The following is a 56,185-nucleotide window of genomic DNA, read 5'->3' on the forward strand; positions in this document are numbered from 1 at the left end:
TTGGTTGTGGAAGGAGAAGCTTGCTCCATTTACCCTTATCCTTCTTTGGCCTCTATACGCCAGAGACCCGGCTTATGCTTGACGCATATGCCGGGTTTCTCGACAGACTGACACCGGCATCCATCAAACGATGGATGCCGGTGTTATGTTTTGCTCGCGGTGTCAGACCACCAGTTCCACGCGGCTGCCGCCGGTGCGGTCCTTGGTGACAACGATCTGTTTGTCGATACGCTCTTTCAATTCGGCCACATGGGAGATGATGCCCACCAACCGGTCTCCCTCGGTCAACGCCGTCAGCGCCCGAATGGCCTGACGGAGGGATTCCTCGTCCAGGGAGCCGAAGCCCTCGTCCACAAACATGGTGTCCAGCCGGATACCGCCCGCCGACGACTGAATCACGTCGGACAGTCCCAGGGCCAGAGACAGAGACGCCTTGAAGGATTCGCCGCCGGACAGAGATCGGACACTGCGGCGGGAGCCATTGTAATGGTCCACCACATCCAATTCCAATCCGCTGCGGCTGCGGTTGTTATCGGCTTCCCGGCGGCGCAGCAGTTCGTATTGATTGTCGGTCATGACCAGCAGACGCAGATTGGCCCGTCGGAGAATCTCGTCGAAAAAGGTCATCTGGACGTAGGTTTCCAATGCGATTTTCTCCCGGCCCGCCAGGGTGCCGTTGACCGTGTCGGACAGGGCCGCCATCCAGCGATACCGTCCCTCCAGGTCCGACAGGTCTGCCGCCTTGTCCCGGATGTGGTCCAGGGCCCGCCGGTTGGTGTCCCGCCGGGTGTGGACAGCCTGCTGTTCCGCCGCCACCGCCTGGCGGGACTGGGTCAGCTGCCGTCTGCGTTCCTGTTCCGCTGCTGCGTCGATGGCCGGGACCTTGTCCAGCAGAGCCGACAGCTCTTCCACCGCCGCGTCGGCGGCGGCCAACGCGCTGCGGCTTTCGTTCCAGGCCGTCTCCGCCGCCTGATGCCGTTGGGTCAAGCCGTCCAACTCCGCCCGGACCTGCTCCCAGGCGGCCCGGGCCGCCGCGCCGTCCTCGTATGGAAGCTGGCCGCGCAGTTGCTCCGCCTGCCGCGCCACCTCGTCCCGGCGGCTCTCCAACGCCGCCGCCATCTCCCGGCCCTGCGCCAGCGCTCGTTCCAGGTCTTGCAAGGCCCCTTCCCCGTCGGGAATGGCCTGGGACAGCGCCGCCTGCCGCCGCAGCTGAGCCGCGACGGTTTCCAGAGCCGTCTCCGTCTCCTGCCGCGCCGCCGTCACGGCGGCCCGTTCCGTCTCCAAACCCGTCTGCATTTGGTCCGGCAGACAGTCTCCCAGCAGCTCCCCGGCCTGCTGCTCCAGACGCCGGGCCAGCTGGTCCCGGCGACCGGTCAGGGCGCTTTGGTCCATGCGGACCGTCTCCGCCTCCCGTCGCAAGGTCTCCTGCCGGTCCCCCATCTGGTTCAGCGCTCCTTCCAGACGCCGGATTTCCTGGGCCAGCCGCTGCCGTTCCTGCCGCCGGGCTTCCAGGTCCGCCTGGGCCGTTTCCAGGTCGGCCAGTGCCGCCGCATTCTCCCGGCGGCTTTGCGTCAGCTGGTCCCCGGCCCGGTCCAGGGCCGGAGTCTCCACATGGGATGCCATGGCCGTCAACAGCTGCCGCTGCCGCTCCTCCAGGGCCGTGGCCGCCCGGCCTGCCGCCAGACTGCGGTCGTTGGCTTGGCGAGTCGCCGTCTCTGCCGCTGTCCGGGCCTGCCGCAGCTCCTCCTCCGTGGGGACCGTCTCCAGCCGTACCGCCGGGGACGGATGGTGAATGGAACCGCAGACAGGGCAGGGCGCTCCCTCCGTCAGCGTCTGGGCCAGAATCCCCGCCTGACCGTCGAGAAACGACCGCTGTTGCCGCTGGTAGTCCCCTTCCGCCGTCTCCGCCGCCGTCCGGGCCTGCCGGTAGGTCTCCTGCAATTCCGCCACGGTCTCAGCCTCCCGGACGCACCGGTCCAGCAGGGCCGTCAAGTCCGCCAGCGCCGCCTGTTGTTCCCGCAACCGGTCCCGCCGGTGGCGCAGCGTTTCCTGTTCCGCTTCCAGCCCCTCCCCGGCGGCATAGGCCGTCCGGGCATCGGTCAACGCCTGTTCCAGGGTCCGGCGCTCCTCCGTCAGCTGGGTTTGCCGCGTCTCTTGGTCCGCAATCGTCTCCCGGTTCTTCTGTAGCTGCCGGTCGTAGGTTCTCTGCTGTTCCAGGTCCCGGAACAGCCCGTCCAACGCCGTCAACCGGCGGTCCAGCCGGTCCTGCTCCCCCAGAAGCCGCTGCTGCTCTGCCGCCGCGGCCATCAGTGTCTGGGCCTCCTGCCGCCACGCTTCCAGCTGTGCGGCCTGTTCCTGCCGCCGGGTCTGCCGCTGGGCCTGTTCCGCCGTCAGCGCTTCCAATTCCGCCGCCAGACGGCGGCACGTCTCTTCCTGGCTCTCCAACGTCTCATACCGGGGCAGCTCGGCTTCCAGTGCCGTCAGCCGCTCCTGCAATGCCGTCCGGCGGGGCGTCTCCGCTTCCCGCTCCGTCAGGGCGGTCCGGGCCGCCTCCACCCGCTGCTGCTGCTCCGTCTGCCGGACCCTGGCTGCTTCCAGGTTTGCCCTGGTCTTGGCCGCTTCCTCGGCCTGGGCCAGCCGGCCGGCGGCCTCCCCTATGGCGCCGTCCAGCTGCTCCAACTCCGCCACGCACCGGTCTTCCGCCGCTTGATCGGCTTCCAGCAGCGTCTCTATGAGGGCCATGGTCTCCTCCAACGGCAGCGCCCCCTGGACCGCCTGTTCCAGCCGGGGGCCCAGCGGGTCCTCTTCCCGGTACAGGACGCCGCCGATGTACTGCTGCACGCTGGCCCGGGCGGCGGCACAGGCTCTTTGCAGCCCCATGGCCTCGCTTTTCAGCTTCTCCTGGAAGACCATAAAATACCGGGTCTCAAAAATCTCCCGGAAAATGTCCTGGCGACTCTTGGTATCGGCCAGCAGCAATTTGAGGAAATCCCCCTGGGCAATCATGGCAATTTGGGTAAACTGGCTCCGGTCCAGCCCCAGAATGGAGACGATTTCGGCGGTAACCTCCCGACTGCGGGTGACAATGCGGCCGTCGGGCAGATGGAGCTCCGCGTCGGCCCGCTGTAAGGTGGTGCCGCCGCTACGACGTCGGGCGGGACGTTCATATTCGGGATTGCGCCGGACCGTGTACGTCCGGCCCTGGTAGGAAAAGACCAGCTCCACCAGGGTCGGCGTCTCCGGCAGAGCGTACTTGGAGCGGAACATGGACGGGTCTCGGTTGTCGCCGCTGGCCTCGCCGTAGAGGGCGTAGGTGATGGCATCAAAAATGGTGGTCTTTCCCGCGCCGGTGTCGCCGGTGATAAGGTACAGCCCCCGGACCCCCAGCCGTTCCAACTCCAAAACCACCGTACCGGCGTAGGGGCCAAAGGCCGACAGGGTCAATTTCAGCGGTCTCATACGTCTCCCTCCCAGATGCGTTCCATCAGCTGCCGGGCAAACTGTCTCTGTTCCCGGCCCATGGGCTGCCCGTTCTGCTTTTCGTAAAATTCCTCCAGCAGCTCCATGGGGGAGCTGCGCCGGAGGTCGCCGCCTTCGTCGCCCACACCGGCGGCACGGGTCCGCTGGTTGTCATACTCCAGCTTCATCAGGTACAGGTAAATCAGCCGCAGCTTTCCCAACGCGTCGGGTACGTCCTCCTCATCGGTGAGGGTGATATGGACATAGGCGTCCCGATACCCGGTCCCCTCGTAAAAATCCCGCCGGGTCACGTCCTCATAGGTCCCCCGCAGCTCCACCAGGTCCCGCAGGGGCGTCAGGGGGACGGTGCGGACCGTTACCGTCCCCTTTTCCCCCAGCTCCACCACGGTGACGGATTTTTTATGATGGACCTCGGAAAAGGAATATTTCAACGGCGTGCCGCAGTAGCGCACCGTCTCCCGGCCCACGGTCTGCGGCCCGTGGAGATGGCCCAACGCCACATAGTCGAACCCGTCGAAAACCGACGCGTCCACATTGTCGGCTCCGCCCACGGACACCTCTTCCGATTCGCACCGAGCCGCGCCGGTGACAAACTGGTGGGTCACCAGCACATTCCGTGCGGCTGGGTCCACGTCCATAGCCTCCACGGCGGCGGCCACGGCATCGGTGTACGTCTCGATCTCCCGCTCCGGGAAGCACCGCCGGACGTGGACCGGCTTCACGAAGGGCAGCAGATACAGATTAACCGGCCCATGTTCATCGGTGAGGGTCCACCTGGCCACAGTCCCGTCGTACACCGGGGCCAGATGGACGCCGCTTTGCTCCATGAGCCGCCCGCCAAAGGCCATGCGTTCGGCGGAATCGTGGTTGCCGCTGATGACATAGACCTGCAATTCCCGCCGGGACAGGTCCACCAGGAACCGGTCCAGCAGAGCCACGGCCTCGGCGGTAGGCACCGGCTTGTCGTAGACGTCTCCGGCGATCAGAACGGCATCGGGCCGTTCGGCGTCGATGATCTGCAAAATCTGGCCCAGACTATGCCGCTGGTCGTCGATCATGGAAAATTCATTGACCCGCTTTCCCAGATGCAGGTCGGAGAGATGAATCAGTTTCATAGAAATCGTTCCATTTCATACAGGATAGTAACCGCCGCCATGCAGGCGGACGCGGTGGGACCGGCAAGCGCAAACGGAGGAGCCGTCCGGGGACGGCTCCTCCGTTTTACTGCATCACAGGGTACCCAGATGGGCCGTCACACCGTTGACCCGTCCCGGAAACACCCGGGTTCCCAGGCCCACGCCGGTGCGCAGCCACGTCCCCGCCGGTCTGGGACCGAAGCCGGCAGCGAAGCGGCGCAGCAGCGCCGCGCCGGTGGGGGTACACAGTTCCCGCTCCACGGGACCGGCCACCGTGGGAATCCCCTCCAGCAGAAACGCCGTGGCAGGGGCCGGCACCGGCAGGACTCCATGGGCGCAGCGGACCGTACCGCCGCCCACCGCCACCGGCGAAGCCGTCACCTGCTCCACGTCCAATTCCTCCAGCAGCAGGCAGCAGCCCGCCACATCGGCCACGGCGTCCAACGTCCCCACCTCATGGAAGTGAATCTGCTCCACGGTGCAGCCATGGGCCTTGCTCTCGGCGTCGGCCAGCAGGGCGTAAACGGCCCGGGCGTTGTCCCGCACCGGGACGGGCAACTTTAGACCGTCGAGGATGCGGTAGATATCGGCCACCGTATGATGGTGCGGATGGTGGTGGCCGTCGGGATGTCCGTGGCCGTCGGAATGCCCGTGGCCGTCGGAATGCCCGTGGCCCTCTTCCGTTCCATAGATCGTGACCACGGCGCGCAGCCCCTGGGCCTGTTCTTCCACGCTGTAACCAATGCCCGGCAGTCCCAGGCCGTTGAGCCGGGCCAACGCGTCCTCCCGGTGGGGATGGAGGGCCAGCAGCGCCCCCAGCAGCATGTCTCCGGCCAGCCCCATGGGGCAATCCAAATATAAGATCATGTGTTGCCTCCCAAATGGTTGATGCGGCTGGCCAGGAATCCGGCACCGAAGCCGTTATCGATGTTGACCACGCTGACGCCGCTGGCGCAGGAATTGAGCATACTCAGCAGCGCCGCCACGCCGCCAAACGCGGCGCCATAGCCCACGGAGGTGGGCACGCCGATGACCGGACAGGACACCAGCCCGCCGATGACGCTGGTCAGCGCCCCCTCCATCCCGGCCACGGAGACCACCACCCGGGCGGCCATCAATTCCTCCGCGTGGGCCAGCAGCCGGTGGATGCCGGCCACGCCCACATCGTAGAGCCGGGTGACCCGGTTGCCGAGAAACTCCGCCGTGACGGCGGCTTCCTCTGCCACATTCATATCGCTGGTTCCGGCGCTGGCCACCACCACGGTGCCCAGGCCGTCGGGCTCCGGCAGAGGCCCGACGATGCCCAGCCGGCCCATGGGCCGGTAGTCCAGCCCATGAACTTGCCCCACCTGGGCGGCGGCCTCCGGAGACAGACGGGTGATGAGCACCGACCGCTGCCCGGCCTGCATCATGGCGGACACGATGCCGGTGATCTGCTCCGGCGTTTTGCCCTCACCGTAGATCACCTCGGCCGTCCCCTGGCGCAAGGCCCGGTGGTGGTCGATTTTGGCGTAGCCCAGCTCCTCAAAGGGTGCCAGCTTCCACCGGGCCGCCGCCTCGTCCACCGTCAGTTTGCCGTCGGCCACCGCCTGTAACAGCGTTTTCCAAACCGTTTGTTCCATGGAGTTCCTTTCCCTGTTCCCGCCGTCTGCGGGACAGTGCGCACTCTGTTATTTTTTGTGGTTCTGCTGCATCTCAAAGTGGATGAGGAACGACAGCAGGGCCCGCAGGAGAATCACCGCGCCCAGAACCAGCAGTTCACTCATCTCCCGCACCAGTACGGTCTTGAGAATCTCCGCCGCCATTTTGAATTCCAAACTGGTGGCCAGACCGTTGGCAAAGGCGAATTTCACATCCACCTCTTCCCGGGTGATCAACCCCCGGATGTATCGGATAAACGCCCCCACCGCCGACACCAGCACCACAAAAATGCCCATCAGCTCCAGAATCCCGATGATCCACGGCAGCACCTGCGCAATGAGTTCTTCCAGCATATGTCCCGTCCTTTCCTGTGGTCCACTCAGCGGTCCGGCGGCAGCACCGTCGACAGCACCACCTGGGTTTGTGTGGTGCCGAAGCGCTGCAATTTAGCCACCAAACCGTCCAGCTGTTCCATGTCCGCACAGCTGACTTGCAGCAGCATGGAATGGGGGCCCGTCACATGGTAGCAGGCCAAAATCTGCGGAATCCCAGCAGCAAAGGCCGAAAATTCCTTCTGCTGCTCCGGCGGCAGCACCAGATGGATAAACGCCTGGATCTCCCGGCCCAGGGCCTTGGGCGAAACGACGGCCCGATATCCCTGGATAATGCCCCGCTGCTCCATCCGTTCCATCCGGGCCGCCACGGCGGGCGGCGACAGGAAGACCTGCTCCGCCAGCTTTTTCAGGGGCATTCTGGCATTTTCCCGCAGAAGCTCCAATAGCTTTTGATCGATTTGGTCCATACGGTGTGACCTCCGTGCTTTTGTATTTTAATATTGTATCGTAGATGGGACGGAGAATCAAGGCCCGCCGCCGGTCCGCGCCGCTTTTCTATCGAAAGTTTTCCCCCGGGAAAACTTTTCATCCTTCAGCCCGGCAGGCGCTTTTTTTCGTTTCCGTCGGAAAACGCCGTCAGGTCTTTACGGCAGCGGCATCCGCGTGTATGCTGGGGACAAACACCGAACACACCCACGAGAAAGAGGGCACCGTTTTATGAACACCAGAATGGAATCCGACTCCATCGGCACGCTGGAAGTACCGGCCGACGCCTATTACGGCGTCCAGTCCCTGCGGGCCAAGCAGAATTTCCCCATCACCGGCCATCCCATGCACAGACTGCTCATCGTCAGTCTGGCCCAGATCAAAAAGGCCGCCGCCGCCGCCAACCGCCACGCCGGCACCCTGGACGAAGAGAAAGCCCAGGCCATCATCACCGCCTGTGATGAGATCATCGACGGCAAGCTCCACGACCAGTTTATTGTGGACGCCATCCAGGGTGGCGCAGGCACTTCGGCCAATATGAACGCCAACGAGGTCATTGCCAACCGGGCCATTGAATTGCTGGGCGGCGTCAAGGGCGATTACAGCATCGTCCATCCCAACGACCATGTGAACATGGCCCAATCCACCAATGACGTCTACCCCACCGCCGGTAAACTGGCGGCCCTGGCCCTGCTGCCCCAGGTGTCCACCCAGCTGAACCGGCTGTATGAAGCGTTGGAGAGTAAGGCCGTGGAATTTGATGATATCGTTAAAATGGGCCGCACCCAGCTACAGGACGCCGTGCCCATCCGTCTGGGCCAGTCGTTCCACGCCTATGCCAGCGCCATTTCCCGGGACACCCGGCGGCTCCATCAGGCGGCGGCGGATCTGTGCGTGGTCAACATGGGCGCGACGGCCATTGGCACAGCCATCAACGTGTCGCCGGACTATCTGAGCCGCATTGTGCCGGAGCTGCGGGAGGTGACCAAATACCCCCTGCTCCAGGCCACGGACCTCATCGACGGCACCCAAAACCTGGACTGCTTTGTCCATGTGTCCGGCATCATCAAGACCTGTGCCGTGACGCTGTCCAAGATGTCCAACGATCTGCGGCTTTTATCCAGCGGTCCCCGGACGGGTCTTTCGGAGATCAATCTCCCGGCCAAACAAAACGGCTCGTCCATCATGCCCGGCAAGGTCAACCCGGTCATTCCCGAGGTCATGAGCCAGGTGGCTTTCAACATCATCGGCAACGACACCTGCATCACCATGGCCGCTGAGGCGGGCCAGCTGGAATTGAACGCCTTTGAACCGGTGCTGTTCTACAAGCTGTTTGAATCCCTGGAGACCCTGGCCGGCGGCATACAAACCCTGGTGGACAACTGCATTCTGGGCATTACCGCCAACCGGGAGCACTGTCTGGCCCTGGTAGAGCACAGCGTGGGCATGGTGACGGCCCTGTGCCCCTATATCGGCTACAAGCGGGCGGCGGAGCTGGCCAAGGAATCGCTGAAAACCGGCGTGCCCATCCGCAAGCTGGTGGTCCAGCAGGGCATTGTCTCTGCCGACCAGGTGGATGAGATTCTCAATCCCCTCAAGCTGACCTTTACGGAAAAGGAACGGGCGGAGCTGGACGCCGCCGCCAAAGCCCTTTGATGCCCTGTCACCGACAACGGCCCGGAACGCCATCCGACGTCCCGGGCCGTTTCTTTTTATTGATACCGCTTTCCAACAATATACATCATTACGAATAACCCAGGCAGCACAATCCCCACGGTCATAAGCCATAGGAGTCCCGACCACAATCGCGTCACGGCCAGCAGCGGCAGTACGACCATCACAGCGCAGGACCAGACACGGCCCACGGTGAGAATATGAGGCCAGTTGCGGTTATTGAACGCGATTCCCACCATGTGCATCCGGAAAAAGCCGTCATACACCAGGTTGATTCGCTCCCGGTCGTACCGTTCCGGCAGCTGGAGCCGGGCGTATAAACAGAAGTACGCACCGAATACGGTGCTCAACACCACCATCACCCATATTTCGTCGCCCGGCCATCTGCTGGGAATATGGCGGCAGAAAAAAAGCGACACCGCTTCCACCAGCAGGGCCAGCGGATAGATCAGCCGCCAGAGCCCCTTCTCTTGCCAGGACCGCCGGGGCCGGTCCTCGCCATAGAGGACGGCGGTCTTTACCACCTGTTCCACATCCTCCTGTTCCATGCTCTGGGCCGGGTCCTGACAGCGGCACAGCAGCAGCTCCGTCACCGTCACCCCCAACGCCTCCGACAGGGGCAGCAGCATGGCCGTGTCCGGGATACTGGCCCCCGTTTCCCTTAGTTAAAGATATTGTTGGGTATCTCAAGATGTGTCATTCGATTTTGCCGATAAAGCGGTAGAAGATTTCCACTTCCTGTTCCCGGCTTCCGTCCTCACTTTTGACCGCTTCATGGACAAGGATTTTTTCAATCAGCGTATTCAGAAGTTCAGCCGTCAATTCTGTGGGATTGACATACTGTTTCATCAGACCTATCCACTTTTCAGCGTCAACCGCTGTCTGGGCGGCGACCTCCATCGCTTCGTGAAGCCGTTCAATTTTTGCGTCCAATTCTCGCTGTTCGCCCTGATACTTTTCGGACAGCATATTGAAATTGTATTCTGTAATGCGTCCGGCAGACCAGTCCTCATACATTTTTGCAAACAGGGTGTCTACTTCTGCTTTGCGCTTTTCCGCCTTTTTCAGTTCGGCTGTCTGCCGCTTCCTTGCAGTATTGCGTTCCTTGTCGCTGGCGTTAAGTAGCCGTTTCAGAAGTTTGTCCCCATCCTGCTGTGCCAGCACAGACCAGTATTGCAGACGGGAAAGGACATAGGCGTAAAGCACATCATAGCGGATATAGTGCATGGAACACTGGTGCAATCCTTGCCCGTACTTGCTACAATGGTAGTGGGCATAGGGATTTTTGTTCTGGCTGTTCATACCATAGGCCAGCGACCAGCCGCAGTCCGCACATTTTACCAGCCCGGAAAATATCTGTGTTGTGCCGTTCTTCTGCCGTCTGCGCCTGTTGCAAATCTGCTCCTGTACTTGACGGAACACATCTTCGGAAATAATCGCTTCGTGGGTGTTCTCCACACGATACCATTCCTCTTTTGGCTTGCGTACTTTCTTCTTGTTTTTGAATGAAATATTAGTCTGCTTATTGTGGACGCTGTGTCCGATATAGGTTTCCTCTTTCAGAATACTTTTCACCTGCGCTATCGTCCACGCATAGGCTTTTTCCTCCGGCGCTCCGGCATAGATATTTGCGAAAGTGCCGTATCTCTGGAAATTCAGCCAGCCGGGAGTAGGTACTTTTTCTTCGACCAAAATCCGTGTAATGCTGGCGGCTCCCCGGCCATGAACGGCAAGGTCAAAAATCTTTTCGATAATCCACCTTGTTTCCGGGTCAATCAGAAGATGGCCTTTCTTATCTGGGTCTTTGACATAGCCAAGCGGAGCATAGGCTCCATAGTGTGCGCCATTTGCGAACCGTGTCCGCATGGCCGCCTTTACCTTTTTGCTGGTCTGGCGGGCGTGCATTTCATTCAGAATGTTGAGGAATGGGGCAAGCTCATTCTCTCCGTTGATGGTGTCCACATTGTCATTGACAGCGATATAGCGGACTCCTTTGCTGGGAAAGTAGATTTCCGTGTATTGGCCGGTCAGAATGTAGTTTCTGCCTAAGCGGGATAAATCCTTCGTAACAACGCAGTTGATTTTCCCGTCCTCAATGTCATCAATCATTCTCTGAAAATCCGGCCTGTCAAAGTTCGTTCCAGACCATCCATCGTCGATATATTCATCTATGACATTCAGGCTATGCTCGGCGGCATATTGCCGGAGCATCATGCGTTGTGTCTGAATACTCCCGCTTTCTCCTTGCAGTTCATCGTCCCGGCTCAATCTCATATAAAGCGCCGTGTTGTAAATCGTAGTATTGTAAGGTTGTTTCACCGTTAAAAATCCTCCTTCTAAAGAAACAACCCACGCTTACAATACTTTTGCTCTATGGCAATTATATCATAAGCGTGGGCGTGTTATCAATGATGGGCTATCAGGTTGAAGCGGCTTTTTCTGCGGTATGCCGCACCACATCTACAATCAGATCACCGAGGGGCTTCCCGCCTGCGGCGAAGTGTTCGGAGATTTTTATACGGTTGTTCCCACATACAAAATACTGCGTGCCGTTCTCTGCTTGTATGACCTGCCCTGTCCGGGGTGTAAAAATATCGCTTTCGCTTTTTGCCATCCAGTGTCCTCCATATTCAGTTTTCAAGGTACAATGCCGCACAAAGGCGGCGAAAATTTCTGCTTATATCTATCACCTTTCCTTTACCGTGTGCCGCTGCTGACGTTTCAGTTCCGCCAGTATATCCGGCGGGATACGGTCAACCAGCCGCTGTAAATTGTCCAGTTCGCTTTTCAGCTTTGCCCGTTCCATCGTATCTTTCATCTTTCCTTTTTCGCTGGCCTTTGCCCTTGCTTCCAACTTCTCATTCTCCGCCAACAGGTCATTGATTGTGACCTTGTACTTTTTCAACTGCCCGGAGAAGTTCTCCATCTGCGGGAACCACTTTTTTAGCATGGAGAGGGCTTCCTCTTTTTTCTTTCCGGCGTTCAGCGGGTTAATGCCGTCAAGGGCGGCTTCAATGGCTCTGGCCTGTTTGGAGAGGGAAACCGCCTGTTTGAAAAGCCGGGTGGGGATATGCTTCCGGCCTGTCTTGCTGGCACTCTCCCCACGCTCCAAGTCGGGATATTTCACCACCATATAGGCGTGAAAATCGTCCTGCCACTTCGTCAGGTTTGCCCGGTTGCCAATAATCTCTTTAGCGCACAGGCGGTTGTCCTTTGTCAGCGGAACAAAGGTCAAATGCAGGTGGGGCGTTTTCTCGTCCATGTGTACCACCGCCGACACGATATTTTCCCGTCCTACCCGGCCAATGAGGAAGTCCGACGCCCTTTGGAAGAACGCCTGTATCTCCTTTGGGGATTTCCCCTTAAAAAACTCCGGGCTGGCGGTTATCAGCGTATCGACAAACCGTGTGCTGTCCTTGCGGGTTCGGCACCCGGCCTGCTCAATCCGGCTCTGAATGAAGTGGTAATAGCGTCCCTCCGGCTTGACGATATGGAAGTTGTATTTGCTCCGGCTTGTGTCAATGTCGGGATTGCTGGCATACTGTTCTTTCTGTCTTTCGTGATGGGCTTCCAGCGGCCTTGCCGGGTTGCCCTTGTGCTTCTCAAACCGTAAAATTGCGTGTTTTGCCATTCTGCTCCTTTCCCCATTCCTTTCCTATCCGGGGTTTTCCACAGGGAAAATCCCGCAGAAAATAGCTCGGATAGGATTGGAATGGATAGAATATAAATCAATCTTTTTATCTTTGTATTTCTATATACCGTCCGGTTTTCGTACGTCTCAGGAGTGATTTCCGTACTTCATGGGTACGGTTTTCAGTCCTCCGGCGTACCAGAACCGGATTTCTTGAAGTCGGTGTTTGGAACCGCTTCATAGGATTTTGGGAAAATGCGGTTGGGTTTTCCACAGCCCTGCTTCTGGATCTCCACCAGTCCGGCGTATTGCAGTTCCCGCAGGGTATTCACCGCTTTCTGCCGCCCACAATGGAGCAGTGTGACCACTTCACAGATAGGGTAATACAGGAAAATCCGTCCGCAGTCATCCGCCCACCCATTCTTGCGGGATAACTCTGTCCGGCGCAGGATAAAGGCGTACAGAACCTTTGCCTCGTTAGACAGGGGCTTGAATGTGGGGGCTTCAAAGAGGAAATTCGGGAGCCGGGTGAAGCTGAACGCCTTTTCCGGCTGATGGATATAGATGGTATTTGTCATAGTTCGTTTTGTGGACGGTTAGAAGCCCGTTTTCCGGGGCGGGCGATACTTTATACCACCTGCCCCGGTTTGGGGCTTGCAAAGCCTGATAAATCAAGGCTTTTTTCGCTCCTAACTGTCCACAGCAGACCTCCTTTTCCGTTCACTTTCTGTTTTCTGCCGCCTGTGAACTCTGGCGGCACAGCCGGGGCAGTATTTTGCCCGGTTGGATTTGGGGACGAACACGCCACCGCAGACCGCACAGCGTTTCAAGTCCTTATCCCGGACAATTTCCGCTTCCAGCGTCCCGTCCAGCGGCAAGACCGCCCAGCGGAACCACTTACAGCAGACCGAGAAAGAAATCGTCTGCGGGCAGGTGCAGGTGTCCCCATCATCAAGGACAATGCAGTTGCCGTCCTCACAGCAACAACACTCCCGGCGTATCAGGCTGGCCGCCTGTTTTCTCTGCGCCGGTGTCATGCGGTAAAGGGAACCGTCCGGCCTGCGTTCCAGTGGCGGCAAGTCTTTATAGGGGTTATCTCTCATGCGTTCCCTCCATTTTGCTTTCCGTTGCCGTTCTCCCCGAAAAGGTTTCCTGCCCCATTCCTGCGGCGTGTTCCGGCGTTGGCACGCTCCCCGCAGCTTCGGGACATTTTGTCTCGAAGTCCGGTTCCTTGCGGTGCTTCCCCAGCCGGGGTATTCCTTTTCGGACGGTCATTCTGTTTTCAAGGTGCTGTCCATCGATGAACTACCCTAAGTCTACACGAAAAAAATGCAATCCCCGGAATTTTGCGAGAATTGCATTTTGATGAAGTTTACACTTTGGAACTTGCATTTTTGCAATCATTCTGTATAATGGAAGTATGCGGAGGAGGTGCGTATCTATGGCTTTACCCGGAACACCCGGACAGCGGATTTCCGATTTATGCAACGGGAACCACATCACACAAAAGGAACTTGCGGAGAAGATAGGGGTTTCCGCTTCCCAGTTGAGCCGCATTGTCAGCGGCGAAACGAGAACGGTCAGCAGTGATATTCTCATAGGCGTGGCAAAGGAATTTAAGGTATCGACAGACTACATACTGGGCTTATCCACCGTGAGCGTCCGTAAAAGCTACGATATTTCTGAATTAGGCTTGTCCGAGGGAGCCGTGAGGGGGCTCGTGACGGGTGCTGTTGATGTGCAAATCCTCAACCGCCTGTTGGAACACAGGAATTTTCCTAAGCTGATAGATTTGATACGGATTTATTTTCAGGACACAGCGGCAAAAGGCATAACAGCAAGAAACCAGCTTATCGAGATAGCAACGGCTTCCCTGTCCGACCTGATGAAAGAACACCCGGAACACCGGGCGGAAGCAAAGCAGGATTTACAGCTTTTGAACGCCCAGAAGATGGGGGAACATGAGGCGGAGATTGAGAAAATCAAAAATGTGTTCCTTGCTATCCTGCGGGATATTAAGAAAGACATTGACAACGGGGAACAGCCGGGAGAAGCTGTGACCGCCGCGATGTTCCAAGCCATGCGGGACGCATTGGCGGAACAGAAGCAAAACCCGCTTTCCATTGACGATGTAGCGGCGATGGTTGCCGGACAGATCGGACAGCTTACGCCGATGGATGAAGAAACTGCCGACCTGTTCAAGCAGTTGGCAAAAAAGATGATGAAAGGAATAGAATAATAGCCTGTTATTCGAGATAATAATATGCCATTAGTAAAGCATGACTACCCTGTTTTAGAGTACGATACCGCATCAAAAGCTGTTTTTCAGCCGGGAAATGGGAAAAAATGTTTTCCTGCAAAAGCAGTGTTTGCTTTTTTAGGAGACGAGGTTGAAAATTATGCACATACCCATGATGGAATACAGATAGATGAATTTGAAAGTGCAACAAGACGATATCCTATTTATGAATGTCTTTATAATCAGGAGAAAATATGTCTATGTCCGGCTCCTGTGGGAAGTGCTGCTGCCGTCCAAGTTTTAGAATATTTAATTGCAGGGGGTGTAACAAAGATTATTTCCGTCGGCTCCTGCGGCGTATTGGAAGACATCCCGGAAAATAGATTTTTGATACCTGTTTCTGCATTGAGAGATGAGGGAACATCTTACCATTATCTTCCTCCCTCCCGAGAAGTAGAGATTTCAAAGGCTGGTATAAATGCGATTGAATCTGCTTTAAGCCAAAAGAATATACCATATTGGGAAGTTAAAACATGGACAACAGACGGTTTTTATCGAGAAACAGTAGAAATGGTTCAGTATCGGAAAGAAGAGGGATGTCAAGTAGTAGAAATGGAATGTTCCGCATTGGCGGCGTGTGCAAAATTTAGAAAAGTTACATGGGCTATGCTGCTTTTTTCAGCCGATACTCTTGCAGACCCTCATAAATACCAAGAAAGAGAATGGGGAAAAACAAGTATATCCATAGCCTTAGAATTAGCCTTAGACGCTGTTTTATCAGTTGTTGAGGAGTAAAAATAAATACATATAGGAGTTACAATGAATATAAATGAATTTCCACAACAAGTAAATCAAGTTATTTCAATAGCAGAAACCATATTACAAGGTCAAATATTGGGGATATATTTATATGGTTCAGCAACAATGAATGGGCTGCGTCCAGATAGTGATATAGATATACTGATAATTACTAAACAAGAATTGAGTAATTCAATCAGAGCAGATCTAACAAAGCAATTATTGAAAATTTCTGGCTCCGTAGGCTGTATTGAAAAAAGACCTTTAGAGGTAACTATTATCAATCAATCTGATATTGTTCCGTTGCAATTTCCGCCAAAATGTCAGTATATGTATGGTGAATGGCTAAGGGGAGAGATGGAAGCAGGAGAATATCCGCAAGCCTGCAATGACCCAGATATAATGATTTTATTATGGCAAGCAAGAAAAAATAGCATAACTTTGAAGGGGGCGGAAAGCAAAGAGCTTATTCCCGCTATCCCATTTCACGAAATTAAAAAAGCAATTCGGTTTTCTTTACCTGGTTTGATTTCCAGCTTTAAGGGTGATGAAAGAAATGTGTTATTAACCTTATCACGAATGTGGTTTACTTTAGTAACAGAAGAAATCACGACAAAAGATGTTGCCGCAAAATGGGTAATTTTAAAATTGCCGGAGAGATTCCCCCCCCTGCTAACAACGGCAAAGGAAGCTTATTTGGGAAATTTGTCTGATGAATGGGAGACAGTAGAAAAGGAAGCGATGGCACTTGTAGAATATATGAAAAAACAAATTGAGGAATTACTTAGAACAGAGTAGCAAAGTTAGCGGGGCCAATCAACGGTCAAGATGAACGGCGCATAAATGCGCCGCCGTTGACAGTCCCGCCCGTCTTTGCTGATGGGCAATCAAGGCGGGAAAGCCCTAAAATGGCTTCCCGCCCATTTCAATCTTGAGAGAAGAAACGCTCCAAAACCAGAAAGAGAGCGGTAAATCTGAATTGCGAGGGAGAATGTAGATGAATCAAGGAAGAATTATTGTGATTACAGGTTCGCCGGGAACAGGAAAGACAACAACTGCGTCGATTGTCGCAAAAGAATCGAACATGGATAAATCTGTGCATATGCACACAGACGACTTTTTTCATTATTTAAGCAAAGGAGCAATACCGCCGCATTTACCAGAGTCCAACGAACAAAATTTAGTTGTCATTGAAGCCTTTTTAGAAGCTGCAAAGCGCTATGCCCGCGGCGGATATGATGTAATTGTAGATGGAATTGTCGGGCCGTGGTTTTTAGAACCATGGAGAGCCCTTGTTCGAGAAGATTATGAAGTACACTATATTGTTTTAAGAGCCAGTAAAGAAGAAACTATGAAACGAGCTGTGGAACGCTCAAAATTAGACAGAAAAACAAATGTTGAATTAGTAGAAACAATGTGGGAGCAATTTTGTAATTTGGGGATATATGAATCGAATGTTATAGAAACGACAACCTATTCTATCCAAGAGGCTGTTTTTGCAGTAAAAGAAAAAATTTCAAGTGGAGCCGCATTGCTATCTTAAACGATTTCTAAAAATCGAAATTTCATTTATCAGAGAAATAGCAAAGGCAGCCAAGCCAGTCAACGGTCAAAATGAACGGCGCATTTCATGCGCCGCCGTTGACAGTCCCGCCCGTCTTTGCAGATGGGCAATCAAGGAGGGAAAGCCCTAAAATGGCTTCCCGCCCATTTCATTATGAGAAAAGAAACGCTCCAAAATCAGAACGAGAGCGGCCAAGCACTTTGAGGGATTGGCCGCCTTGTCCACCCATTCAGCGGGACGGCGGGTGGCGGTCAAGGCCGGGTGTAAACCCGTTCATTTCAGCCTTGACGGTTGCCCGCTGTCCTGTTACTTTTCCGGGAGTGTAGCCACAACTTCGGGACACTTTGTCCACAAGTCGGAGCGTAGGACGAGGGACGGGGGCTTTCATATACGCCCAGTCTGCTGTTGAAACCAGACCTGTGCTTACGGCTCTACGCCACGCAAGCACAGCCCTGTTTTCCTGCCGCTTCAAATGCCCTTGCCCTCCCCGGCGGCAACGGCATTTTCACGGCAACGCCGACAGAGCGTATAACACACTACACTTTGCTTCGCAAAGTCGTGTGCCAAATGGGGGCGTTGCCCCCTTTGGAAACCCCCACAAGAAAAGGCGGTACGCTACCCCTCCACGGGGCGCATACCGCCTTTTCTTGTTATCCAGCCCTCCGGCTGTATCGGTTGAGCAAAAGTCAGCGTGGGAATGGTGTGGTATCTTTATCTAAGTGATACCCCCGTCTCCCATTTGCTGACGGCCTTGTCGGAAATGCAGAGCCGCTCCGCCAGTTCCTTTTGGGTCCAGCCCTGCTCCTTGCGCAGTCGGGCCACAAACGCGCCGAACTGCTGTTTGTCAATGGTCTGCATACGCTTCACCTCGGGAAAATTGTACCGCCATCCCATGAGTTTGGCAACCGAACGGCAGTAGAATTGCCGGATAAGGTACAATAAGTTGCGCAAATTGAAAATCGCATAAAAGAAGACATAGCTTGCAGGCTCTGGTAGAATGAAGTTACCACACAAACATTCGAAAGGAGCAAGCAAACTATGTCCGAGAAAATTGTACAGCTGAATGAGGAAATTATCAAGGGGCAGCTCAAAGAATTAGTTCGAGGAAGTGTAGAAGAAACCCTGAACGAGCTGCTGGAAAAGGAGGCGGAGTCCCTGACGCAGGCCGCCCGCTATGAGCGCAGCGAGGCCCGTCAGGGCTACCGCAGCGGCCACTATGACCGGAATCTCACCACAACCTCCGGCGACGTCACGCTCCACATGCCCCGGCTCAAGGGCGTGTCCTTTGAGACGGCCATCATCGAGCGGTATCGCCGCCGGGAGAGCAGCGTGGAGGAGGCCCTCATCGAGATGTACCTGGCGGGCGTCTCCGTGCGCCGGGTGGAGGACATCACGGAGGCACTGTGGGGCAGCAAGGTCTCGCCCGCCACCATCAGCGAGCTGAACAAGAAAGCCTACGTTCACATCGAGGACTGGCGGAACCGCCCCTTGCAGGGCGGGCGCTATCCGTATGTCTATGTGGACGGCATCTACTTGCGCCGCAACTGGGGCGGAGAGTACGAAAATGTTGCTGTTTTGGTGGCAATTGCCGTGAATGAGGACGGTTTTCGTGAGGTTTTGGGAGCCGCCGAGGGCATGAAGGAGGACAAGGCCAGTTGGGTCAGCTTCTTCCAGTGGCTCCGTGGACGCGGCTTGGACGGTGTAAAGCTCATCGTCGGCGACAAGTGTATGGGGATGCTGGAGGCCGTGGGTGAGGTGTTCCCAGATGCCAAATACCAGCGCTGCACGGTGCATTTCTACCGCAACGTTTTCTCTGTTGTACCCAAATCCAAGGTTAAAATTGTGGCAAAAATGCTCAAGGCGATCCACGCCCAGGAGAGTAAGAAGGCGTCCCGCGAGAAGGCAAAGACTGTGGTCGCCGAGCTGCGCGCCATGAAACTGAAGGAGGCTGCCAAGAAGGTCGAGGACGGCATTGAGGAGACGCTGACCTACTGCGATTTTCCCAGCGAGCATTGGACGCGTATCCGCACCAACAACGTGATTGAGCGGCTGAACCGTGAGATCCGCCGCAGAACCCGCGTGGTGGGAACGTTCCCTGACGGCAACTCCGCCCTGATGCTGGTCTGCGCGAGGCTGCGCCATGTGGCAGGTACCCAGTGGGGCAACAAGAAATACATGAACATGAAGCACTTGGAGGCGGCTCTGTACGATGCCTCTATTGCCGGCTGACTTCATTCAGCCGGAGCCTGCAAATAATTTTGCGCATAAATCTTGACGGCACCAATTGCCGGTTTTCGGCCTCCGCCGCCGTCTGCCAAGTCAGATGCGGGAAAATTTCTCCTGTTGAGACGAAAAACCGTTTCCAATTCATTGACATGTAAATAGTTACATGATACCATGGAGCCAACAAGCAACGACCGGATTTTTCGACCAGAAAGGATAGACTGCTATGACTCCAAAGTATCCCAATCTGTGCAAACCCATCACCATCGGCCGGGTGACGTTCCATAACCGCATGTTCTCGGCCCCCATGGGCGGCACCGACATCACCAACGACGGCTGCATCGGCCCCAAATCCACAGCTTTTTACGAGCTGCGGGCCAAGGGCGGGGCGGGCGCCGTCACCGTCAGCGAATGTATGGTCCACCCCCAGACCGACGGCTCCCACGCCTACCATCTGGATACGGCCATTCTCAACTCCCTGGCCTCCTTCACCTACACCGCCGACGCCATCCGCCGCCACGGGTCCATTCCCAGCGTGGAGCTGTCCCACTCCGGCATGTACTCCGGCACCTACATGACCGACAAGACCCGCCAGCACGGTCTGGCCCAGTGGGGTCCCTCGGCCTGCGTCCGTCCCGACGGCGTGGAGGTGGGCGAGCTGACCCACGAGATGATCGACGACATTGTGGCCGCCTACGGCAATGTGGCGGGACTGGCCAAGCGGGCCGGATTTGAGATGATCATGGTCCACGGCGGCCACGGCTGGCTCGTCAATCAATTCCTTTCCCCCTACTTCAACCATCGCACCGACGAGTACGGCGGCTCCCTGGAAAACCGCTGCCGCTTTGCCCGCCGAGTGTTGGAATCGGTTCGGGCTGCCGTGGGTCCCGGTTTCCCCATCGAATTCCGTATGAGCGGTTCCGAGCTCTTCGACGGCGGCTACACCCTGGCCGACGGTGTGGAGATCGCCAAACAGCTGGAGGACTGCATCGACCTGCTCCACGTCTCCGCCGGTACATACCAGCGGGGCTTTGGGGACACCCATCCCTCCATGTTCAAGGAGCATGGCTGCAACGTCTATCTGGCCGCCGAGATCAAAAAGCATGTGTCCATTCCCGTAGCCACCCTGGGCGGTCTCAACGACCCGGCCCAGATGGAGGAAATCCTTGCCTCCGGCAAGGCCGACGTGGTGTACATGGCTCGTGCGCTGCTGGCCGACCCGTTCCTGCCCAATAAAGTCATGGCGAATCAAGACGAGGACATTGTCCGCTGCCTGCGGTGCTTCACCTGCATGGCCGAGCGGGCCGCCACGGCTACCCGCCGCTGCACCGTCAATCCCCTGATCGGCCGGGAACTGGAGGGCGACGTGGTCTACCCCGCTCCGGTCAAGAAAAAAGTTCTGGTGGCCGGCGGCGGTCCCGGCGGTCTGTACGCTGCTTACACCGCCGCCCGCCGGGGCCACCAGGTCCTCCTCTGTGAAAAGGAATCGGAGCTGGGCGGCATCCTCAAGAGCGAGCAGGCGCTGCCCTTCAAGTGGGAGATGTACCAGCTGGCTCACACCTATGCCAAACTGGCCAAGGACGCCGGTGTGGAAATCCGCCTGAACACCCCCGTCACCCGGGCGTATGTGGAGCAGGAAGCCCCCGACGCCCTGATTGTGGCCGTGGGCTCCTCTCCCCTGGTGCCGCCGATTCCCGGTCTCCATGGAGATAACGTGGTGGTGGTCAACAACTACTATCGGGAAAAGGATAAAGTCACCGAGGACGTGGTGGTCTTCGGCGGCGGTCTGGCAGGTTGTGAGTGCGCCATCCATCTGGGCATGGAGGGCAAGCGGGTCCATCTGGTGGAAATGCGGGACCAGCTGGCCCCCGACGCCAATGTGCGCCACCGTCCCCTGCTGCTCCAGGAAATCGAAAAATATGTGACGGTCCACACGGGCTGTAAGGGCCTGGAGGTCCGGCCCGACGGCATTCTCTGTGAGACGGCGGACGGCACACAGGTTCTGGTGCCGGGCACCAGCGTCATCTGTGCCTTGGGCCAGCGGTCCAACACCGCCCTGGTGGAGGAGCTCCACGGCGCCGCGCCCTTTGTCCGTGTCATCGGCGACGCCGCCCGGGTGTCCACCATCACCAACGCCGTCTATTGGGGGTATCACGCCGCCCTGGACGTCTGATGTTCTATCCCCGCACCTGAAAAAACGGTTATATAAAAGCCCAGCCGGGTCCGCCATCAGGCGGACCCGGCTGTTGTTTGGCAACACTCAATATTTTTCGTAGCTGTCGGCGGATGCGTCGCGGGTTCTGTTGGGAACGCGCTCCGGCTCCTCCATGGACCGGTTGGCCAGACGGAACCGCTTGGTCAGGTCCTTCAGGAGCGTGGCCTGGCCCGTCAGCTCCTGGCTGGCCGCCGCGCTCTCCTCCGCCGTGGCGGAGTTGGTCTGTACGACGCTGGAAATCTCGTCCAGGCCCTGGGTGATCTGGGTGATCTCCTGAGCCTGCTGTGCCGAAGCCCCGGCGATGCCGCCGATGGTTTCGATGATCTCATTGGCATACCGGGCCGTTTCCTCCAGCATTTTTTCGGTGTCGGCCGCCAGTTCGCTGCCGTTGTCCACGGCATGGATGGACTTCTGAATCATTTCCTGGGTATTCCGCGAGGCTTCCGCCGACTTTCCAGCCAGGCTGCGCACCTCGTCGGCCACCACGGCGAAGCCCTTGCCGGCCGTACCGGCCCGGGCCGCCTCCACCGCCGCATTCAGTGCCAGAATGTTGGTCTGGAACGCAATGTCGTCGATGGTCTTGATGATGCCCTGAATCTCCGCAGAGGTCTCCTTGATCTCCGCCATGGCGGACACCAGATCCCGCATCTTCTCCTGGCTCTGGCTCAGATGCTCACCGGCAGTGCGGCCATGGCTGCTGGCCTCTTCGGTCCGGCGGGCGTTCTCGCCGATCTCCCGGGACACGCCCTGAACCGCCGCCGCCAGCTGCTCGATGGAGCTGGCCTGCTCCGTAGCGCCCTGGCTGAGAATCTGCGCGCCGCTGGCCACCTGTTCAGCGCCGGAACTGACCTCACTGGCCGCCGTGTAAATGGCGCCCAGGGTATCGGAAATGCGTTTCTGTGTGTTGAGCATGCCCTCCTGGACCCGTGCGAACTCGCCGGTATACCGGTTGCGCAGCTTGAAATCAAAATTGCCTTCGGCCATTTCGCCCAGCACCTGGGAAATTTCCCGGATGTAGTCGATGTACAGCCGCAGTTGGGCCGCCATGGTCTCCAGGGAGGCGTTGACCCGGCCGAATTCATATTTACCCTTATGGTCCACCGACACGGACAGATTACCGGCGGAAATCTGCCGGGCAGCCTGGTCCAGCGCGTTGAGGGGCCGGACAATACGGCGGCGCAGGTACACCAACAGAATGGCGAACAGTGCCACGGAGAAAGCGACGCAGCTCCATGCCAGGGTCGTACCCAGGGCGTCGTTGCTGGCCATCATTGCCTTCTCAGAGGCCACGGAAACAATATACCAACCACTGTCGGGAATCTGCCGGTACCAGGCCAGATACGTTTCGCCGTTTTCGGTATAGGAACCGGTACCGGAGGGATTCTTTAAAATCTCCCGGCCCAGCTGGGCCAGCGATGCGTTGGACTCCTCCAGAATGTTCTGCTCCAGCAGCTTGGCGCTGTCCTCATGGGCGATATAGACGCCGTTGGCGTCCAGCAGGAAGGCGTGACCGTCGGAAACAATGTCCAAATCGGTCACCATCCGCTGCATGCTGGTCAAATCCACGTCCGCCGTCGCCACACCCAGCAGCACGCCGTTCTGGTAGATGGGCGCCGAAGCCGTCACCATGGAAATCTGTGCGAAGCTGTCATAGTACGGCTCCGACCACACAACGCTCTGGGTGGTGTTGGTGGCGGAAGTATACCAGCTCTGATCCGTATAGTAGATGCCGTCTCCCAGGGTGTAGTCGTCCACATACTGCACCACGCCGCTTTCCCGCATGCAGTAGGGCGAATAATACTCCCGGTCCGGCCGGTGGGCGTAGGGCTCAAACCAGATGCCGCCGCCGAAGGTGTCGTCATTGCTGTCGACAAACTCCGTCAGAAGTCCGCGATAAATGGCCTCATCCATGGCATACGTGACTCCCTGGGAAGCCTGCAGGGCCTCCTGCTGTTTGTGAATGGACTCCACTGCCCGGGCCAGTGTCTCTGCCACCAGCTGATTATTGGACAGGGCGCCGCTGATGTACTCGGTAGCAATATCCAGAGACTGGGTCATTTCCCGTTCAGTCCCGCTGCGGATGATCTTTTCCGCCGACAGATGGCCGATGCCGGAAAGCAGAATCATGGCCAAAACCACGATGGGAACTACCACCAAAATCATGGAGGTCTGGATGGACCGGATTCCGTTTCTTCTTCTTTCTTTCATCTTTGAACGCTCCTCGCTCTTTGCCGATTGGACATCGTGCCGCCTGCGGATCAGAGTATTGTATGATAGGCAAGTGCTCCATTTGTCCCATATGATTATAGCATACCGTTACACATTATGCCATGGTTTTTTTGAACTTTCTCTATTCTTATCCATAACCTGAAATTTTCTGCAATTTTTTTGCGCAAGAATGCACTGTCAGACGCCGTTCCAAACCAAACGGAACAGCATGAATTTCAACATAAAACCACATTTTTTCACGGATTGTACCGCTGTCCCGTCCCATGTTTTCCGTGGGACGGCGGTGGGGAATCCAGGCGCGCCCCGCCTGTCCTACGGGTGGGACCGGATGAAAAAAACGAGCGCCGGCGACTGCCGGTGCTCGTTTCCGCTGCCAAAGGGATTCAGATATGGGTGATGACACCGGTAACCAGCTTCTTGAACTGCCTGGCCACCCGGTCGGCGGTCTCCTGGACCTCGGCATGGTTCAGCTCACCGGCAGACATGCCGGCGGCCAGGTTGGTGATGCAGGAGATGCCGCAGATCTCCATGCCCATGTGACGGGCCGCCATGGCCTCGCAGGCAGTGCTCATGCCCACGGCGTCGGCGCCCAGTGTCCGGCACATGCGGATTTCGGCGGGGGTCTCGTAGCTGGGTCCGGTCAGCTGGAGGTAGACGCCCTCCCGGACGGGGATTTCCAGCTCCTTGGACACAGTGCGGATGACATCCTGCATCCGGCGGCTGTAAACCTCGCTCATGTCGGGGAACCGGGGACCCAGCTCCTCCAGATTGGCGCCCAGCAGCGGGCTGGGCACGTTGGTGGCGATCTGATCGGTGATCATCATGAGGTCGCCGGGCCGGAAGTCGAAGTTGACGCCGCCGGCGGCGTTGGTCAGCATCAGCTTTTTCGCGCCCAGGAGGCCCATGAGCCGGGTGGGCAGCACCACGTCGGACATGGGATAGCCCTCATAAAAGTGGACGCGGCCCTGCATGATAACTACGGGCACGTTCTCCACATAGCCGAAGACGAACCGGCCCTTGTGACCGGCCACGGTGGACACAGGAAAGCCCGCAATGGTATTATAATCCACTGTGTGCTCCACACGGATCTCGTCGGCGTAATCGCCCAGGCCGGAACCCAGGATCAGGGCCACCTCCGGCTGGAAAGAGACCTTTTCCTGCACGCTCTTGAGGCAGGTCATCAGCTTCTCATAGACAGGATTCATGGAAAAACCTCATTTCATTATTCAGAATCCACCACATTGGCCACGATCTGTTTCAGCGCCAGATACTGGTCCTGGTGGACGGAGAGCTTGGTGCCCTCCTTGGTGATCAATCCCTGTTCGGCAAGTTTTTTGATGGAGCGGTTGATGGTCTTGAGACACAGACCCGTGGCATTGGACAGCGTCTGCTGGCCGCCGCGGACGTGGAGGACGCCGTTGCGGGCATACCGCTCGTAGCGCTCCACAAAGAGCATGGCCAGCCGGTCGGAGCCCTGGAGGAACAGCAGGGCCCGGCCCTTGCGTCCCTGTTCCAGCAGATACTCGCCCATGAGGCGGGCTTCATGCTTCAGGGCGTGGATATCGCTGCGCATCCACCGTTCAAAGGCGGCCCGGGTCAGCTTGACCATGGTACACCGTGTGACGGTCCGCAGGGTGGTCTTGTAGGTGTCCAAATCCATGATGAACTCCATACCGCCCATGGCGTAGACCTTATCAAACCGCATGAATTCGTAGGTGATGCCGTAAAACCGGTATTCAATGGCCTCGATGATGCCTTTTCCCACGAAGTACACATAATCCACCGGGTCGTTCTCCCGGATGAAGACGGTATTTTTCTCCATCTCCTCAATCTGGAACGACTCCATCAGCCACAGGGGCGCGGTTTTGAAATACTCCCGGAACTGGGCCTGCCGGTCCGGGTCCACCCCTTTGAGGAAGGGCAGGGCCTCGTCGATGGTTTTGTAGCCCACGGTTCATCCCTCCTTCTGCGGGCAAGGGACTTGCTTTCAGCCCAGCTGCTCCAGGATAGAGGTGCCAATGGAACCCTGCGGCATGGCCAGGCCGAAATTGTCGGCAATGGTGGCGCCGATCACGGCAAAGCTGTCCTGCTGCTCCAACAGGCCGCCCCGGTCCATGGATTTGGACCAGGCCAGCAGGGGCACATACTCTCTGGTGTGGTCGGTGCCGTGGAACGTGGGGTCGTTGCCATGGTCCGCCGTCAGCAGCAGCAGATCATCCTCCCCCAGCTTCTCCATCAGGACGCCCAGGTTTTTGTCAAACTTTTCGATCTCATGGCCGTAGCCCTCCGGATTGCGCCGGTGGCCCCACTGGGCGTCAAAGTCCACCAGATTGACGAAGCACAGGCCCCGGAACGTCCGGCCCGCCGCCTCGATGGTCTGTTCCATGCCGTGAACGGAGCTGTCGGAGTGGAACGATTCCGTGACGCCCTCGCCGCAGAAAATGTCGTTAATCTTACCGATGGCGATGACATCCAGACCGGCATCCTTCAGCACGTTGAGGGCCGTGGGGGCCGTGGGCTTCAAGGCGTAGTCGTGGCGGTTGCTGGTGCGGCGGAATTCGCCGGGCTTGTTGCCCACATAGGGCCGGGCGATGACGCGGCCCACCTTCCACTCGTCCCGCAGCGTCAGCTCCCGGGCGATTTCACAGCAGCGGTACAGGTTTTGCAGGTCGAAGGTCTCTTCGTGGCCGCAGATTTGCAGCACCGAATCGGCGGAGGTATAGACGATCATGGCGCCGGTGTTGATCTCCTCCAGACCCAGCTCGTCAATGATGGCCGTACCGCTGGCGCTCTTGTTGCCGATGACCCGCTTGCCGCAGCGCTTTTCCAGCTCGGCAATGAGTTCCGGCGGGAACCCCGTATCGGTAAAGGTCTGGAAGGGCTTTTGCGTATAAATGCCCATCATCTCCCAGTGGCCTGTCATGGTGTCCTTGCCGTTGCTGGCCTCGGACAGCCGCAGGCAGCGGGCCAGGGGCGCGCCGGTGCCGGTCATCTGACCTCCGGTGTGCAGGTCCAGCAGACCCAGCTTCCGCAGGTTGGGCATATCCAGGGTGCCCATATGATCGAGAATGTGACCCAGGGTGTCGGCGCCCTCGTCGCCAAAGCGGGCGGCGTCGGGCATCTGCCCGATGCCCAGGGAGTCCAGCACAATGGTAAAAATGCGGTTGTATCGTTTCATTGCGTATCCCCTTTGCGGTAGGAAAGTTATGCCAAATTGTCCGGGCCAAAGCCCAGGGGCAGCAGTTCTTTGAGGGTGTAGACGCGATAGTCCTCGGTGGAAACGGCCAGAATGATCTGGAAGGTCTCCGGGTTGCAGAACTCCATCATCACCTGCCGGCAGACGCCGCAGGGGGCCGTGTAGCCCTTGAGGACCCCGTCGGGACCGCCCACAATGCAGATGGCGTCGAACTGGCGTTCGCCCTCGCTGACGGCCTTGAAGAACGCGGTCCGCTCGGCGCAGTTGGTGGGACCATAGGCGGCGTTCTCAATGTTGCAGCCCGTGTACACCTTGCCGTCCCGGGTCAGCAGGGCCGCGCCCACCCGGAAGTTGGAGTATGGCACATAGGAAAAGCGCATCTGTTCGATGGCCTTTTGAATCAGCTCCTGAATGCGGCTTTTGTCCATACGCGTTCCCTCGCTCAATAGCCCGTGGCCTCTTCCTGGCGGATGAGCTTCACGATGCGGCTGGTGCCCAGGCGGTCGGCGCCCAGGGACAGGAACTTCTCGGCGTCATCCAGGGAGGAAATGCCGCCGGCGGCCTTCATTTTGACGTTGGGGCCGATGTGCTTGGCAAACAGTTCGATGTCGGCAAAGGTTGCGCCGGCCTTGGAGAAGCCCGTGGAGGTCTTGATATAGTCGGCGCCGGCCTTGGTGACCAGTTCGCACATTTTGATCTTTTCCTCGTCGGTCAGCAGGCACGTCTCAATGATGACCTTGAGAATCTTGTCGCCGCAGGCGGCCTTGAGGGTGCGGATCTCGTTTTCCACCTGCTCATAGAGGCCGTCCTTGAGCCAGCCGATGTTGATGACCATGTCGATCTCTTGGGCGCCGTTGGCCAGAGCCTCTTTCGTCTCAAATTCCTTGGCGGCGGTGGTCATGTTGCCGTTGGGGAAACCCACCACGGTGCAGACGGGGATGCGGCCTTTGAGATAGTCGGCGGCCTGCTTCACATAGCAGGGCGGAATGCAGACGGACGCGGTGCCGTATTCCACGGCGTCGTCGCAGATCTTGCGGATTTCGCCCCAGGTGGCTGTCTGCGTCAGCAGGGTGTGATCCACATGGCGCAGGATTTCTTTATGATCCATGGAAAAAACTCCTTTACTCGGTTATTTTTGTTCCCGGTCCTGGCGGATCAGGTCGCGGATGGCCTCCACGGACACCCGGATAGCCATATCGGTGTCGTGGGCCACGGGATTGGGCAGATTCATCTTTTCCCGTTCCTGATTGGCAACCACCAGGAAGCAGGAGCCCACCCGGACGTGGAGATAGCTGCCGACGACAAACAGGGCCGCCGATTCCATCTCCGAAGCCATGCAGCCCAGACGCTTCCAGGCTTCCCACTTGTTCATCAACTCGTAGCTGACGGGCTTGGTCTCCGGCTCATGCTGGCCGTAGAACGCGTCCTTGCACTGGACCACGCCGGTGTGGAAGGGATATCCCATGGACCGGGCGGCATTGACCAGGGCATTGGTCACATTGAGGTCGGGGACGGCGGGGAACTCCATGGGGGCGTATTCCCGGCTGGTACCCTCCATGCGGATGGCGCCGGTGGCCACTACCACGTCGCCGCTCTTGACGTCCAGCTGCATACCGCCGCAGGTGCCGATGCGGATAAAGGTATCCGCACCGCAGCGGTAGAGCTCTTCCATGGCGATGGAGGCCGAAGGGCCGCCGATGCCGGTGGAAGTGACGCTGACCTTGACGCCATCCAGCGTTCCGGTATAGGTGATATACTCCCGGTTGTCGGCAATGAGCACCGGGTCATCGAAATACTGGGCGATCTTGGCGCACCGCTTGGGGTCGCCGGGGAGGATCACATAGCGGCCGATCTCGCCGCTGGCCACCTGGATATGATACTGGCGGCTGGCGTCCTCGGAATAATTTTTCATGGAAGGAGAGCTCCTTTCGCTGAGAGATGGAAAACTTGCTTAACGCTGGCCCTTATCGTAGGGGATGCCCTCGGCCTTGGGGGCCTTGGATTTGCCGGAGACGAACACCAGCACGATCAGGGAGATGATATAGGGCAGCATATTGTAAACGGTGTTGGGCAGGTTCAGGGCCACCAGCACATCGAAGCCGGTGTACACATTGGACAGCGCGCGGAACAAGCCGAAGAGCAGCGCAGCCAGACCGATGTTGACGGGTTTCCACTGGCCGAAGATCATAACGGCCAGAGCCAGGAAGCCGAAGCCGGCCACGCCGTTTTCAAACTTCCACTCGCTGACACCGGCGGTGATGTAGACCAGACCGCCGAGACCGCCCAACGCACCGGAGATCAGCACGCCGGCATAGCGCATCTTGTAGACGTTGATGCCCACGGAGTCGGCCGCCTGGGGATGCTCGCCGCAGGCGCACAGCCGCAGGCCGAAGCGGGTCTTGTAGAGGACGATATAGGCAGCGATAAGGACCAGGAAAGCCACCAGCATAAACCAGTTGAATTCAAAGCTGCCGATGTTGGTGGTAAAGGCCTTCTTGGCCGTGCCGTAGGCCACGGTGGTGGAGACGTTGTTGATGTCTTCGGCCATGTTGATGGCGCGGACCAGGACCACGGCGGCGGCGGGGCCCAGCAGGTTCAGGGCCGTACCAACCAGGGTCTGATCGGCGTTGAAGCGGATGGCCGCCACGCCCAGCAGCAGAGAGAAGATCATACCCACCACGACGCAGGCCAGGATGACGATGAGAAGCACCAGAGCCGCGTTCAGATCGGCGGGCAGATACTTCATAGTCAGCGCGCCGCCGAGGGCGCCCATGACCATGATGCCCTCCAGACCGATGTTGATAACGCCGCTGTGCTCGGAGAAGCAGCCGCCCAGGGCCACCAGAACCAGCACCGAGGCAAAGATCAAAGTATATTGCAGCAGCAAGATCATTGGGCCTTGCCTCCTTTCTCTTGGGCCGCGGCCCGCTTTTCATCCCGCTTGTCCAGGAGCCGGCCCAGCCAGCCCTTGAAGAAGAAGACGAAGCCGCAGAGGTAGATGATGAACGCGGAAATCAGGTCGGAAATCTGGGCGCTGTACATGGCTTTGTCCACGTAGCTGCCGCCGCTGGTGATGTGCTGAATGAAGTAGGAAGAGAAGATCGCGCCGATGGGATGGGAGCCGCCCAGGAACGCGGCGGCGATGCCGTTGAAGCCCATGGAGGGGATGCTGGTCATCTGGACCATCCACTGCTCGATGCCGCAGAGGAACAGGACGGCGGCGCCGAGACCGGCCAGTGCGCCGGAAATCATCATCGCCAGGATGATGTTGCGCTTTTCCCGCATGCCGCAGTACCGGGCGGCGTGCTTGTTGAGACCCGTGGCCTTCAGCTCAAAGCCGAACTTGGTGCGGTCCAGGAGGACCCAGACGATGATGGCCGCCAGCACGGCAAAGAGGATACCCACGGTGACAAATTCATTGTTGGAAAATATCTTGTCCAGGCCCATATTGGGCAGCAGGGCGCTGCTGTTGGCGTTGGACAGGGATTTCGTATAGGGGGTGGACTGCTCCTTGACGGTATTCAGGAGCATATTGACAGCGTAGAGGCCGATCCAGTTGAGCATGATGCAGGAAATGACCTCGTTGACGTTGAAATAGGCTTTCAGTGCGCCGGAGATGCCGCCCACCAGAGCCGCGCAGACCATGGTGGCGATGAGGCATACATACCAGGGCATATTCAGGCCCAGGGCGCAGTAGAGGGATGCGCCCGCGCCGATGACGTACTGACCGGCGACGCCGATGTTGAACAGGCCCACCTTCCAGGCGAAGAGCACCGACAGGGAGCACACCAGCAGGGCCGACGCCTTGACCAGAGTGGTACCCAGGTACTTCAGGACCGCCACATGGCTGGGATAATAGAAGTAGTTCTTCAAAATGGCGGCAATGGCGCCGCCCGCACCGGCGGGGTTGATGATCAGCAGCACCACATAGCCGATGAGCAGGCCGATGGCGATGCACAGCAGGGACCCGATGATGGTCTGGACGCCGCTGTTGCGCAGAAGGCTTTCTCTCTTGCGGTCAGTTTGCACGGTCCTGCGCCTCCTTTCTCTTGGAACCGGCCATGTAGAGGCCCAGTTCTTCCACACTTACCTGCTTGGGGTCGAATTCACCGACGATCTCGCCTTCGTAGAGGACGAGAATCCGGTCGGACACGTTCATGACTTCGTCCAGCTCCAGGCTCACCAGCAGCACGCCCTTTCCGGCGTCCCGCTGGGCCACCAGCTGCTTATGGATGTATTCGATGGCGCCCACGTCCAGGCCGCGGGTGGGCTGGACGGCGATGAGGAGTTCGGGGTTCTTGTCGATCTCCCGGGCGATGATGGCTTTCTGCTGGTTGCCGCCGGACATGGACCGTGCCTTGGTGATGGCGCCCTGGCCGGAACGGACGTCGTACTGCTCAATGAGGCGGTCGGCATAGGCCCGGATGTTCTTGCGCTTGAGGAAGCCCAAGGGGCTGGTGAACTCCGGCTCGAAATACCGCTGGAGCACAATGTTGTCCTCCAGGGTGTAATCCAGTACCAGACCGTGCTTGTGCCGGTCCTCGGGAATGTGGCTCATACCGCTGGTGAGCCGCTTGCGGATGGGCAGATGGGTGATATCGATGCCGTTCATGACGATCTTGCCTTCCTTGAGGGGCTCCAGACCGGACAGACCGTAGACCAGCTCCGTCTGGCCGTTGCCGTCGATACCGGCGATACAGACGATTTCGCCCCGGCGGACTTGGAAAGACACGTCGTTGACGGCGTTGTTCTTATGGTGCTTGGAGGCCACGGTCATGTGCTGCACGTCCAGCACCACGTCGCCCAGCTCCACGGGGGCCTTTTCCACGACGAAGTTGACGTCGCGGCCCACCATCATGGCGGACAGGGATTCCGGCGTGGCGTCCTTGATGTCCACGGTGCCGATGTACTTGCCCTTGCGCAGCACCGTACAGCGGTCGGCCACCTGCATGATTTCCGCCAGCTTGTGGGTGATGAAGAGAATGCTCTTGCCCTCGGCGGCCAGATTCTTCATGATGGTCATGAGCTCCTGGATTTCCTGCGGCGTCAGCACGGCGGTGGGCTCGTCGAAAATCAGGATTTCATTGTCCCGGTACAGCATCTTGAGGATCTCGGTCCGCTGCTGCATACCCACGGTGATGTCCTCGATGATGGCGTCGGGGTCCACGGACAGGCCGTACTGCTCCGACAGGGCCAAAACCTTTTTCCGGGCCTCGGCCTTCTGGAGGAAGCCGCCCTTGGTGGTTTCCGCGCCGAGGATGATGTTGTCCAGAACGCTGAAGCATTCCACCAGCTTGAAGTGCTGGTGTACCATGCCGATGCCCAACGCGTTGGCGTCGTTGGGGTCGTGGATGGTGACGGTCTTGCCGTCCTTGCGGATTTCGCCCTCCTCCGGCTGGTAGAGTCCGAAGAGAACGCTCATCAGGGTGGACTTGCCGGCGCCGTTTTCGCCCAGCAGTGCGTGAATCTCACCCTTTTTCAGCTGTAAAGTGATATCGTCGTTGGCGATGATGCCCGGAAATTTCTTGGTGATATGCAGCATTTCGATTGCATACTGTTCCATTCTTTACATACACCCCCCTGTTAGTGTGCAGGTTTCTGCGGCAGCACCACGCAATTGTGCCTGCGGTCCTGACCGGCCCTTTTTGTCCAATTATGCGGTGTTGCCCTTTTTAAAAAAGGGAGCGGGAACGCCCCACTCCCTTTCGGTTGCCGGTGATTTACTTGATGCTGCCGTAGTCGTTGACAGTGATGGTGGTGGCGGGCATGGCGGAGGTATCGTTGGAAACGGTGACCTTGCCGTCAAACATATCCTTCACCAGGGCACGGTAGTCCTCTTCGGTGTAGGTGTCGCTCCACTGGGTGGACTCGATGGGCAGCTGGACATAGTTCTCTTCCACAACCTCGGAAATCAGGCCCAGGCTCTCGATCTTGCCAACGTGCTCGCTCCACTTGCCGTCCTTGATGTCGGTGAGGACATTCTTGACGGTGGTGGCCAGGCCCTTCATGGCAGAGGTGACGGTGATGCCATCGCCGTAGGCGGCGTCGATAATGGGAGCCTGATCGCTGTCAACACCGATGACCTTGCCGCCGACCTTCTGCGCAGCTTCCGCAGCGGAGGTGTAGATGCCGCCGCCGCAGGCGAAGACGACCTCTACATCACGGGAGTTGTACCAGGTGTCCATGTAAGCGGTGATGTCGGCGTCGCCGTAGAACTGGCCGCCCACAACGTACTCGACGGTGACCTCATTCTCGATGCCCAGCTCCTTGGCAGCAGCGTCGGCGCCCTGCACATAGCCGTAGCCGAAGCGGGTAACGGCGGGAACGGCCATGCCGCCCAGGAAGCCCAGGTGCTTGTAGCCCAGCTTGACGGCGGTGTAACCGGCCATGTAACCGGAAATGGCCTCCTGATAAGTGGCGCAGTAGACGTTGTCGGTGTTGTAGTACTCGGTCACGTCGTAGTCATCGGGGTTGTAGGTGTAGCCCTCGCCCACGGCGTTCTCCAGGATGTCGCCGGCGCCCACGTCCAGGGCGATGAACTTGACATCGGGATACATCTCAGCCTGATCGACAACGGTGGCGGCGAACAGGTAGCCGGGCAGCAGAATCACGTTGGCGCCGGCGGCCACAGCCTGATCGACGCTGGCGTTACGGGCTTCGGTGGAGTCGCTCTCAGGCTTGTAGTAGGTGAAGGGAACGCCGTTTTCCTCGGCCCAGGCCTTGGCAGATTCGTAGGTGGTCTGGTTGAAGCTCTGGTCGGTGATATCGCCGGAGTCGGTGACCATGGCGATGTTCATGTCGGTGACAGCAGCATTGTCGCCGGTCTCGCCGCCGGTCTCGCCGCCGGTCTCCGTACCGGTCTGGGCGCCGGTCTCGGCATTGTCACTGCTGGGGGTGGTGGCGTCCTTGCCGCCGCAGGCAGCCATGGACATCAGCATGGCGATAGCAAGAAGCGCGGTCAGGATTCTTTTTTTCATGTGTTCATCCTCCTAATTTTTTTGTCAGAAACGTGTCGTATGTGTCGCGGACCGTCCGGTCCGCAGATTCAACTGGACTGTTGTCTCTTTCTGGCTTGATTATAGCATGGCCGCCGTCGCGATTATAGGACTAGTGTCCTTTTTTGGCGATAAAACTGGTATTTCATTTACTATCGCCATTTTGGCCACCATATTTCTGTGTATTATGTCCAATACTTTTTAGCTTCTATGCGGGTATTCCCCAGGAAATGGTAGGAATTTCACCGTCCGACGGGCCGGAAACCACAAAAAAAGCCGCCTCCACCTTGGGGCGGAGGCGGCGGCGTCCTTTAAAAAAGGACTTCATTCCATTGCTGTAATGTCCGAACGAGACAGTTAAAAGCTGGCGATGGTATCGGCGTCCAGACGGGTGAGAATCTCGCAGGCCAGCTTCACGGCGTTGTCAAAATCGGCGTAGGCGGACATACCGTAGTGGGTGTGGGCGTAGCGGACAGGCACGCCGATGACGATGACCGGCACGGCCTTTTCCGTCAGATGGATGGCGGCGCCGTTGGTGGAACCGGCGGCGCGGACAGCCTCCTGGACAGGGATTTTCAGCTGCTCGGCCAGGTCCAGGGCGTAGCGCTGGTACCGGGGATTGGTGATCATCCGGGCGTCCACATGGCGCAGCATGGGGCCGCGCTTGATGGCGGTCTGGACCATGTAAGGCTCCACACAGGTGTCGTCGGCGGGGCAGCCCTCAAAGACGATGGCCAGGTCCGGCTTGATGACCTGGGAGGTGACGGTAGCGCCGCGGACGCCGACCTCTTCCTGGGCAGCGCAGGCACCCACCACGTCCACGTTCAGGTCCTTGCCCTGGAGGGTGTGGAGCGTCTTGAGGATGGCGGCGCAGCCCAGGCGGCAGTCGAAGCTCTTGCCCACCATCAGGTCTGTGTTCTCGTCATAGGTGAAGGTCACGTCGGGGGCCACCGGCTCGCCGATGCGGATGCCGTAAACCTCCATGGCCTCCTCCCGGGAGGTGGCGCCCACATCCACGGTGATGTGGGACATATCCAGTGGAGCCTTCCGCTCGGCCTCGCTCATGAAGTGGGGCGGCTTGCTGGCGGTGAGGCCGGGGATGTACTTGCCCCAGCGGTTGCGGACCCAGACCTTGTGGGCGGGAATGTTGTGGGTCACCCAGCCGCCCAGGGGAATGATCCGCAGGGTGCCGTTGGGGCAGATGGCCTGGACCATGAAGCCCACTTCGTCGCTGTGGGCATCCAGCTGCACCACGGGACGGCTGCCGGTGTTGCCCTGACGGCGGATGTAGAAGTTCCGCATCCGGTCCATGTGGGTCTCGCCCAGACCCTCGGCGTAGGGCCGGATGGCGGCCACCACGTCGTCTTCAAAGCCGGAGACGCCGTTGGCGTTGGAAATGGCCGCGATCATCTCCAGAGTGGTTTTCTTATCCATAGCGATTCCTTTCCGGGCTCAGCCCAGCTTGACCTTCTTGAACTCTTCCATGAACTCCACGATGTAGTCGGCGGAAGCCTGCAGCATCTCGCGGCCCCACTCCTCGGTGGCGGTGTTGGGATGATCGGGCCCGATCCAGCCGCTGTCGGTGATGTGGGTGACGCTTCTGGGAATCTCCACGGAAACGCCCTTGAACTCCACGGAACGGAAGCCGGTGGCCTTGAGGTTGTCGCTCAGGTGGTAGAACTTCAGCTCGCCGCCGATCTCGCTCTTGTCCACCAGGGAGGGATCGATGCCCAGGATGGCAGCCGTCTCCTCGCCGCCGCCGTGGCCGCCCTTCCAGGCGGGGTTCAGGTCCCAGGCCATGAGCCACCAGTTGAGCATGGCCACCAGGCAGCCCTTCTTTTCATAGTCCAGAGCCAGACGTTCGATGGTCTTGATGTTGCCGCCGTGGCCGTTGAGGAAGACGAACTTTCTGGCGCCGTGCTTGTACAGGCTCTGGAATATCTGATTGCAGAACTGATAGAGGATGTCGCAGTCGATGTCGATGGTGCCGGGATAGTCGGACAGGCTCTGGCAGGCGCCGTAGGGAATGGTGGGGGCGATGAGGACGTCGCTCTTCTGCTCGATCTTCTCCAGCAGATGGTCGGGAATCAGGGTGTCGGTGCCCAAGGGCATATGGCGGCCGTGGCACTCGATGCTGCCGATGCTGATGAGGACCATATCGTTGCTTTTGAAGTACGTTTCGACCTGGGGCCAGGTCATGTTGCTCAGTCTCATGGAAATTCGTCCTTTCTGAATCAATAAATCGGAGAAGATGCGGTAAAATTGGGGCCGTCAAAGAGACTGACGGCCCCAAAGGTCGGTTACTGGGCGACCTTTACGGTATCCAGATTGTGATAGCCGTTGGCGTCCATCACAAAACCCTCGACCTTCTTGTTGGCGCCCACGTTGATGGAGCTGTAGAAGATGTTCAGGTTGTTGTTGATGCCGTCCAGCTTGATGGCCAGCTCCTTGTAGAGCTCCTGACGGGTGGCCTCGTCGCTGGTGCTTCTGGCCTCTTCCACCAGGGCGTCCACTTCGGGATCGCTGAGGAAGGAACGGTTGCCGGCGGCACCCTGCTGAGAGGAGTGCTCCAGGGAGTAGTAGGTGTAGTCGGCGTCGCCGCTGGAAGTGGTCCAGCCGAAGTAAGCCATGTCGTGCTCACCGTTGGTGGTACGGCTGATATAGCTGCCGAACTCCAGAACCTCCAGGTTCACATTGACGCCGACCTGCTGGAACATGTTCTGCATGGCCTGGCACATCTCAATGCGGGACTGGTTGTCGTTGACCCACAGGGAGCAATCGAAACCGTTGGGATAACCGGCCTCGGCCAGCAGCTCCTTGGCCTTCTCGGGGTTGTACTCACGGACGCCGGTGGAGTAGTAGCCGAAGACGCCGGGGGCAATGATGGAGTCGGCGGGTTCGCCGCTGCCGGCGTTGATGGTGTCCACCAGGGTCTGGCGGTCGATGGCGTAGCTCAGAGCCTCACGGACCAGGGGGTTGTTGAAGGGCTCCTTGTTCATGTTCAGGGAGATATACCAGCAGCTCAGAGAAGGAACCTCATAGACGGTGGTGGTGTCGTTCTCGTTGATGCGGGAGATGTCGTTGACGGCCAGATCGTAAGCCAGATCGACTTCGCCGGTCTCCAGGGCGATGGAACGCTGAGAGGCCTCGGGGATGACGCGCATGGTCAGGTTCTCGGTCTGGGGCTTGCCGGCATAGTAGTCGTCAAAGGCCTTGAGGGTGATGTGATCGCCCTGCTTCCACTCCACGAAGGTGTAGGGGCCGGAGCCGATGGGGTTGAGGATGAAGGCCTCCTCATCGGCCTCCACCACGGCCTTGGGCACGATGGCGGCGAAGGGGATGGCCAGGTTGCGCAGGGTGGGGCCGTAGGGCTCCTTGGTCTTGACGGTAACGGTGTAGTCGTCGTCGACGGTGACCGTGTCGATGAAGTCAACGATATAGGAGACAGCGGCGGAGTTAATGGCGCGCTCCAGGGAGAACTTCACGTCCTCGGCGGTCAGATCGCTGCCGTCATGGAACTTGATGCCCTGGCGGATATGAAAGACATAGGTCAGATCATCGGTCTGCTCCCAGCTCTCGGCGATCTGGCCCACGATCTCATTGGTCTCGGGGTCCACGGTCACCAGGGTGTCGAAAATCTGGCAGGTCACTTCCACCGAGGGGGTCTCCTTGCCCTGATGGGGGTCCAGAGAGGTCACGTCGGCGCCCTGGGCCCAGACCAGGGTGTCCTTGTAGCCGCTGGTGGCGGTGGTGGTGTCGCCGGTGGTGGTCGTTCCGTCGGCGGAGCCGCCGTCCTTGCTGCCGCAGGCGGCCATGCCCATCATGGTGCACAGAGCCAGCGTCGCGGCAACCAGCCGCAGAAGGTTCTTCTTCATGTTCTTTCCTCCTAAAATGCAGTTTGTTGTGGCCCTTGCGGGCCGAATTCACAACCGCGTTGCAACAACGCGACAATGACAGGATGTTGAAGCCGCAGATACCGGTTGGCGGTATTGCCTTAGAGTTCGCCCCGCTGTACCCGCAGGCAGGTGACGAAATGGTCCGGTTCCTGTTCCGTCAGGACCATATCCTGGCTGGTGCAGGCCTCGGTGGCATAGGGGCAGCGCTTGGCGAAGCGGCAGCCGGTGCCGGGGTTCACTGGGGAGGTGATCTCACCCTTCATGGTGATGCGGTTCATGGGCTTGTCGGGGTCCGGAATGGGAATGGCCGACAGCAGCGCCTGGGTGTAGGGGTGCATGGGCTTGCTGAACAGTTTATCTGCCGGAGCCTTTTCCACCATCTGGCCCAGATACATAACCAGAATGTCATCGGAGATGTATTTGACCACCGACAGGTCGTGGGTGACGAACAGATAGGTCAGTCCCAGATTGTCCTGCAAATCCTGCATCAGATTGAGGATCTGTGCCTGGATGGACACGTCCAGGGCGGAAACCGGCTCGTCGCAGACGATGAACTTGGGTTTCAAGGCCAAGGCCCGGGCGATGCCGATCCGCTGGCGGCGGCCGCCATCCAGCTCATGGGGATAGGTGTTGATGAGGCGCGAGGCCAGGCCCACCATGTCCATGATCTCCCGAACGCGCTTCTGGATGGCGTCCTTATCCTTGCGGCTGTACAGCTTCTGCACCAGCAGCGGGGCCGCGATAGCCTCGCCCACGGTCATACGGGGATTCAGGGACGCGAAGGGGTCCTGAAAAACGATCTGCATATCGCGGCGCAATGCCTTGAGCTGGGCCTTGTTCATGGCCACCACATCCTGGCCGTCAAAGACGACGGAGCCGGAGGTGGGCTCATGGAGCCGCAGGATGGCGCGGCCCATGGTGGACTTGCCGCAGCCGGACTCGCCGACGACCCCCAGGGTCTTGCCCCGGTCCAGGGTGAAGCTGATGTCGTCCACGGCGTGGAGCATACCGTTGGGTACGGGGAAGTATTTCTTCAGGTGTTCCACCCGCAGGATTTCATTGGTGGTTTCCGCCATATCACTGCGCCTCCTTCTCATACCGGAAGCAACGCACCTTGTGGCCGTCCTCCAGCTCGTACATGACCGGCAGCTCCGCACGGCACCGGTCGGTGGCGTACTTGCAGCGCTCGGCGAACTTGCAGCCCTTGGGCAGCGCCGTGGGGTCGGGCATCATGCCGTCGATGGCGGCCAGACGCTTGCTGTTGGTCTCCAGACGGGGCACGGAGCCGAACAGGCCCTCGGTGTAGGGGTGCAGGATGTTTTTATACACCTGCTGCAAGGTGCCGTACTCCACGATCTCACCGGCATAGATGATGGCCACGGTATCGCAGTTCTGGGCCACAACGCCCAGATCGTGGGTGATCAGCAGCATGGCCGTGTTGTTTTTGACCTTCAGGCCGTGGATCATCTCCAAAACCTGGGCCTGGATGGTCACGTCCAACGCCGTGGTGGGCTCGTCGGCAATGAGCAGCTGGGGGTTGCAGGCCAGGGCGATGGCGATCACCACACGCTGCTTCATGCCGCCGGAGAACTGGTGGGGATAGTCGTCGTAACGGCTGGCCACAATGCCCACCATCTCCAGCATCTCCTCGGCCTGCTTGCGGCTCTCGGCCTTGGACAGGTTCGGGTGGTGGGTGATGATGACCTCGCGGATCTGCTCGCCCACGGTCATGACCGGGTTCAGGGATGTCATGGGGTCCTGAAAGATCATGGAGATCTGGCGGCCGCGGAGGGCGCGCATCTCCTTTTCCGACAGCTCCATAATGTCGCGGCCGTCGTAAAACACCTGACCGGACACAATTTTTCCGGGGGGATTGGGAATCAGGCGCATAATGCCGCGGGCCAGGGTGGTCTTGCCGGCGCCGGTCTCGCCCACCAGACCCAGGGACTCACCCTTGCGCAGCTGCAAGTACGCGCCGTTGAGCGCTTCGGTGACGCCGTCGTCCGTGGCGTAAATGATGCTCAGGTCTCTAATATCCAATAAGATATCCGACATATCGGTATCGTACCTCCTCTTAGTCTCCAACGGGTGCTCAGTTCTTCATGCGGGGGTCCAGGGCGTCGCGCAGACCGTCGCCCATGAGGTTCAGGGAGAGAATGGTCAGCATGATGCCGAGACCGGGGATGACGGTCACATGCCAGGCATCGCGGAAGTAGGTCCGGGCGTTGGACAGCATGGCGCCCCACTCCGGTGTGGGCGGCTGGATGCCCAGACCCAGGAAGGACAGACCGGCAATGGAGAGGATGGCGCCGGCCAGACCCAGGGTGGCCTGTACGATGATGGGCGCCATGGCGTTGGGGACAATGTATTTAAAGATGATCTCCCGGTCGTTGCAGCCGATGGAACGGGCCGCCTCAATGAACTCCTGGTCTTTCACCGTCAGCACCGAGGCGCGGACCGTTCGGGCAAAGGTTGGGATATAGGCGATGCCGATGGCGATGAGGACGTTGACCAGGCTGGTGCCCAGGGCCGCCACAATGGCCGTGGCCAGCAGCATGGAGGGAATGGCCAGCAGAATGTCCATGAAGCGCATGAGCACCGTGTCGATGATCTTGCCGTAGTAGCCGGCCAGAGCGCCCAGGGCGCCGCCGATGATCAGGGAGAAGATGATGGCGATGCCGCCCATGAACAGGGAGTAGCGGACGCCCCACAGCATACGCATGAGGATGTCGCGGCCGTACTCATCCTGGCCGAAGGGGTGTTTCAGGCTGGGACCCTGGAGGCGTTCCACCAGGTTCTGGCTGGTGACGTAGGTGTTGTAAAATTCCTTCTGGGTCACCGCGTCGATGACCAGGGTGGCGACGGCAATGAGGACCAGCAGACACAGGAAGGTCAGTCCGGCCATGGCCGTGCGGTTTTTGCGGAAGCGTCTCCAGGCGTCCTGCCACAGAGAGCGTTGGGTGTTGGTTTTGGTCTTTTCCATGGCTGATCACCGTCCCTTCTTCTTATACTGCGATTTGATGCGGGGGTCCACAAAGGAATAGATGATATCCACCACCAGATTCACCAGGGTGAACATGGTCGCCATGACCACTACGCAGCCCATGACCATGGGAATGTCCTTGGACTTGATGTTTTCCACCATCAGACGGCCCAGGCCCGGCCAGGAAAAGACGGTCTCGGCCAGCATGGCGCCGCCCAGCAGGTTGCCGAACTGCAATCCCACGGCGGTGATAATGGGAATCAGGGCGTTGCGCAGCATATGCTGAAAGGTGACGACGCGCTCGCTGACGCCTTTGGCCCGGGCCGTGGAGATATAGTCCTGCCGGATGACCTCCAGCATGGAGGACCGGGTCATACGGGCCACCATGGCCGCCGAGTTCATACCCAGCGTCAGGGAGGGGAGAATCAGGCTCAGGACCAGGGGGCCGAATCCCGATCCCATGCCCTGGGACGGCAGCCATCCCAAGTTGACCGCGAAGATCAGGACCAGCAGAAGACCCGACCAGAAGTTTGGCATGGACACGCCCACCAGGGCCACCACCATGGACACGTTATCCAACAGGGAGTACTGTTTTCGCGCCGATATGATGCCGATGGGAATGCCGATGACCAGCGCCACCAGAATGCCGCAGGCTGCCAGCAGCGCCGTGTTGGGCAGACGGTCGACCACCTGATCCCAGACGGAGATGCTGTTGCGGTAGGACAGGCCCAGATCACCCTGTGCCAGACCCACCATGTAGTCGGCATAGCGGACCAGCAGCGGATCGTTGAGGCCCAGCTCTTCCCGCTTCATCTCCAGGGCCTCCGCCGTGGCCTGATCGCCAAGGATGATGGCCGCCGGATCACCGGGGGACAGGTTCAGGATAAAGAACACGATGAACGTAACGCCGATGATGACGGGTATCAGCATCAGCAGTCGCTTGACGATGTACTTGAACATTTTTTGGACTACCTCCCATGTCTTCTGATCGGGATTCGTTTTGGACAGGCGACCGGCCCCGCTGTCCTGCAACGTTGTCGAAATTATAATACAATTTTTCATATATTGTCAACAATATATTTCTTTATAAAACACCCTTTTCTTTTTGTCGACTTCATATTATAATAGAGGGTGTAGAACAAATCGGGCCAATATCCACCTATTCATGCGGTGTTTGAACGGTTTTTCTGACAAATTAACAGTAAGATTCGAGGTATAGAGTTATGGGCACCATTGGAGGAATTTTTTCTAACGAATTAGCACTTTCCACTGCTAATGGATTTTTTTCGAGAATTTGTCCGCCCGGCAGCGACGTGTCTTTTATGATGTCGGGACGCTGCGGCATCTACCGCTGCCTGCTGGATCTGGCCCAGCGGGACACACGGAAAGTGGCCTACGTCCCCATGTACACCTGTGAGACGGTGCTGGCTCCCTTTCTGAAAGCCGGTTACCAGCTGCGGTTCTACGAGGTGGACCGGCAGCTGCACAGTGTGTTCGACCCGGCGGTGCTGGACGAGATCAGTGTGCTGTCCCTCTGCGGCTACTACGGCTTTTCCAACTATGACCACGACTTTGTCCGCCGGTGCAAGGACCGGGGGGTGACCATCTTTGAAGACGCCACCCATTCGATTCTGTCCGCCGACGGCATCGACCCCCTCTGCGACTATGTGGCCGGCAGCTTCCGCAAGTGGATGGGCGTCCCCTGCGGCGGCTTTGCCATCAAGTACGGCGGCGCCTTCACCGTCCCCTGTCTGCCGGTGGACCCCACCCATCTGGACCTGCGGTACAAAGCCATTGAGACTGGAGACGGCAATGTGTTCTGGGAGGGCGAGATGCTGCTGCGGCGAATTTTCGACTGCCACAGCGGCGACGAGACCTCGGAGCACATTCTGCGCTTTGCAGACCTGGAAACCATTTCCCGCCGCCGCCGGGAGAATTTCCAGGCGCTGCTGGACGGTATGCCCCAAACGCCCCAGGGCTTCGCCCCTGTGTTCTCCACGCTGCCGGAGGGTACGGTGCCCAGCCACTTTGTGCTCTATGCCGACGACCGTCCCCATCTGCAAGCCTTTTTGAAAGACCGCGACATCCGCTCCACCGTCTATTGGCCCAAAGCTGAGGTGGTGGACCTGACGGGCCACGACACCGTGGCGTACATCTACGACCATATTGTGGCCGTCCCCTGCGACCAGCGCTATACCCCCGCCGATATGGCACGCATCACCGACGCCCTGGGGGCCTATGCGCAGGCGTGGGCATCCCACGCCTGAGGCTCCCGCCCACCCCATATAGAGCATATTAGAGATAGATAGAGAAAGGTCTGATGATATGAAGATAGCCGCCGACGCCCCCTGCAGCTATGCGGAGATTGCGCTGCACTATCTGCGGGAGCAGATCATCAACGGCGAATTCCGGGCCCAGGAGAAGCTGGTGGAAACAGAGATTGCCCAGACGCTGGGTATCAGCCGCGGTCCCGTCCGGGACGCTCTGAAGCAGCTGGCTGTGGAAGGGCTGGTGGACTACCAGCCCAACCGTGGCTGCACCGTGGCGCTGTTGTCGCCCCGGGACGCCTACGAGGTGTTCTATCTCCGGGGCAATCTGGAGAAGATGGCTCTGGAAAAATGCAACTGTACCATTAGCGACGAGGGATTGTTCATCATGGAAAATGCTCTGGCGGAAATGCGGTCCTTCTCCGACCAGGACCCCATGTATCCCAAGGTCATGGCCGACACCCGGTTCCACCGGCAGATTGTCCTGGCCAGTCAGATGGACCGTCTGGTGAAGATGTGGGAGCTGCTGACGCCGCTCAACGGCGCCATGTTCCTGTCCATCCACAACGCCAACCACTCCCCCTTTGCCGACCGCATCGACCACCCCACCCGCGGCAATCTGGTCATGGCCCATGAGCAGATTCTGGCCGCCGTCCAGAAGCGGGATTTGCAGGAAGCCTGCCGCGTGCTGGACAGCCACTACACCAAAAACGGCGAGCGGGTCTACCGCCTTTCCCTCATGCAGGAAGCCGCCCAGGACGGCTGATGGACGCCCATACGCAACAAAAAAAGGATGCTGCGCCGCAGCATCCTTTTTTGTTCCGTATTCCTGCTTAACCGGGTTCCCGGACCGTCACGTGCATATGGTCCGCCGCCTCCCGCCAGGACACGCTGTGTCCCGCGCCGTGACTGCAAAAGATGGAGTCGGCGGGGTTCTCCGTGTCCCGCTCCCGGTCGTAGCCGGAGGCGGCGGCCACGGCCGCGCCGTCGGGACAGACCTCGTAGCCGTCGGGCTCCAGCTGCAAGCTGCCGCCGCCGCGGGTTTTGGTGGCAAAGTCCCGGCTGAAGGGCAGCATGGGGGCCACGGGACACCGGCCCGTCAGCCGCGTCCAGCTTCCCACCGTCTCCGGCAGGTCGCAGACGCCGCCCATGCGGGAAATCTCCGTTTGCAGCTTGGCCGCCGTGGACGGGTCGGCCTGGATGGTAAACCGGTACCAGGGCTCCAACACGAGCGTTTCCGCGTGGAACAATCCGTGACGGATGGCCCGGTAGACAGCCTGACGGAAATCACCGCCCTCCGTGTGCTTGTCATGGGCCCGTCCCCCCAGGAGCACCACGTTGACATCGGTGAGCGGCGCGCCCAGCATGGCCCCCACATGGGCCTTTTCCAACACATGGGTCTCGATGAGCCGCTGCCAGTTCAGCGCCAGATCGTCGGTGGAACAGCGGCTTTCAAAGGTGACGCCGGTCCCTCTGGGGTTGGGCTCCAGCAGCAGCTGGACCTCCGCGTAATGGCGCAGCGGTTCAAAGTGGCCGCAGCCCCGGACCGGTTGCGCGATGGTCTCCCGGTAGGCCACCGCCGGTTCCCCAAAGGTCACCTCCAGGTCGTACCGCTCCTTTACCGTCTGGGTCAGCACGTCCAGCTGCATCTCCCCGGCCACGGCTACATGGAGCTGATGCAGTCCCTCGTTCCATCGAACGGCCAGGGTGGGCTCCTCGTCCTCCAGCTGCCGGAAGATCTCCAGAAGACGGGTGGGCGCCGCGTCGGCCCGCACCTCCACCAGCAGGGGCGGCGGGGCCACCGATTCCCGATGGAGCAGCGTCTCCCCTGCCCGGTCTCCGGCCCGCAGGTCCTGCAGCCCTGTCACCGACACCAGTTCCCCGGCCCGGGCCTCGGCAATCTGCTCCCATTTGCCGCCCATCTGGCGGCGCAGCTGGTGGACCTTTTCGCCGTTTACAATCTGTCGGGGCCGTAATGTTCCCGACAAAATCTTGCAGCAGCAAACCCGCTCCTGCTTGTCCCGCCGGATTTGATAGGCCAGCAGCTCCAGGGGGCCGTCGGGGTCGTAGTCCGTCCGGCACAGCCGGTCCAGACCGTCCAGCAGACTGTCGATGCCCTCCCCTTTCAGGGCGCTGCCCCGGTACACGGGGAACAGACGCCGTTCCCGGAAGGCCCGTCCGGCAGCGGCCCAGCACGCGCCGTCGTCCAGCGTCCCCTCCAGATACGATTCCAGCAGGGCGTCGTCGGTCATGGCCACCTGTTCCCGGACCGCATCCGTCAGACCGTCCTGCATCCCACAAAATCCGTCGCCCCACCGGCGCAGCTGTTCGAGAACGCCGTCGGGGTCGGCCCCGGCCAGGTCGGTTTTATTGAGGAAGCAGAGGACGGGGATGCCCCGCCGCTCCAACAGCTGCCACAGCCGTTCCGTCCGGGCCGGAATGGGCCCCGACGCGCCGATCACCAGTATGGCCGCGTCCAGCGCCGCCAGACACCGCTCCATCTCCGGCGAGAAATCGCCGTGGCCCGGCGTGTCCAGCAAAAAATACCGGGTTTCCCCGTGGGAAAACACGGCCTGGGCCGAAAACACCGTGATGCCTCTGGCCCGCTCCACGGCGGTGAAGTCCATACAGGCCCCGCCGTCATCCACCCGGCCCACGGACCGCAGCGCGCCGCCCCGGTACAACAGCTGTTCCGACAGGGTGGTCTTGCCGCCGTCCACCTGGGCCAGAATCCCCAGCGTCACATTCACAGCGCCACCTCCCAGCCGTCGGGCAGGCCCTCCAGACACAGGGCAGACCAGTCCATGTCCGGCGCGGCCTTGGGAAACGCGCCGGGGTCGCCGGGGGGACACAGCCGCTTTTCATACCAGTGGACGCCGTGCCACCGGCCCAGCTTGTAGCCGCAGTCCGGCAGCACCGCCGTCAGCCGGTAGCCCATGGCCTCGTGGAACCGGCAGCTGGTCTCGTTTTCGCTGGTCACCAGGCCGTACAGCACCTGATAACCCTGCATGGCCCCCATGCGCTCCAACAGCGTGTAAAAGACCCGTCCCAACCCCTTACCGGCGGCCTCGGGCCGCAGATACACCGATAGATCGGCGGCCCAGCGGTAGGCCGCCCGTTCAAAGGCCCGGTCCAGATAGGCGTAGCCCAGCAGTTCTCCCGCCTCCTCGGCCACCAGCCATGGGCCGACGGCGGTGATGGTCCGGAACCGGTTGGTAAAGTCCGCCGCCGTGGGAACGGTGTATTCAAAGGTGATGGGCGTATTCAAAATGTACGGCCCGTAGATGTCCAGGATGCCGGGAACGTCCGATTCCCGCGCCAGTCGAATGCGTACCATAAATTCCTCCGTCACAAGAAAAAGAGCGCCGCCGCGGCAGCGCTCCAGCAGGCCGGCCCCGTCCTCCGGACGGCGTGTTCCAATTCAAAAACGCCGTTACCGTCCGGCAGAATCGCCGGGGCCTGGAAAGTATTCTGGAAACAGCCGCTCCGCCGCCTCGTTGAGGGCGCGGCAATAGGCCCGGTAACCTGCCAGCATGGTCCGGGCCTCGTCGGTCAGTTCCGCGCCGCCGCCATGGCGGCCGCCGGTGGACGACAGCAGCAGCGGGTACCCCAGGGATTCCTCGCAGCGGCGCACCACGGTCCAGGCCTTGGAATAGGCCATGCCCATGGACTGGGCCGCCGCCCGCAAGGACTTCCGCTCCGCCACCAGCTCCAACAGCTGGGCGATGCCGGGTCCAAAGCACTTGTCGTCCGTATAAAGCTGTATCCGCACCACAGGGTGCAATTCCGTCTGTTTCATAGGTGTAGTGTACCACGGCTTTTTCCCGCCGTCAACCGTTGACCTCCGGCGTCATCGGTGTTATTCTTACAAAAGAATCACGAAACGAAATGAGGATGTTTTTATGCTGGTATTGATTCGCGGCGCCGGTGATCTTGCCACCGGCACAGCTCTGCGGCTCCATCGGGCCGGGCTGTCGGTGGTCATGACCGATCTGCCCCACCCCACGGCCATCCGCCGCACCGTCTGTTTCTCCGAAGCCATCGTCCATGGCCGCTGCACGGTGGAGGACGTCACCGCCGTAGCCATCGAAACGCCCGACCAGGCCGCCGCCGTTCTGGCCGACGGCCACATTCCCATCCTGGCCGACCCGGCAGGCACGGCCATTGCCGCTCTGCGCCCCGACGCCGTGGCCGATGTCATTCTGGCCAAGCGGAACCTGGGCACAAAAATCACCGACGCCCCCATTGTGGTGGCGGCCGGCCCCGGCTTCACCGCCGGTGTGGACTGCCACGCCGTGGTGGAGACCATGCGGGGCCACTATCTGGGCCGGGTGATCTACGACGGCAGCGCCCAGCCCAACACCAGCGTCCCCGGTCTCATCGGCGGCTTTGCCGGAGAACGGGTCCTGCGGGCCCCGGCGGACGGCGTGTTCCGCTGCGTCCGGGCCATCGGCGATCAGGTGGAGGCCGGAGACGTGGCGGCCACCGTGGACGGCGTTCCCATGACCTGCACCATCGGCGGCATCCTCCGGGGACTGCTGGCCGACGGCACCCCGGTCCACAAGGGCATGAAATCCGGCGACGTGGACCCCCGCTGCGCCATCGATCACTGTTACTGTGCCTCCGACAAGGCGCTGGCCGTGGGCGGCGGCGTCCTGGAAGCCATCCTCCATTTTGCGTCAAAGAAAGGCGGTATCTGAACATGGAATCGGAAGTCAAACTGACCAAATTGGCCTCCTGCGCCGGGTGCGGTGCGAAAGTAGGCGCGGGCGTGCTGGCCCAGCTACTGGAGGGATTGCCGGTCCACCGGGACGAGAATCTTCTGGTGGGCTTCGACAAGTCCGACGACGCCTCGGTGTATCGGATTTCCGACGAGCTGGCGTTGGTCCAGACCGTGGACTTTTTCCCGCCCATTGCCGACGACCCGCATCTCTTCGGCCAGATTGCCGCCACCAACGCCCTGTCCGACGTTTACGCCATGGGCGGCGAGCCGAAGCTGGCATTGAATCTCCTGTGCGTACCGGAGAAAATGCCCAAGGACGCCGTCCATCAGCTGCTGCGGGGCGGCTATGAGAAGGTCTATGAGGCCGGGGCCATCATCACCGGCGGCCACAGCATTCTGGACCCGGAGCCCAAATACGGCCTGGCCGTCACGGGCTTTGTCCACCCGGAGAAAATGCTCACCAACAGCGGCGCTAAGCCCGGCGATGTGCTGCTGCTGACAAAGCCCCTGGGCATCGGCATTCTGACCACGGCGGCCAAGGCTGATCTCTGCCCCGCCGACGCCCTGGCCCTGGCCCACAAGCTCATGACGACGCTGAACAAGAGCGCCCGGGACCAGATGGTGCAGTACAACGTTCACGCCTGCACCGACGTGACGGGCTTCGGCTTCCTGGGTCATCTTTTGGAGCTGGCCCAGGGCAGCGGCGTTGCCGTCACCGTGGACACCGCCGCCATGGATTTGATTCCCGCCGCGCTGGAGCTGGCGGAGATGGGGATTCTGCCGGAGGGTATGTACCGCAACCGGAAATTTGCCGAGTGTGCCGTGGATGGCGGCGATGTGTCCCTGGCCGTCCAGGACGTGCTCTACGACCCCCAGACGGCAGGCGGTCTCCTGATGGCCGTGGACCCGGCCGACGCCGACGCGCTGCTGGCGGCCCTCCGGCCGGTGGTCCCCAGCGCCCAGCGGGTGGGCGTCGTATCGGCATATCAGGACGGCCCCCGTATCAAACTGATCTGACGGCTTCCAATGCCCGATCAATGTCGGTCTCCGTGGAAAAACAGCCCCAGGAGAACCGCACGGTCCCTCTTGGGAAGGTTCCCAGGGTCTTGTGGGCCGACGGGGCACAGTGGAGGCCGCAGCGGGTGAGAATACCGAAGTCCCGCTCCAACGCCTCGGCCACCTCGGCGTTGTCCCGCCCGGGAAAGTCGAGACTGACCACCCCCACCCGGCCCTCCACCGTGTCGGGTCCGATGACGGACACGGTGGGAATGGACCGGACGCCGTCCAGGAACCGGGCTGTCAAGGCCCGGTCGTGGGCGGCAATGGTCTCGATGCCCGTCCATTCCAGATATGCCAGCGCCGCTTCCAGACCGTAGATGCCCGGCACGTTGGGGGTCCCCGGCTCGAAGCGGTCCGGCATATAGGAGGGGATCTCCTCCGAGTCGGAGGCGCTGCCCGTGCCGCCGGAGATCACGGGTGTCAGCTGGGCCGCAAAGACCGGGTCCAGCAGCAGCGCCCCCATGCCCGACGGCCCCAGCAGCCCCTTGTGGCCCGGCACCGACAGAGCCGACAGGCCCAGCGCAGAGAAATCCACCGGTATATGGCCCGCCGTCTGGGCGCCGTCGAGACAGAACGGAACCCTGTGGCGGTGGCAGATCTCTCCCACCGCCGCCGCGTCCTGAATCGTCCCGGACACGTTGGAGCCGTGGGCCAGGACCACCAGCCGGGTGTCGGGCCGCAAGGCGTTCTCCACGTCCTTGGGTTCCAGCCGCCCCACGGCGTCGCAGGGTACCCGTGTGAAGGTCACGCCCTGTCTGGCCAACGCCTGTAAGGGCCGCATGACGGCGTTGTGCTCCATGGAGGATACCACACAGTGGTCCCCTGGCCGCAGATAGCCCGACAGCACCAGATTGAGGCCCCAGGTGTTGCCCGGCGTCAGCACAGCGTGGGTCATGGGCGCAAACTGGAACAGCCGGCACAGCCGCTGCCGCAGACGCAGCTCCATCATGCCCGCCGCCTGGGCAGGGCCGTAGACGGACCGGTTCACCGTGGCCCCCACCTCCTCCAGATACCGGGCCATCTGCCGGGGGACCTGGGGCGGCTTGGGAAAGGATGTGGCGGCGTTGTCCAGATAGACTGTCTCCATAGTGGTTCCTCCTCCTGTGATTTTCTCCAGTGTAACACAACGGACTGCAAAAGTAAAACTTGCATTTTTCCACACCATGCGTTATCCTCATAGGAGAATAACAAACGGCAGTCTCACGCCATTGGACAACGGCGCCGGACGAGGGCGGCTGCTCCGAAGGAACGTTTGACACTTGCCGGAAGGCTGCCCCTTTGGGGCAATCGATTCGGCAAGGGCCGCAGGCACAACGGCGTGGGACCGCCAAAACGAAGAAAGAAGGATGACAATGACAAAAAAAATACCGTGGCTCGTGATTCTCACGGGCGTTGTCACGGGCTTGGCGGCCCTGGTGCTGACCAAGGCCGGTAACCCCGGCAATATGGGCTTCTGTATCGCCTGCTTCCTCCGGGATATCTCCGGCAGCGTGGGCCTCCACACGGCGGCCAAGGTCCAGTACATCCGTCCCGAGATCATCGGTCTCGTCCTGGGCGCCTGCATCATGGCCCTGGTGCGGGGCGAATTCACGGGCCGCGCCGGTTCCACCCCCGCCCTGCGGTTCGTCATCGGCGCGTTCGTCATGGTGGGCGCCTTGGCCTTTCTGGGCTGCCCCCTGCGGATGGTCCTGCGGCTGGGCGGCGGCGACGTGACCGCCATTGCCGGCCTGTTGGGCTTCGTCGTGGGCATTCTGGTGGGCGTGCTCTTCCTGAAGAAAGGGTTTTCTCTGGGCCGCGCCTACAAGGTCAAGAAAACCGAGGGCTTCGTCCTACCGGCCATTATGATCTTCCTGCTGGTGCTGCTGCTGGTCAAGCCCGCTTTCCTGTATTTCTCTGAAGCCGGCCCCGGCTCCATGCATGCCGCATTGCCCATCTCTCTCATCGCCGGTCTGGTGGTGGGCGCGCTGGCCCAGCGCAGCCGCCTGTGTACGGCCGGCGGCATCCGAGACATGATGCTCTTTAAGGATTTCCACCTGCTGACGGGCCTTCTGGCCATCTTTGTGACGGTTTTGATCGGCAATCTGATTCTGAACCAGTTCAATCCCACCGCCGCCGTACAGCCTGTGGCCCACCACGACTATGTGTGGAGTTTTCTGGGTATGGCCCTGGCGGGCTGGGGCTCCACGCTTCTGGGCGGCTGCCCCCTGCGGCAGCTGATCCTGGCCGGTGAGGGCAACGGCGACAGCGCTGTGACCATCCTGGGCATGATCGTGGGCGCGGCCTTTGCCCACAACTTCGGTCTGGCCGGCAACGCCGACGCCATGACCGACGGCGTCTTCACCGCCGGCGGCGTGGCTCCCGCCGGACGCATTGCCGTGGTCCTGGGCCTGGTGGTCCTGGCCGTCATCTCCATCGCCAATCTCTACAGAGGAGGAAAGCAGAAATGATCGATGCAAGAGGTCTCGCCTGTCCCATGCCCGTGGTCATGGTGCAGAAAGCCGTCAAGGACGGCGCGCCCGCCACGGTGGAAGTGCTGGTGGACAACCAGTGCGCCGTGGAAAATATCACCCGCTACGCCTCCCATCAGGGCTATCGCGTCTCCGTGCAGGAGCAGGAGAACGAGGAATTCGCCCTGACGCTGACCAAGTGATATGCAGTACGTGGCCACATTCCACACCCATCTGAGCGCCATGCTCACCTGTCAGGCGCTCCAGGACCACGCCGTGGACGCCCGGATGTCCCCGGTCCCCCGGGCCCTCAGCTCCTCCTGCGGCACCTGTGTCCGCTACGAAGCCGCCGATCCCTGCCGCGGCCTGCTGGATGCGGACCTGGAGGCGGTCTACGAGGAACAGAACGGTTCCTACAGACTTTTGTTCTCCGGCGACAGTCATTGACGGCATTTTCACCAAAGGCATCAGGTTAAACAATTTGATACCCGTCATTTTGTACAGAACAGAGATCCTGCTTGTCCCCCGTTGACAAGCAGGATTTTTCTGCTATACTGAAGTCACAAACAACAAACAAGCACTTCAAACCAGAAAAGGAGGAGAGTCCAATGTACTAAACAGCCGCAGTCCAACCCCAATCCCTTTTGGTGGCATGCAGTTGGGAATAGCGCAGCCACAGCAGTCCTGATCTTGTAGGTCGCACCGCATGTTCCGCGTGTCGGATTACCGATGAAGAAGAATTGACCGGGCGTGATGGCCGTGTATCGGCAATGGGTTTGTGAACGATGGAACAATCCCCCGCTATCAGACGTACCCGAGACAATTTGTTTCCCAGCGCGAAGAACTGCCGTCGCTGACCGCCATGTGAAGTTGCTGGATTCCATTTGGGGCAGTTGGCCTGACAGACTGTAATCTCAATCAAGTACGAATATCCACAGATCACTTTTGTACCTCGAGTGGATCACAGCCGATTCCATCTTTGTTGTTTGTTGGATATAGATGTTCGCTGTTTTCCCGCAATGGTCCTTACCGAATGGTATCGATTCCGAGACTACGTTTCATACAGTAGATAGTAGAATCAACAGGTACACAAAGAGAATAGGAGTTTTACAATTTGAATATTGAAGTTATCTAGCACCCGGCAACAGTCTTATGTTGTCGGGTGCTCCTTTATTATATATCAGGCAACACCGTACTTTTTTGCAGGGCATCACGGTTTTTCTTGCAAATGGCCGCGATTCCTGATATGATACACATATCATTCAGTACGACAATGTAGTAAAGGAGCGCATTCCAATGATTACCGTCCACAACGGCGGCCATTTCTACCGCAATGGCCAGTTCCTGACCGAAGAGGCCGGCATCGCCGCCGGTCTGCGTCCCGATACCGGCAAGACCGGCACCATGGCCTATGGCGTTCTGTCCCGGCACAACACCTCCGGGTCCATGGACTTCCTCAAGATCAAATTCGACGCCATGGCCTCCCACGATATCACCTATGTGGGCATCATCCAGACGGCCCGGGCCTCGGGTCTCACGGAGTTTCCCCTGCCCTATGTGCTGACCAACTGCCACAACAGCCTTTGCGCCGTGGGCGGCACCATCAATGAAGACGACCATGTATTCGGTCTCAGCGCCGCCAAGAAGTACGGCGGCGAGTTTGTCCCGACCCACCAGGCGGTCATCCACAGCTATATGCGGGAAATGTACGCCGGCGGCGGCAAAATGATCATCGGTTCCGACTCCCACACCCGTTACGGCGCTTACGGCACCATGGCCATCGGCGAGGGCGGCCCGGAGCTGGTCAAGCAGCTGCTCCGTAAGACCTATGACATCGCCTATCCCCGGGTCATTGCCATCTACCTCACCGGCGCGCCCCGGCCCGGCGTGGGTCCCCAGGACGTAGCCATTGCCCTCATCGGCGCGACGTTCTCCCAGGGCACCGTGAAAAACGGCGTCATGGAGTTCTTCGGCCCCGGCGTGGCCAATCTGGCCATGGACTACCGCAGCGGCATCGACGTCATGACCACGGAAACCAGCTGCCTCAGCTCCATCTGGTGCACCGACGAGACGGTGAAAAAGTCTCTGGAAGCCCATGGCCGCGGCAGCGACTATCAGGCCCTGTCCCCTGCCGACGGCGCCTACTATGACTGCGTCATTGAGGTGGATTTGAGCAAGGTGGAGCCTATGATCGCCCTGCCCTTCCATCCCTCCAACGCCTATACCATCCGGGAGTTCAACGCCAACCTGGAGGACATTCTCCACAAGGTGGACGAGGACACCATGGTGAAGCTGGAACTGAAAACCAAGCCTGAAAGCCTGCTGCGGAAGATCCGCAACGGCAAATTCTACGCCGATCAGGGCGTCATTGCCGGATGTTCCGGCGGCACCTATCAGAATCTGCGCAAGGCCGCCCAGATTCTGGACGGTACGCCCATCGGCTCCGATGCCTATTGGCTCAGCGCCTACCCGGCCAGCCAGCCCGTCATGATGGAGCTGGCCCGCACCGGCGAGTTGGCCAAGCTCATGGCCTCCGGCGTCTCTGTCCGGTCGGCCTTCTGCGGTCCCTGCTTCGGTGCCGGCGACGTCCCCGCCAACGGCGCATTCTCCATCCGCCATTCCACCCGCAACTTCCCCAACCGGGAGGGCTCCAAGCCCGGCGACGGCCAGGTGTCCTATGTGGCACTGATGGACGCCCGTTCCATTGCCGCTTCCTCCCTCAACGGCGGCGCCATCACCTCCGCCATGGACTTGGGACTGGAGCCGGAGGAGTCCTTTGTGGAATACCACTTCGACGACTCCGCCTACCGCCGCGTTTACCACGGTGTGGGCCATCCCCAGAAGGATGCCGAACTGGTCTTCGGCCCCAACATCGCCGACTGGCCCAGCCAGATTCCCATGCCGGAGAACCTCTATCTCACCGTGGCCGCGGCCATCTATGACCCTGTCACCACCACCGACGAACTGATCCCCTCCGGCGAGACCTCCTCCTACCGCTCCAATCCCTTGAAACTGTCGGAGTTCGCTTTGAGCCGCAAGGACCCCCAGTATGTGGGCCGCGCCAAGGCCGTGCTGGCCGTGGAACAGCTGCGCCGGGAAAACCCCAATGCCACTGCTGTGATCGCTGCCCTGGACGGCCACGACGCCGCCACCACGGGCTTGGGCAGCGTGGTCATGTCCATCCGGCCCGGCGATGGCTCCGCCAGAGAGCAGGCGGCTTCCTGCCAGCGCGTTCTGGGCGGCTGCGCCAACCTGTGTGAAGACTTTGCCACCAAGCGCTATCGCTCCAACGTGATCAACTGGGGCATGGTGCCGTTCACCGTGACGGATATTGTGCAATATAACATTCAGCCCGGTGACAAGCTGTACATCCCCGGCATCAAGGCCGCCCTGGAGTCCGGCGCGGAATCCATCGACGCCACCTTGACGCAAAACGGCGTCTCCACCACCATTCCCCTGAAGCTGGAACGCCTGACGGCGGAGGACCGGGAGATCATCCTCTCCGGTTGTCTCATCAATTATTACGCAAAATAAGCACAAAAAATCGTGGATGCTGCGGCATCCACGATTTTTCAGTTCCATACGTTCAAAACAAATCATTGAGACTGCCGAAGGTATCCATCCAGTTATCCAGCCTGTCTTCCACAGATTGACCTGCCACGAACATTCCCTCGGCCGCCTGCTCGCACAGCTTTCCGCCGGTCCAAACGGTCATGGAGATCACCGCCGCCAAAAGTACCGCCGTCATGGTCAGATGGGCGCCGGTCATGGGTACCCCAAAGATTTTTACCAGCAGCAGCGTAATCAGGCCGCACCAGAACACCGCGCCAAGAATCAGCGCCAGGGCCGCGCCCATTCCCCACCCAAAGAGAATGAACAGCACGGTCAATATCAGGGCGGCGCTGCTGAAAACCGTATTCACGCCCACCGCCAGAAGTACATAATAAAAGCCGGCATTGACCCGGGTCAGTTTGATCTGCAAAAAGACAGCCAAAACAGATAGCGCCAGCGCAATAACGGCAATCCGCGCACCCGTGAGCCAAGTGGTGAAAAACGGCACATAGATATCGGTCCGGCCACCGGAAGTTCCGGCAACCGATTCCACAATGGCATGGAGTGATTTGCTGCTGGCAGCAAACAGCACAAGCCCGGCCAAAACCACATGGAGTACCATCATCGTCACAGCCAGCGCCGAATCCCGCGCCTTGAGTACGCCGGTGGTCGTCTTGATGGGGTCGCGCCAGTAGTCCCGCAGAAACAACGTCACGCGTCCCAATGGCTCTTTCAGTTTTTTCCAATAGATATTCTCTCCGGCCGGAGCCGCCTGAAACATGGGCCGGTCCTCCGCCATGTCCGTTGGGGTGCTGCGCTCCTGGACCGCAGCCTCTCCGGACGTCTGCGGCTCTGCCACCTCTGCGCTCTCCCGGGGCGCATCCAGCGACTTTGTTTCTTCTTGCTCCGGCTGACAGTTGCATACACCGTCCTCTGGCAGTAATTTCCCGCAGTATGTGCAAAAGCGGTCCATGATTGCTCCTCCTTCATGCTTTGAATACCGCGGTACGGTGAGAATGCGACGCGCACGCGCCTGCTTCTGTATGTGTGCCGCGCATGGCTTCCCATTCCGGCAGTTCTGCCGGTGTATTTGGTATTATCATAATGCCCTGGCCCGGCGCTGTCAATCTTCGACTGGTTTCCCATAAAAATTCATGCGTTTGCAGCGTACCACAAAAACAGACCGTCAACGCACGTGCATCCAGTTTCTATACAGTATTCGTTTTTTGCATACCAAGAATATGGCTGAAATTTCACCGTTTGTCCGATTTTTCTTGACAATTCACCTTGGTAAATGGTATGATATCTCTACGCCGCTGTGGCGAAACAGGCAGACGCAAGGGACTTAAAATCCCTCGGTGGCAACACCGTACCGGTTCGATCCCGGTCAGCGGCACCACGCCGGAGCAAAGTCCA

At 59.4% G+C, this 56,185-nt stretch carries 51 protein-coding genes and 1 tRNA gene; 16 read left to right on the forward strand and 36 right to left on the reverse strand.

Translation table 11 applies throughout. The features are described from left to right. Positions 1-162: 162 nt before the first annotated feature. The 6 genes from ACTQ33_RS06500 to ACTQ33_RS06525 all read right to left on the reverse strand — a co-directional run bounded on the left by ACTQ33_RS06500 (position 163) and on the right by ACTQ33_RS06525 (position 7,059). Positions 163-3,459 (reverse strand): AAA family ATPase, encoded by a 3,297-nt coding sequence (locus ACTQ33_RS06500; RefSeq protein ID WP_441463182.1) that lies wholly within the window; start codon positions 3,457-3,459, stop codon positions 163-165. After that, a complete protein-coding gene (locus tag ACTQ33_RS06505) occupies positions 3,456-4,595 on the reverse strand; it encodes an exonuclease SbcCD subunit D (RefSeq protein ID WP_441463184.1) in 1,140 nt (379 codons plus the stop codon). Before ACTQ33_RS06505 ends, ACTQ33_RS06500 begins: the two co-directional genes overlap by 4 nt. A 114-nt stretch (positions 4,596-4,709) precedes the next feature. Then, a complete protein-coding gene (locus tag ACTQ33_RS06510; RefSeq protein WP_441463186.1) occupies positions 4,710-5,483 on the reverse strand; it encodes a LarC family nickel insertion protein in 774 nt (257 codons plus the stop codon). After that, entirely contained in the window at positions 5,480-6,238 is a 759-nt protein-coding gene (gene larB / locus ACTQ33_RS06515) for a nickel pincer cofactor biosynthesis protein LarB (RefSeq protein WP_441463188.1), read from the reverse strand. The genes ACTQ33_RS06510 and larB overlap by 4 nt, the downstream gene beginning before the upstream one ends. A 48-nt stretch (positions 6,239-6,286) precedes the next feature. Then, entirely contained in the window at positions 6,287-6,610 is a 324-nt protein-coding gene (locus ACTQ33_RS06520; RefSeq protein ID WP_441463190.1) for a DUF1622 domain-containing protein, read from the reverse strand. 26 nt (positions 6,611-6,636) lie between these two features. Then, positions 6,637-7,059, reverse strand: a complete 423-nt coding sequence (locus ACTQ33_RS06525; RefSeq protein ID WP_441463192.1) for an Lrp/AsnC family transcriptional regulator — start codon at positions 7,057-7,059, stop codon at positions 6,637-6,639. Between the two features lie 250 nt (positions 7,060-7,309). On the opposite strand from ACTQ33_RS06525, the gene ACTQ33_RS06530 reads away from it, so the two are divergent. Next, positions 7,310-8,734: an aspartate ammonia-lyase gene (locus ACTQ33_RS06530; RefSeq protein WP_441463194.1), complete on the forward strand. Its 1,425-nt coding sequence runs from the start codon at positions 7,310-7,312 to the stop codon at positions 8,732-8,734. Positions 8,735-8,790: 56 nt separating this feature from the next. Here the strand turns inward: ACTQ33_RS06530 and ACTQ33_RS06535 are convergent, their stop codons facing one another. The 6 genes from ACTQ33_RS06535 to ACTQ33_RS06560 all read right to left on the reverse strand — a co-directional run bounded on the left by ACTQ33_RS06535 (position 8,791) and on the right by ACTQ33_RS06560 (position 13,486). Beyond that, the gene (locus ACTQ33_RS06535; protein WP_441463196.1) at positions 8,791-9,381 is read right to left on the reverse strand and encodes a hypothetical protein; all 591 of its coding nucleotides are present in this window, start codon (positions 9,379-9,381) and stop codon (positions 8,791-8,793) included. Positions 9,382-9,448: 67 nt separating this feature from the next. Then, positions 9,449-11,026 carry a recombinase family protein gene (locus ACTQ33_RS06540; RefSeq protein ID WP_069972668.1) on the reverse strand — a complete coding sequence of 526 codons (1,578 nt, stop codon included), beginning with the start codon at positions 11,024-11,026 and terminating at the stop codon, positions 9,449-9,451. A gap of 145 nt (positions 11,027-11,171) precedes the next feature. Next, positions 11,172-11,366 (reverse strand): hypothetical protein, encoded by a 195-nt coding sequence (locus ACTQ33_RS06545; protein WP_002334813.1) that lies wholly within the window; start codon positions 11,364-11,366, stop codon positions 11,172-11,174. Between the two features lie 72 nt (positions 11,367-11,438). Beyond that, complete coding sequence (gene mobV / locus ACTQ33_RS06550) at positions 11,439-12,383, reverse strand: MobV family relaxase (RefSeq protein ID WP_024400050.1); 945 nt, start codon at positions 12,381-12,383, stop codon at positions 11,439-11,441. 182 nt (positions 12,384-12,565) lie between these two features. Beyond that, a complete protein-coding gene (locus ACTQ33_RS06555) occupies positions 12,566-12,961 on the reverse strand; it encodes a replication initiator protein A (RefSeq protein WP_002578726.1) in 396 nt (131 codons plus the stop codon). 111 nt (positions 12,962-13,072) lie between these two features. Continuing rightward, the gene (locus tag ACTQ33_RS06560; protein WP_024400051.1) at positions 13,073-13,486 is read right to left on the reverse strand and encodes a cysteine-rich VLP domain-containing protein; all 414 of its coding nucleotides are present in this window, start codon (positions 13,484-13,486) and stop codon (positions 13,073-13,075) included. A 338-nt stretch (positions 13,487-13,824) separates the two neighbouring features. Between ACTQ33_RS06560 and ACTQ33_RS06565 the strand changes: the two genes are divergently transcribed. The 4 genes from ACTQ33_RS06565 (at position 13,825) to ACTQ33_RS06580 (ending at position 16,963) form a co-directional block, all read left to right on the forward strand. Continuing rightward, the gene (locus tag ACTQ33_RS06565; RefSeq protein ID WP_002578724.1) at positions 13,825-14,622 is read left to right on the forward strand and encodes a helix-turn-helix domain-containing protein; all 798 of its coding nucleotides are present in this window, start codon (positions 13,825-13,827) and stop codon (positions 14,620-14,622) included. A 24-nt stretch (positions 14,623-14,646) separates the two neighbouring features. Beyond that, positions 14,647-15,417, forward strand: a complete 771-nt coding sequence (locus ACTQ33_RS06570; protein WP_002578723.1) for a nucleoside phosphorylase — start codon at positions 14,647-14,649, stop codon at positions 15,415-15,417. 24 nt (positions 15,418-15,441) lie between these two features. Further along, positions 15,442-16,218: an ANT(9) family aminoglycoside nucleotidyltransferase gene (locus ACTQ33_RS06575; protein ID WP_002578722.1), complete on the forward strand. Its 777-nt coding sequence runs from the start codon at positions 15,442-15,444 to the stop codon at positions 16,216-16,218. A 199-nt stretch (positions 16,219-16,417) separates the two neighbouring features. Beyond that, positions 16,418-16,963: an AAA family ATPase gene (locus tag ACTQ33_RS06580; protein ID WP_002578721.1), complete on the forward strand. Its 546-nt coding sequence runs from the start codon at positions 16,418-16,420 to the stop codon at positions 16,961-16,963. Between the two features lie 732 nt (positions 16,964-17,695). Here ACTQ33_RS06580 and ACTQ33_RS06585 read toward each other — a convergent pair. Beyond that, positions 17,696-17,842 (reverse strand): helix-turn-helix domain-containing protein, encoded by a 147-nt coding sequence (locus ACTQ33_RS06585; RefSeq protein WP_441463201.1) that lies wholly within the window; start codon positions 17,840-17,842, stop codon positions 17,696-17,698. 180 nt (positions 17,843-18,022) lie between these two features. Here ACTQ33_RS06585 and ACTQ33_RS06590 point away from each other — a divergent pair, with 180 nt between their 5' ends. Both ACTQ33_RS06590 and ACTQ33_RS06595 read left to right on the forward strand, forming a co-directional pair. Then, positions 18,023-19,213 (forward strand): IS256 family transposase, encoded by a 1,191-nt coding sequence (locus ACTQ33_RS06590; RefSeq protein ID WP_441463203.1) that lies wholly within the window; start codon positions 18,023-18,025, stop codon positions 19,211-19,213. 220 nt (positions 19,214-19,433) lie between these two features. Further along, the gene (locus ACTQ33_RS06595) at positions 19,434-21,380 is read left to right on the forward strand and encodes an oxidoreductase (protein ID WP_441463205.1); all 1,947 of its coding nucleotides are present in this window, start codon (positions 19,434-19,436) and stop codon (positions 21,378-21,380) included. Positions 21,381-21,467: 87 nt separating this feature from the next. On the opposite strand, the gene ACTQ33_RS06600 is transcribed toward ACTQ33_RS06595, so the two are convergent. The 18 genes from ACTQ33_RS06600 to ACTQ33_RS06685 form a co-directional block, all read right to left on the reverse strand. Next, entirely contained in the window at positions 21,468-23,630 is a 2,163-nt protein-coding gene (locus ACTQ33_RS06600; protein ID WP_441463207.1) for a methyl-accepting chemotaxis protein, read from the reverse strand. 404 nt (positions 23,631-24,034) lie between these two features. Beyond that, on the reverse strand, positions 24,035-24,856 hold the full coding sequence (locus ACTQ33_RS06605) for a purine-nucleoside phosphorylase (RefSeq protein ID WP_441463209.1): 822 nt from the start codon (positions 24,854-24,856) through the stop codon (positions 24,035-24,037). A gap of 17 nt (positions 24,857-24,873) precedes the next feature. Beyond that, a complete protein-coding gene (locus ACTQ33_RS06610) occupies positions 24,874-25,602 on the reverse strand; it encodes a Crp/Fnr family transcriptional regulator (protein WP_441463211.1) in 729 nt (242 codons plus the stop codon). A gap of 36 nt (positions 25,603-25,638) precedes the next feature. Continuing rightward, positions 25,639-26,829: a phosphopentomutase gene (locus tag ACTQ33_RS06615; RefSeq protein ID WP_441463213.1), complete on the reverse strand. Its 1,191-nt coding sequence runs from the start codon at positions 26,827-26,829 to the stop codon at positions 25,639-25,641. Between the two features lie 26 nt (positions 26,830-26,855). After that, complete coding sequence (locus ACTQ33_RS06620) at positions 26,856-27,275, reverse strand: cytidine deaminase (RefSeq protein ID WP_441463214.1); 420 nt, start codon at positions 27,273-27,275, stop codon at positions 26,856-26,858. Between the two features lie 14 nt (positions 27,276-27,289). After that, positions 27,290-27,955 (reverse strand): deoxyribose-phosphate aldolase, encoded by a 666-nt coding sequence (gene deoC / locus ACTQ33_RS06625; protein WP_441463215.1) that lies wholly within the window; start codon positions 27,953-27,955, stop codon positions 27,290-27,292. Between the two features lie 21 nt (positions 27,956-27,976). Next, the gene (gene udp / locus ACTQ33_RS06630; RefSeq protein ID WP_441463217.1) at positions 27,977-28,759 is read right to left on the reverse strand and encodes a uridine phosphorylase; all 783 of its coding nucleotides are present in this window, start codon (positions 28,757-28,759) and stop codon (positions 27,977-27,979) included. Between the two features lie 39 nt (positions 28,760-28,798). After that, the gene (locus ACTQ33_RS06635) at positions 28,799-29,740 is read right to left on the reverse strand and encodes an ABC transporter permease (RefSeq protein WP_441463219.1); all 942 of its coding nucleotides are present in this window, start codon (positions 29,738-29,740) and stop codon (positions 28,799-28,801) included. Continuing rightward, a complete protein-coding gene (locus ACTQ33_RS06640) occupies positions 29,737-30,876 on the reverse strand; it encodes an ABC transporter permease (protein ID WP_441463221.1) in 1,140 nt (379 codons plus the stop codon). Before ACTQ33_RS06640 ends, ACTQ33_RS06635 begins: the two co-directional genes overlap by 4 nt. Next, on the reverse strand, positions 30,866-32,410 hold the full coding sequence (locus ACTQ33_RS06645) for an ABC transporter ATP-binding protein (RefSeq protein WP_441463222.1): 1,545 nt from the start codon (positions 32,408-32,410) through the stop codon (positions 30,866-30,868). The genes ACTQ33_RS06640 and ACTQ33_RS06645 overlap by 11 nt, the downstream gene beginning before the upstream one ends. A 157-nt stretch (positions 32,411-32,567) precedes the next feature. Further along, positions 32,568-33,824, reverse strand: coding sequence for a BMP family lipoprotein (locus tag ACTQ33_RS06650; RefSeq protein ID WP_441463223.1), 1,257 nt, complete (start codon positions 33,822-33,824; stop codon positions 32,568-32,570). Between the two features lie 375 nt (positions 33,825-34,199). Further along, the gene (locus tag ACTQ33_RS06655) at positions 34,200-35,276 is read right to left on the reverse strand and encodes a M42 family metallopeptidase (RefSeq protein WP_441463225.1); all 1,077 of its coding nucleotides are present in this window, start codon (positions 35,274-35,276) and stop codon (positions 34,200-34,202) included. Positions 35,277-35,294: 18 nt separating this feature from the next. After that, positions 35,295-36,056 carry a creatininase family protein gene (locus tag ACTQ33_RS06660; protein ID WP_441463227.1) on the reverse strand — a complete coding sequence of 254 codons (762 nt, stop codon included), beginning with the start codon at positions 36,054-36,056 and terminating at the stop codon, positions 35,295-35,297. 86 nt (positions 36,057-36,142) lie between these two features. Next, positions 36,143-37,717 carry an ABC transporter substrate-binding protein gene (locus ACTQ33_RS06665; RefSeq protein ID WP_441463229.1) on the reverse strand — a complete coding sequence of 525 codons (1,575 nt, stop codon included), beginning with the start codon at positions 37,715-37,717 and terminating at the stop codon, positions 36,143-36,145. A gap of 119 nt (positions 37,718-37,836) precedes the next feature. Continuing rightward, positions 37,837-38,814: an ABC transporter ATP-binding protein gene (locus ACTQ33_RS06670; protein ID WP_441463231.1), complete on the reverse strand. Its 978-nt coding sequence runs from the start codon at positions 38,812-38,814 to the stop codon at positions 37,837-37,839. 1 nt (position 38,815) lies between these two features. Then, positions 38,816-39,793, reverse strand: coding sequence for an ABC transporter ATP-binding protein (locus ACTQ33_RS06675; protein WP_441463233.1), 978 nt, complete (start codon positions 39,791-39,793; stop codon positions 38,816-38,818). A 37-nt stretch (positions 39,794-39,830) separates the two neighbouring features. Then, a complete protein-coding gene (locus tag ACTQ33_RS06680; protein ID WP_441463235.1) occupies positions 39,831-40,721 on the reverse strand; it encodes an ABC transporter permease in 891 nt (296 codons plus the stop codon). 6 nt (positions 40,722-40,727) lie between these two features. Then, positions 40,728-41,681, reverse strand: a complete 954-nt coding sequence (locus ACTQ33_RS06685) for an ABC transporter permease (RefSeq protein WP_441463236.1) — start codon at positions 41,679-41,681, stop codon at positions 40,728-40,730. Between the two features lie 362 nt (positions 41,682-42,043). Here ACTQ33_RS06685 and ACTQ33_RS06690 point away from each other — a divergent pair, with 362 nt between their 5' ends. Then, the gene (locus ACTQ33_RS06690; protein WP_441463238.1) at positions 42,044-42,988 is read left to right on the forward strand and encodes a DegT/DnrJ/EryC1/StrS aminotransferase; all 945 of its coding nucleotides are present in this window, start codon (positions 42,044-42,046) and stop codon (positions 42,986-42,988) included. 58 nt (positions 42,989-43,046) lie between these two features. Beyond that, positions 43,047-43,754 (forward strand): GntR family transcriptional regulator, encoded by a 708-nt coding sequence (locus ACTQ33_RS06695; RefSeq protein WP_441463240.1) that lies wholly within the window; start codon positions 43,047-43,049, stop codon positions 43,752-43,754. Between the two features lie 67 nt (positions 43,755-43,821). On the opposite strand, the gene ACTQ33_RS06700 is transcribed toward ACTQ33_RS06695, so the two are convergent. From ACTQ33_RS06700 to ACTQ33_RS06710, 3 genes are all read right to left on the reverse strand, one after another. Beyond that, positions 43,822-45,738 (reverse strand): GTP-binding protein, encoded by a 1,917-nt coding sequence (locus tag ACTQ33_RS06700; protein ID WP_441463242.1) that lies wholly within the window; start codon positions 45,736-45,738, stop codon positions 43,822-43,824. Next, a complete protein-coding gene (locus ACTQ33_RS06705) occupies positions 45,735-46,325 on the reverse strand; it encodes a GNAT family N-acetyltransferase (RefSeq protein ID WP_441463244.1) in 591 nt (196 codons plus the stop codon). Before ACTQ33_RS06705 ends, ACTQ33_RS06700 begins: the two co-directional genes overlap by 4 nt. Before the next feature lie 96 nt (positions 46,326-46,421). Beyond that, positions 46,422-46,787: a winged helix-turn-helix domain-containing protein gene (locus ACTQ33_RS06710; RefSeq protein WP_441463246.1), complete on the reverse strand. Its 366-nt coding sequence runs from the start codon at positions 46,785-46,787 to the stop codon at positions 46,422-46,424. 103 nt (positions 46,788-46,890) lie between these two features. On the opposite strand from ACTQ33_RS06710, the gene yqeB reads away from it, so the two are divergent. Together yqeB and selD are read left to right on the forward strand one after the other, a co-directional pair. Then, positions 46,891-47,688: a selenium-dependent molybdenum cofactor biosynthesis protein YqeB gene (yqeB, locus tag ACTQ33_RS06715; RefSeq protein ID WP_441463248.1), complete on the forward strand. Its 798-nt coding sequence runs from the start codon at positions 46,891-46,893 to the stop codon at positions 47,686-47,688. Positions 47,689-47,690: 2 nt separating this feature from the next. Further along, complete coding sequence (gene selD / locus ACTQ33_RS06720; protein ID WP_441463250.1) at positions 47,691-48,728, forward strand: selenide, water dikinase SelD; 1,038 nt, start codon at positions 47,691-47,693, stop codon at positions 48,726-48,728. On the opposite strand, the gene ACTQ33_RS06725 is transcribed toward selD, so the two are convergent. Then, positions 48,715-49,857, reverse strand: coding sequence for an aminotransferase class V-fold PLP-dependent enzyme (locus ACTQ33_RS06725; RefSeq protein ID WP_441463251.1), 1,143 nt, complete (start codon positions 49,855-49,857; stop codon positions 48,715-48,717). The two genes, selD and ACTQ33_RS06725, sit on opposite strands and share 14 nt — an antisense overlap. A gap of 265 nt (positions 49,858-50,122) precedes the next feature. On the opposite strand from ACTQ33_RS06725, the gene yedE reads away from it, so the two are divergent. The 4 genes from yedE (at position 50,123) to ACTQ33_RS06745 (ending at position 54,751) form a co-directional block, all read left to right on the forward strand. Then, on the forward strand, positions 50,123-51,217 hold the full coding sequence (gene yedE, locus ACTQ33_RS06730) for a YedE family putative selenium transporter (protein WP_441463253.1): 1,095 nt from the start codon (positions 50,123-50,125) through the stop codon (positions 51,215-51,217). Then, the gene (locus tag ACTQ33_RS06735) at positions 51,214-51,420 is read left to right on the forward strand and encodes a sulfurtransferase TusA family protein (protein WP_441463254.1); all 207 of its coding nucleotides are present in this window, start codon (positions 51,214-51,216) and stop codon (positions 51,418-51,420) included. The genes yedE and ACTQ33_RS06735 overlap by 4 nt, the downstream gene beginning before the upstream one ends. 1 nt (position 51,421) lies before the next feature. Continuing rightward, complete coding sequence (locus ACTQ33_RS06740; protein WP_441463255.1) at positions 51,422-51,664, forward strand: DUF3343 domain-containing protein; 243 nt, start codon at positions 51,422-51,424, stop codon at positions 51,662-51,664. Between the two features lie 849 nt (positions 51,665-52,513). After that, positions 52,514-54,751 carry a hydratase gene (locus ACTQ33_RS06745; RefSeq protein WP_441463257.1) on the forward strand — a complete coding sequence of 746 codons (2,238 nt, stop codon included), beginning with the start codon at positions 52,514-52,516 and terminating at the stop codon, positions 54,749-54,751. Between the two features lie 52 nt (positions 54,752-54,803). Here ACTQ33_RS06745 and ACTQ33_RS06750 read toward each other — a convergent pair whose 3' ends face one another. After that, entirely contained in the window at positions 54,804-55,742 is a 939-nt protein-coding gene (locus ACTQ33_RS06750; RefSeq protein ID WP_441463259.1) for a hypothetical protein, read from the reverse strand. A 339-nt stretch (positions 55,743-56,081) separates the two neighbouring features. On the opposite strand from ACTQ33_RS06750, the gene ACTQ33_RS06755 reads away from it, so the two are divergent. After that, positions 56,082-56,168, forward strand: a tRNA-Leu gene (locus ACTQ33_RS06755). Positions 56,169-56,185 lie beyond the last annotated feature (17 nt).

This window comes from Candidatus Avoscillospira sp. LCP25S3_F1, from assembly GCF_052117125.1.
Lineage (GTDB): Bacteria > Bacillota > Clostridia > Oscillospirales > Oscillospiraceae > Avoscillospira_A.

Excerpts from the sequence above, each read along its gene's own strand:
- ACTQ33_RS06500 (WP_441463182.1), bottom strand. The coding sequence starts at position 3,459 with ATGAGACCGCTGAAATTGACCCTGTCGGCCTTTGGCCCCTACGCCGGT.
- ACTQ33_RS06505 (WP_441463184.1), bottom strand. The coding sequence starts at position 4,595 with ATGAAACTGATTCATCTCTCCGACCTGCATCTGGGAAAGCGGGTCAAT.
- ACTQ33_RS06510 (WP_441463186.1), bottom strand. The coding sequence starts at position 5,483 with ATGATCTTATATTTGGATTGCCCCATGGGGCTGGCCGGAGACATGCTG.
- larB (WP_441463188.1), bottom strand. The coding sequence starts at position 6,238 with ATGGAACAAACGGTTTGGAAAACGCTGTTACAGGCGGTGGCCGACGGC.
- ACTQ33_RS06520 (WP_441463190.1), bottom strand. The coding sequence starts at position 6,610 with ATGCTGGAAGAACTCATTGCGCAGGTGCTGCCGTGGATCATCGGGATT.
- ACTQ33_RS06525 (WP_441463192.1), bottom strand. The coding sequence starts at position 7,059 with ATGGACCAAATCGATCAAAAGCTATTGGAGCTTCTGCGGGAAAATGCC.
- ACTQ33_RS06530 (WP_441463194.1), top strand. The coding sequence starts at position 7,310 with ATGAACACCAGAATGGAATCCGACTCCATCGGCACGCTGGAAGTACCG.
- ACTQ33_RS06535 (WP_441463196.1), bottom strand. The coding sequence starts at position 9,381 with ATGCTGCTGCCCCTGTCGGAGGCGTTGGGGGTGACGGTGACGGAGCTG.
- ACTQ33_RS06540 (WP_069972668.1), bottom strand. The coding sequence starts at position 11,026 with ATGAGATTGAGCCGGGACGATGAACTGCAAGGAGAAAGCGGGAGTATT.
- ACTQ33_RS06545 (WP_002334813.1), bottom strand. The coding sequence starts at position 11,366 with ATGGCAAAAAGCGAAAGCGATATTTTTACACCCCGGACAGGGCAGGTC.
- mobV (WP_024400050.1), bottom strand. The coding sequence starts at position 12,383 with ATGGCAAAACACGCAATTTTACGGTTTGAGAAGCACAAGGGCAACCCG.
- ACTQ33_RS06555 (WP_002578726.1), bottom strand. The coding sequence starts at position 12,961 with ATGACAAATACCATCTATATCCATCAGCCGGAAAAGGCGTTCAGCTTC.
- ACTQ33_RS06560 (WP_024400051.1), bottom strand. The coding sequence starts at position 13,486 with ATGAGAGATAACCCCTATAAAGACTTGCCGCCACTGGAACGCAGGCCG.
- ACTQ33_RS06565 (WP_002578724.1), top strand. The coding sequence starts at position 13,825 with ATGGCTTTACCCGGAACACCCGGACAGCGGATTTCCGATTTATGCAAC.
- ACTQ33_RS06570 (WP_002578723.1), top strand. The coding sequence starts at position 14,647 with ATGCCATTAGTAAAGCATGACTACCCTGTTTTAGAGTACGATACCGCA.
- ACTQ33_RS06575 (WP_002578722.1), top strand. The coding sequence starts at position 15,442 with ATGAATATAAATGAATTTCCACAACAAGTAAATCAAGTTATTTCAATA.
- ACTQ33_RS06580 (WP_002578721.1), top strand. The coding sequence starts at position 16,418 with ATGAATCAAGGAAGAATTATTGTGATTACAGGTTCGCCGGGAACAGGA.
- ACTQ33_RS06585 (WP_441463201.1), bottom strand. The coding sequence starts at position 17,842 with ATGCAGACCATTGACAAACAGCAGTTCGGCGCGTTTGTGGCCCGACTG.
- ACTQ33_RS06590 (WP_441463203.1), top strand. The coding sequence starts at position 18,023 with ATGTCCGAGAAAATTGTACAGCTGAATGAGGAAATTATCAAGGGGCAG.
- ACTQ33_RS06595 (WP_441463205.1), top strand. The coding sequence starts at position 19,434 with ATGACTCCAAAGTATCCCAATCTGTGCAAACCCATCACCATCGGCCGG.
- ACTQ33_RS06600 (WP_441463207.1), bottom strand. The coding sequence starts at position 23,630 with ATGAAAGAAAGAAGAAGAAACGGAATCCGGTCCATCCAGACCTCCATG.
- ACTQ33_RS06605 (WP_441463209.1), bottom strand. The coding sequence starts at position 24,856 with ATGAATCCTGTCTATGAGAAGCTGATGACCTGCCTCAAGAGCGTGCAG.
- ACTQ33_RS06615 (WP_441463213.1), bottom strand. The coding sequence starts at position 26,829 with ATGAAACGATACAACCGCATTTTTACCATTGTGCTGGACTCCCTGGGC.
- ACTQ33_RS06620 (WP_441463214.1), bottom strand. The coding sequence starts at position 27,275 with ATGGACAAAAGCCGCATTCAGGAGCTGATTCAAAAGGCCATCGAACAG.
- deoC (WP_441463215.1), bottom strand. The coding sequence starts at position 27,955 with ATGGATCATAAAGAAATCCTGCGCCATGTGGATCACACCCTGCTGACG.
- udp (WP_441463217.1), bottom strand. The coding sequence starts at position 28,759 with ATGAAAAATTATTCCGAGGACGCCAGCCGCCAGTATCATATCCAGGTG.
- ACTQ33_RS06635 (WP_441463219.1), bottom strand. The coding sequence starts at position 29,740 with ATGATCTTGCTGCTGCAATATACTTTGATCTTTGCCTCGGTGCTGGTT.
- ACTQ33_RS06645 (WP_441463222.1), bottom strand. The coding sequence starts at position 32,410 with ATGGAACAGTATGCAATCGAAATGCTGCATATCACCAAGAAATTTCCG.
- ACTQ33_RS06650 (WP_441463223.1), bottom strand. The coding sequence starts at position 33,824 with ATGAAAAAAAGAATCCTGACCGCGCTTCTTGCTATCGCCATGCTGATG.
- ACTQ33_RS06655 (WP_441463225.1), bottom strand. The coding sequence starts at position 35,276 with ATGGATAAGAAAACCACTCTGGAGATGATCGCGGCCATTTCCAACGCC.
- ACTQ33_RS06660 (WP_441463227.1), bottom strand. The coding sequence starts at position 36,056 with ATGAGACTGAGCAACATGACCTGGCCCCAGGTCGAAACGTACTTCAAA.
- ACTQ33_RS06665 (WP_441463229.1), bottom strand. The coding sequence starts at position 37,717 with ATGAAGAAGAACCTTCTGCGGCTGGTTGCCGCGACGCTGGCTCTGTGC.
- ACTQ33_RS06670 (WP_441463231.1), bottom strand. The coding sequence starts at position 38,814 with ATGGCGGAAACCACCAATGAAATCCTGCGGGTGGAACACCTGAAGAAA.
- ACTQ33_RS06675 (WP_441463233.1), bottom strand. The coding sequence starts at position 39,793 with ATGTCGGATATCTTATTGGATATTAGAGACCTGAGCATCATTTACGCC.
- ACTQ33_RS06680 (WP_441463235.1), bottom strand. The coding sequence starts at position 40,721 with ATGGAAAAGACCAAAACCAACACCCAACGCTCTCTGTGGCAGGACGCC.
- ACTQ33_RS06685 (WP_441463236.1), bottom strand. The coding sequence starts at position 41,681 with ATGTTCAAGTACATCGTCAAGCGACTGCTGATGCTGATACCCGTCATC.
- ACTQ33_RS06690 (WP_441463238.1), top strand. The coding sequence starts at position 42,044 with ATGATGTCGGGACGCTGCGGCATCTACCGCTGCCTGCTGGATCTGGCC.
- ACTQ33_RS06695 (WP_441463240.1), top strand. The coding sequence starts at position 43,047 with ATGAAGATAGCCGCCGACGCCCCCTGCAGCTATGCGGAGATTGCGCTG.
- ACTQ33_RS06705 (WP_441463244.1), bottom strand. The coding sequence starts at position 46,325 with ATGGTACGCATTCGACTGGCGCGGGAATCGGACGTTCCCGGCATCCTG.
- ACTQ33_RS06710 (WP_441463246.1), bottom strand. The coding sequence starts at position 46,787 with ATGAAACAGACGGAATTGCACCCTGTGGTGCGGATACAGCTTTATACG.
- yqeB (WP_441463248.1), top strand. The coding sequence starts at position 46,891 with ATGCTGGTATTGATTCGCGGCGCCGGTGATCTTGCCACCGGCACAGCT.
- selD (WP_441463250.1), top strand. The coding sequence starts at position 47,691 with ATGGAATCGGAAGTCAAACTGACCAAATTGGCCTCCTGCGCCGGGTGC.
- ACTQ33_RS06725 (WP_441463251.1), bottom strand. The coding sequence starts at position 49,857 with ATGGAGACAGTCTATCTGGACAACGCCGCCACATCCTTTCCCAAGCCG.
- yedE (WP_441463253.1), top strand. The coding sequence starts at position 50,123 with ATGACAAAAAAAATACCGTGGCTCGTGATTCTCACGGGCGTTGTCACG.
- ACTQ33_RS06735 (WP_441463254.1), top strand. The coding sequence starts at position 51,214 with ATGATCGATGCAAGAGGTCTCGCCTGTCCCATGCCCGTGGTCATGGTG.
- ACTQ33_RS06740 (WP_441463255.1), top strand. The coding sequence starts at position 51,422 with ATGCAGTACGTGGCCACATTCCACACCCATCTGAGCGCCATGCTCACC.
- ACTQ33_RS06745 (WP_441463257.1), top strand. The coding sequence starts at position 52,514 with ATGATTACCGTCCACAACGGCGGCCATTTCTACCGCAATGGCCAGTTC.
- ACTQ33_RS06750 (WP_441463259.1), bottom strand. The coding sequence starts at position 55,742 with ATGGACCGCTTTTGCACATACTGCGGGAAATTACTGCCAGAGGACGGT.